The sequence below is a fragment of the Thermohalobaculum sp. genome (assembly GCF_058622915.1).
This window is the reverse complement of sequence record NZ_JBZSYN010000091.1, coordinates 1-54,914: the sequence shown is the minus strand read 5'-3', so window position 1 is coordinate 54,914 and position 54,914 is coordinate 1. Positions and strand designations below refer to the sequence as shown.

The 54,914-nt window shown below is 67.8% G+C and carries 56 protein-coding genes and 2 tRNA genes (1 of these 58 running past the window's edge); 36 read left to right on the top strand and 22 right to left on the bottom strand.

Features of this window, described 5'->3' with window-relative positions:
- Positions 1 to 298: the 5' end (the start) of an amidase gene (locus AC32QD_RS07790; protein ID WP_492009922.1), read on the bottom strand. Its footprint begins 1,148 nt before the window's first position; 298 of the gene's 1,446 nt are visible here — the first part of the coding sequence; it begins with the start codon at positions 296 to 298; the stop codon falls past the left edge of the window.
- Positions 299 to 536: 238 nt separating this feature from the next.
- Here AC32QD_RS07790 and AC32QD_RS07785 point away from each other — a divergent pair, with 238 nt between their 5' ends.
- Positions 537 to 1,337 carry an arginyltransferase gene (locus tag AC32QD_RS07785; protein WP_492009921.1) on the top strand — a complete coding sequence of 267 codons (801 nt, stop codon included), beginning with the start codon at positions 537 to 539 and terminating at the stop codon, positions 1,335 to 1,337.
- Between the two features lie 28 nt (positions 1,338 to 1,365).
- Here the strand turns inward: AC32QD_RS07785 and AC32QD_RS07780 are convergent, their stop codons facing one another.
- Positions 1,366 to 1,701: a hypothetical protein gene (locus AC32QD_RS07780; RefSeq protein WP_492009920.1), complete on the bottom strand. Its 336-nt coding sequence runs from the start codon at positions 1,699 to 1,701 to the stop codon at positions 1,366 to 1,368.
- An 82-nt stretch (positions 1,702 to 1,783) separates the two neighbouring features.
- On the bottom strand, positions 1,784 to 2,194 hold the full coding sequence (locus tag AC32QD_RS07775) for a DUF6314 family protein (RefSeq protein ID WP_492009919.1): 411 nt from the start codon (positions 2,192 to 2,194) through the stop codon (positions 1,784 to 1,786).
- A 50-nt stretch (positions 2,195 to 2,244) separates the two neighbouring features.
- On the opposite strand from AC32QD_RS07775, the gene purB reads away from it, so the two are divergent.
- Entirely contained in the window at positions 2,245 to 3,549 is a 1,305-nt protein-coding gene (purB, locus tag AC32QD_RS07770; protein WP_492009918.1) for an adenylosuccinate lyase, read from the top strand.
- A 94-nt stretch (positions 3,550 to 3,643) separates the two neighbouring features.
- Here purB and AC32QD_RS07765 read toward each other — a convergent pair whose 3' ends face one another.
- Together AC32QD_RS07765 and AC32QD_RS07760 are read right to left on the bottom strand one after the other, a co-directional pair.
- A complete protein-coding gene (locus AC32QD_RS07765; protein ID WP_492009917.1) occupies positions 3,644 to 3,796 on the bottom strand; it encodes a hypothetical protein in 153 nt (50 codons plus the stop codon).
- Between the two features lie 165 nt (positions 3,797 to 3,961).
- Positions 3,962 to 4,291, bottom strand: a complete 330-nt coding sequence (locus tag AC32QD_RS07760) for a DUF1476 domain-containing protein (RefSeq protein WP_492009916.1) — start codon at positions 4,289 to 4,291, stop codon at positions 3,962 to 3,964.
- A 173-nt stretch (positions 4,292 to 4,464) separates the two neighbouring features.
- Here AC32QD_RS07760 and purC point away from each other — a divergent pair, with 173 nt between their 5' ends.
- From purC to AC32QD_RS07725, 7 genes are all read left to right on the top strand, one after another.
- A complete protein-coding gene (gene purC / locus AC32QD_RS07755; protein WP_492009915.1) occupies positions 4,465 to 5,229 on the top strand; it encodes a phosphoribosylaminoimidazolesuccinocarboxamide synthase in 765 nt (254 codons plus the stop codon).
- A gap of 71 nt (positions 5,230 to 5,300) precedes the next feature.
- Positions 5,301 to 5,540 (top strand): phosphoribosylformylglycinamidine synthase subunit PurS, encoded by a 240-nt coding sequence (gene purS / locus AC32QD_RS07750; protein WP_492009914.1) that lies wholly within the window; start codon positions 5,301 to 5,303, stop codon positions 5,538 to 5,540.
- A 3-nt stretch (positions 5,541 to 5,543) separates the two neighbouring features.
- Positions 5,544 to 6,587 (top strand): zinc-dependent alcohol dehydrogenase family protein, encoded by a 1,044-nt coding sequence (locus AC32QD_RS07745; protein ID WP_492009913.1) that lies wholly within the window; start codon positions 5,544 to 5,546, stop codon positions 6,585 to 6,587.
- Positions 6,588 to 6,604: 17 nt separating this feature from the next.
- Positions 6,605 to 7,303: a phosphoribosylformylglycinamidine synthase subunit PurQ gene (purQ, locus tag AC32QD_RS07740; RefSeq protein WP_492009912.1), complete on the top strand. Its 699-nt coding sequence runs from the start codon at positions 6,605 to 6,607 to the stop codon at positions 7,301 to 7,303.
- A gap of 4 nt (positions 7,304 to 7,307) precedes the next feature.
- A complete protein-coding gene (locus AC32QD_RS07735) occupies positions 7,308 to 7,709 on the top strand; it encodes a hypothetical protein (protein ID WP_492009911.1) in 402 nt (133 codons plus the stop codon).
- A 75-nt stretch (positions 7,710 to 7,784) separates the two neighbouring features.
- Positions 7,785 to 9,971 (top strand): phosphoribosylformylglycinamidine synthase subunit PurL, encoded by a 2,187-nt coding sequence (gene purL, locus AC32QD_RS07730; protein ID WP_492009910.1) that lies wholly within the window; start codon positions 7,785 to 7,787, stop codon positions 9,969 to 9,971.
- A gap of 128 nt (positions 9,972 to 10,099) precedes the next feature.
- Positions 10,100 to 10,807, top strand: a complete 708-nt coding sequence (locus AC32QD_RS07725) for a TSUP family transporter (RefSeq protein WP_492009909.1) — start codon at positions 10,100 to 10,102, stop codon at positions 10,805 to 10,807.
- A gap of 3 nt (positions 10,808 to 10,810) precedes the next feature.
- On the opposite strand, the gene AC32QD_RS07720 is transcribed toward AC32QD_RS07725, so the two are convergent.
- On the bottom strand, positions 10,811 to 11,488 hold the full coding sequence (locus tag AC32QD_RS07720; RefSeq protein ID WP_492009908.1) for a DUF1989 domain-containing protein: 678 nt from the start codon (positions 11,486 to 11,488) through the stop codon (positions 10,811 to 10,813).
- A 102-nt stretch (positions 11,489 to 11,590) separates the two neighbouring features.
- On the opposite strand from AC32QD_RS07720, the gene dusA reads away from it, so the two are divergent.
- The gene (gene dusA, locus AC32QD_RS07715) at positions 11,591 to 12,637 is read left to right on the top strand and encodes a tRNA dihydrouridine(20/20a) synthase DusA (protein WP_492009935.1); all 1,047 of its coding nucleotides are present in this window, start codon (positions 11,591 to 11,593) and stop codon (positions 12,635 to 12,637) included.
- Entirely contained in the window at positions 12,634 to 13,446 is an 813-nt protein-coding gene (locus tag AC32QD_RS07710; protein WP_492009907.1) for a hypothetical protein, read from the top strand. Before dusA ends, AC32QD_RS07710 begins: the two co-directional genes overlap by 4 nt.
- Before the next feature lie 12 nt (positions 13,447 to 13,458).
- Here AC32QD_RS07710 and AC32QD_RS07705 read toward each other — a convergent pair whose 3' ends face one another.
- From AC32QD_RS07705 to ccmI, 4 genes are all read right to left on the bottom strand, one after another.
- The gene (locus AC32QD_RS07705; protein WP_492009906.1) at positions 13,459 to 14,562 is read right to left on the bottom strand and encodes a retropepsin-like aspartic protease family protein; all 1,104 of its coding nucleotides are present in this window, start codon (positions 14,560 to 14,562) and stop codon (positions 13,459 to 13,461) included.
- A gap of 166 nt (positions 14,563 to 14,728) precedes the next feature.
- Complete coding sequence (locus AC32QD_RS07700) at positions 14,729 to 14,971, bottom strand: DUF1289 domain-containing protein (RefSeq protein ID WP_492009905.1); 243 nt, start codon at positions 14,969 to 14,971, stop codon at positions 14,729 to 14,731.
- On the bottom strand, positions 14,961 to 15,449 hold the full coding sequence (ruvX, locus tag AC32QD_RS07695; protein WP_492009904.1) for a Holliday junction resolvase RuvX: 489 nt from the start codon (positions 15,447 to 15,449) through the stop codon (positions 14,961 to 14,963). Before ruvX ends, AC32QD_RS07700 begins: the two co-directional genes overlap by 11 nt.
- Positions 15,446 to 16,666 carry a c-type cytochrome biogenesis protein CcmI gene (ccmI, locus tag AC32QD_RS07690; RefSeq protein WP_492009903.1) on the bottom strand — a complete coding sequence of 407 codons (1,221 nt, stop codon included), beginning with the start codon at positions 16,664 to 16,666 and terminating at the stop codon, positions 15,446 to 15,448. The genes ruvX and ccmI overlap by 4 nt, the downstream gene beginning before the upstream one ends.
- A gap of 206 nt (positions 16,667 to 16,872) precedes the next feature.
- On the opposite strand from ccmI, the gene AC32QD_RS07685 reads away from it, so the two are divergent.
- From AC32QD_RS07685 to AC32QD_RS07675, 3 genes are all read left to right on the top strand, one after another.
- Entirely contained in the window at positions 16,873 to 18,120 is a 1,248-nt protein-coding gene (locus AC32QD_RS07685; RefSeq protein WP_492009902.1) for a sarcosine oxidase subunit beta family protein, read from the top strand.
- 73 nt (positions 18,121 to 18,193) lie between these two features.
- Positions 18,194 to 18,454 carry a hypothetical protein gene (locus AC32QD_RS07680; protein ID WP_492009901.1) on the top strand — a complete coding sequence of 87 codons (261 nt, stop codon included), beginning with the start codon at positions 18,194 to 18,196 and terminating at the stop codon, positions 18,452 to 18,454.
- Between the two features lie 213 nt (positions 18,455 to 18,667).
- A complete protein-coding gene (locus AC32QD_RS07675; RefSeq protein ID WP_492009900.1) occupies positions 18,668 to 18,892 on the top strand; it encodes a hypothetical protein in 225 nt (74 codons plus the stop codon).
- 274 nt (positions 18,893 to 19,166) lie between these two features.
- Here AC32QD_RS07675 and AC32QD_RS07670 read toward each other — a convergent pair whose 3' ends face one another.
- Positions 19,167 to 19,508, bottom strand: coding sequence for a hypothetical protein (locus tag AC32QD_RS07670; RefSeq protein WP_492009899.1), 342 nt, complete (start codon positions 19,506 to 19,508; stop codon positions 19,167 to 19,169).
- Positions 19,509 to 19,768: 260 nt separating this feature from the next.
- On the opposite strand from AC32QD_RS07670, the gene AC32QD_RS07665 reads away from it, so the two are divergent.
- The 9 genes from AC32QD_RS07665 to AC32QD_RS07625 all read left to right on the top strand — a co-directional run bounded on the left by AC32QD_RS07665 (position 19,769) and on the right by AC32QD_RS07625 (position 32,532).
- A complete protein-coding gene (locus AC32QD_RS07665; RefSeq protein WP_492009934.1) occupies positions 19,769 to 20,089 on the top strand; it encodes a sarcosine oxidase subunit delta in 321 nt (106 codons plus the stop codon).
- Entirely contained in the window at positions 20,089 to 23,133 is a 3,045-nt protein-coding gene (locus tag AC32QD_RS07660) for a sarcosine oxidase subunit alpha family protein (protein ID WP_492009898.1), read from the top strand. The genes AC32QD_RS07665 and AC32QD_RS07660 overlap by 1 nt, the downstream gene beginning before the upstream one ends.
- On the top strand, positions 23,126 to 23,698 hold the full coding sequence (locus AC32QD_RS07655) for a sarcosine oxidase subunit gamma (RefSeq protein WP_492009897.1): 573 nt from the start codon (positions 23,126 to 23,128) through the stop codon (positions 23,696 to 23,698). The genes AC32QD_RS07660 and AC32QD_RS07655 overlap by 8 nt, the downstream gene beginning before the upstream one ends.
- Before the next feature lie 289 nt (positions 23,699 to 23,987).
- Positions 23,988 to 25,187, top strand: a complete 1,200-nt coding sequence (locus tag AC32QD_RS07650) for an RSP_2647 family RNA methyltransferase (RefSeq protein ID WP_492009896.1) — start codon at positions 23,988 to 23,990, stop codon at positions 25,185 to 25,187.
- On the top strand, positions 25,180 to 25,743 hold the full coding sequence (locus tag AC32QD_RS07645) for an RSP_2648 family PIN domain-containing protein (protein WP_492009895.1): 564 nt from the start codon (positions 25,180 to 25,182) through the stop codon (positions 25,741 to 25,743). The genes AC32QD_RS07650 and AC32QD_RS07645 overlap by 8 nt, the downstream gene beginning before the upstream one ends.
- Positions 25,744 to 25,807: 64 nt before the next feature.
- Positions 25,808 to 27,097, top strand: a complete 1,290-nt coding sequence (locus AC32QD_RS07640) for an aspartate aminotransferase family protein (protein WP_492009894.1) — start codon at positions 25,808 to 25,810, stop codon at positions 27,095 to 27,097.
- 665 nt (positions 27,098 to 27,762) lie between these two features.
- Positions 27,763 to 29,697, top strand: coding sequence for a PrkA family serine protein kinase (locus AC32QD_RS07635; protein ID WP_492009893.1), 1,935 nt, complete (start codon positions 27,763 to 27,765; stop codon positions 29,695 to 29,697).
- Between the two features lie 26 nt (positions 29,698 to 29,723).
- Positions 29,724 to 31,040 carry a YeaH/YhbH family protein gene (locus tag AC32QD_RS07630; RefSeq protein ID WP_492009892.1) on the top strand — a complete coding sequence of 439 codons (1,317 nt, stop codon included), beginning with the start codon at positions 29,724 to 29,726 and terminating at the stop codon, positions 31,038 to 31,040.
- Entirely contained in the window at positions 31,033 to 32,532 is a 1,500-nt protein-coding gene (locus AC32QD_RS07625) for a SpoVR family protein (RefSeq protein WP_492009891.1), read from the top strand. The genes AC32QD_RS07630 and AC32QD_RS07625 overlap by 8 nt, the downstream gene beginning before the upstream one ends.
- Positions 32,533 to 32,634: 102 nt before the next feature.
- On the opposite strand, the gene AC32QD_RS07620 is transcribed toward AC32QD_RS07625, so the two are convergent.
- Positions 32,635 to 32,709: transfer RNA gene (locus AC32QD_RS07620), tRNA-Asn, on the bottom strand.
- A gap of 79 nt (positions 32,710 to 32,788) precedes the next feature.
- On the bottom strand, positions 32,789 to 33,586 hold the full coding sequence (locus AC32QD_RS07615; RefSeq protein WP_492009890.1) for an IclR family transcriptional regulator: 798 nt from the start codon (positions 33,584 to 33,586) through the stop codon (positions 32,789 to 32,791).
- 523 nt (positions 33,587 to 34,109) lie between these two features.
- Here AC32QD_RS07615 and AC32QD_RS07610 point away from each other — a divergent pair.
- On the top strand, positions 34,110 to 34,799 hold the full coding sequence (locus tag AC32QD_RS07610; protein ID WP_492009889.1) for a Crp/Fnr family transcriptional regulator: 690 nt from the start codon (positions 34,110 to 34,112) through the stop codon (positions 34,797 to 34,799).
- Positions 34,800 to 34,987: 188 nt separating this feature from the next.
- On the opposite strand, the gene AC32QD_RS07605 is transcribed toward AC32QD_RS07610, so the two are convergent.
- A tRNA-Thr gene (locus AC32QD_RS07605) sits at positions 34,988 to 35,062 on the bottom strand.
- 125 nt (positions 35,063 to 35,187) lie between these two features.
- Here AC32QD_RS07605 and AC32QD_RS07600 point away from each other — a divergent pair.
- The 3 genes from AC32QD_RS07600 to AC32QD_RS07590 are packed head-to-tail and all read left to right on the top strand — an operon-like array spanning position 35,188 to position 37,133.
- Complete coding sequence (locus AC32QD_RS07600) at positions 35,188 to 35,355, top strand: hypothetical protein (RefSeq protein WP_492009888.1); 168 nt, start codon at positions 35,188 to 35,190, stop codon at positions 35,353 to 35,355.
- 23 nt (positions 35,356 to 35,378) lie between these two features.
- Entirely contained in the window at positions 35,379 to 36,647 is a 1,269-nt protein-coding gene (gene murA / locus AC32QD_RS07595) for a UDP-N-acetylglucosamine 1-carboxyvinyltransferase (protein ID WP_492009887.1), read from the top strand.
- Between the two features lie 3 nt (positions 36,648 to 36,650).
- Positions 36,651 to 37,133: a DUF2948 family protein gene (locus AC32QD_RS07590; RefSeq protein ID WP_492009886.1), complete on the top strand. Its 483-nt coding sequence runs from the start codon at positions 36,651 to 36,653 to the stop codon at positions 37,131 to 37,133.
- A 41-nt stretch (positions 37,134 to 37,174) separates the two neighbouring features.
- On the opposite strand, the gene AC32QD_RS07585 is transcribed toward AC32QD_RS07590, so the two are convergent.
- From AC32QD_RS07585 to AC32QD_RS07565, 5 genes are all read right to left on the bottom strand, one after another.
- A complete protein-coding gene (locus AC32QD_RS07585; RefSeq protein WP_492009885.1) occupies positions 37,175 to 38,803 on the bottom strand; it encodes an ABC transporter ATP-binding protein in 1,629 nt (542 codons plus the stop codon).
- Positions 38,800 to 39,618, bottom strand: a complete 819-nt coding sequence (locus AC32QD_RS07580) for an ABC transporter permease (RefSeq protein ID WP_492009933.1) — start codon at positions 39,616 to 39,618, stop codon at positions 38,800 to 38,802. The genes AC32QD_RS07585 and AC32QD_RS07580 overlap by 4 nt, the downstream gene beginning before the upstream one ends.
- Before the next feature lie 259 nt (positions 39,619 to 39,877).
- Positions 39,878 to 40,837 (bottom strand): ABC transporter permease, encoded by a 960-nt coding sequence (locus tag AC32QD_RS07575; RefSeq protein WP_492009884.1) that lies wholly within the window; start codon positions 40,835 to 40,837, stop codon positions 39,878 to 39,880.
- 76 nt (positions 40,838 to 40,913) lie between these two features.
- Positions 40,914 to 42,506 (bottom strand): ABC transporter substrate-binding protein, encoded by a 1,593-nt coding sequence (locus AC32QD_RS07570; RefSeq protein ID WP_492009883.1) that lies wholly within the window; start codon positions 42,504 to 42,506, stop codon positions 40,914 to 40,916.
- A gap of 363 nt (positions 42,507 to 42,869) precedes the next feature.
- Positions 42,870 to 44,411, bottom strand: a complete 1,542-nt coding sequence (locus tag AC32QD_RS07565; RefSeq protein ID WP_492009882.1) for a trimethylamine methyltransferase family protein — start codon at positions 44,409 to 44,411, stop codon at positions 42,870 to 42,872.
- 93 nt (positions 44,412 to 44,504) lie between these two features.
- Between AC32QD_RS07565 and AC32QD_RS07560 the strand changes: the two genes are divergently transcribed.
- Both AC32QD_RS07560 and AC32QD_RS07555 read left to right on the top strand, forming a co-directional pair.
- Complete coding sequence (locus AC32QD_RS07560) at positions 44,505 to 45,527, top strand: GlxA family transcriptional regulator (protein WP_492009881.1); 1,023 nt, start codon at positions 44,505 to 44,507, stop codon at positions 45,525 to 45,527.
- A complete protein-coding gene (locus AC32QD_RS07555; RefSeq protein ID WP_492009880.1) occupies positions 45,524 to 46,483 on the top strand; it encodes a 2-hydroxyacid dehydrogenase in 960 nt (319 codons plus the stop codon). Before AC32QD_RS07560 ends, AC32QD_RS07555 begins: the two co-directional genes overlap by 4 nt.
- A 51-nt stretch (positions 46,484 to 46,534) precedes the next feature.
- Here AC32QD_RS07555 and AC32QD_RS07550 read toward each other — a convergent pair whose 3' ends face one another.
- A complete protein-coding gene (locus AC32QD_RS07550) occupies positions 46,535 to 46,723 on the bottom strand; it encodes a hypothetical protein (RefSeq protein ID WP_492009879.1) in 189 nt (62 codons plus the stop codon).
- Positions 46,724 to 47,213: 490 nt separating this feature from the next.
- Here AC32QD_RS07550 and AC32QD_RS07545 point away from each other — a divergent pair, with 490 nt between their 5' ends.
- The 3 genes from AC32QD_RS07545 to AC32QD_RS07535 are packed head-to-tail and all read left to right on the top strand — an operon-like array spanning position 47,214 to position 49,540.
- Positions 47,214 to 47,873, top strand: coding sequence for a glutathione S-transferase (locus tag AC32QD_RS07545; RefSeq protein ID WP_492009878.1), 660 nt, complete (start codon positions 47,214 to 47,216; stop codon positions 47,871 to 47,873).
- Between the two features lie 16 nt (positions 47,874 to 47,889).
- Complete coding sequence (locus AC32QD_RS07540; RefSeq protein ID WP_492009877.1) at positions 47,890 to 48,651, top strand: class II aldolase and adducin N-terminal domain-containing protein; 762 nt, start codon at positions 47,890 to 47,892, stop codon at positions 48,649 to 48,651.
- Between the two features lie 10 nt (positions 48,652 to 48,661).
- Positions 48,662 to 49,540 (top strand): TauD/TfdA dioxygenase family protein, encoded by an 879-nt coding sequence (locus AC32QD_RS07535; RefSeq protein ID WP_492009876.1) that lies wholly within the window; start codon positions 48,662 to 48,664, stop codon positions 49,538 to 49,540.
- A 314-nt stretch (positions 49,541 to 49,854) separates the two neighbouring features.
- On the opposite strand, the gene AC32QD_RS07530 is transcribed toward AC32QD_RS07535, so the two are convergent.
- Positions 49,855 to 50,754: a bifunctional 5,10-methylenetetrahydrofolate dehydrogenase/5,10-methenyltetrahydrofolate cyclohydrolase gene (locus AC32QD_RS07530; protein ID WP_492009875.1), complete on the bottom strand. Its 900-nt coding sequence runs from the start codon at positions 50,752 to 50,754 to the stop codon at positions 49,855 to 49,857.
- A 236-nt stretch (positions 50,755 to 50,990) separates the two neighbouring features.
- Here AC32QD_RS07530 and AC32QD_RS07525 point away from each other — a divergent pair, with 236 nt between their 5' ends.
- From AC32QD_RS07525 to AC32QD_RS07510, 4 genes are all read left to right on the top strand, one after another.
- Positions 50,991 to 51,407 (top strand): YeeE/YedE family protein, encoded by a 417-nt coding sequence (locus AC32QD_RS07525; protein ID WP_492009874.1) that lies wholly within the window; start codon positions 50,991 to 50,993, stop codon positions 51,405 to 51,407.
- Between the two features lies 1 nt (position 51,408).
- On the top strand, positions 51,409 to 51,843 hold the full coding sequence (locus AC32QD_RS07520) for a DUF6691 family protein (protein ID WP_492009873.1): 435 nt from the start codon (positions 51,409 to 51,411) through the stop codon (positions 51,841 to 51,843).
- Between the two features lie 69 nt (positions 51,844 to 51,912).
- A complete protein-coding gene (locus AC32QD_RS07515) occupies positions 51,913 to 52,959 on the top strand; it encodes a radical SAM protein (RefSeq protein ID WP_492009872.1) in 1,047 nt (348 codons plus the stop codon).
- A 13-nt stretch (positions 52,960 to 52,972) separates the two neighbouring features.
- Complete coding sequence (locus tag AC32QD_RS07510; protein ID WP_492009871.1) at positions 52,973 to 53,599, top strand: ceramidase domain-containing protein; 627 nt, start codon at positions 52,973 to 52,975, stop codon at positions 53,597 to 53,599.
- 87 nt (positions 53,600 to 53,686) lie between these two features.
- Here AC32QD_RS07510 and AC32QD_RS07505 read toward each other — a convergent pair whose 3' ends face one another.
- Positions 53,687 to 54,817 (bottom strand): acyl-CoA dehydrogenase family protein, encoded by a 1,131-nt coding sequence (locus AC32QD_RS07505; protein ID WP_492009870.1) that lies wholly within the window; start codon positions 54,815 to 54,817, stop codon positions 53,687 to 53,689.
- Between the last annotated feature and the right edge of the window lie 97 nt (positions 54,818 to 54,914).

Below are 54,914 nucleotides of genomic sequence, written 5' to 3'. Positions count from 1 at the left end.
GCCCCGACGTCATGCCGGCGCACAGCCGGCTGCCGTTCTCCACCAGGCGGCCCTTCTCGTAACCAAGGATGTCCTTGATCAGCGTCGGCACACCCCTGAAGGGGCCCTGGCCCAGCGCCGCCTCATCGAGCGCGGCGATGCAGTCGGGATAGGTCTCGACCACGGCGTTGATCCTGGGGTTGACCGCCTCGACCGCCCGCGCCGCCGTCTCGGCCAGCTCGCGCGGGCTGACCTCGCCCCTGGCGACCAGTTCGGCCAGTCCCAGCGCGTCGTGCTGCGCATAGTCCGCCAGTTGCATCTCGGCCTCTCCCCTGCCTGCGACGCGTCCCGCCGCAGCCTAAGGCCAGGACGTGCGGCGGGCAAACGCGAACCACCCATCCGCCGCAAATCGTGGTGATCGAATCGCAATCATTCGCAAGGATCCTGTTCGCACCGGCCGGAACCTGTGGCCGGCCGCGGCCGGGAAAGGCTCGCGCCGCGTGACAAGCGGCTCTAAGCTGCTATCGTGAATCGGGTGAGCGGGAGAGATTTCCTGGATGAGCCACCACGAGACATCGCTGAAGGCCCAGTTCTACCTGACCGCGCCGCAGCCCTGCGCCTATCTGCCGGGGCGGGAGGAGCGGAAGGTCTTCACCACCCTGCACGGGCCGACGGCGGTCAGCGTGAACAACGCCCTCTCGCTCAAGGGCTTCCGCCGCAGCCAGTCGGTGATCTACCGGCCCGCCTGCGCCGGCTGCTCGGCCTGCATGTCGATCCGGATCCCGGTCCTGCACTTCCGCCCCTCCCGCTCGCAGCGGCGCATCGTGCGGCGCAACGCGGACGTCATGCGCCGGCCCTGCGAGGCCTGGGCGACCGAGGCGCAATACAACCTGTTTAGGCGCTACCTCGACAGCCGCCACGCCGGGGGCGGCATGGCCGACATGGACGCCTTCGACTTCGCCTCCATGATCGACGAGACGCCGGTCAACAGCACCGTGGTGGAGTACAGCGTCGAGGATGCGGAGAAAGGGGGCGAGCGCATGATCGCCGCCTGCCTCAGCGACATTCTGGCCGACGGCCTCTCAATGGTCTACTCGTTCTTTGACCCCGCGCAGGACAAGCGCAGCCTCGGCGCCTACATGATCCTCGACCACCTCGCGCTCGCCGCCGAGATGGGTCTGCCGCACGTCTATCTCGGCTACTGGGTCGCCGGCAGCCCGAAGATGGACTACAAGGTCAGCTACCGCCCCTTCGAGCTGTGCGACGGCGCCACCTGGCGCCGCTTCAGCAACCGACGGGAGTTCGAGTCGTGGATCGGCCGCCGCCAGCCGCCGGTGCGCGACACGCTGGTCGGCTGAAACCGTCCTCCCGACGAGCGGCAATCCCTTACCGCGAGAGCAGGTTGATCGCCTCGATCACGCGCTGCGTCGCCTCGGCGATCATGTAGGCTTCGTTGCCGATGCGGATGCAGCTGTAGCCGTCGCGGGAGCGCAGCCCGTAGCGGCCGCAGCGCACCCGGTCATATGACTGCCAATCGTGGATGTAGTCGCCCCGGTGGTACTTCTTGTACTGCCCGGGCGGCATGCAGTCAGTATGCTTCTTGGCCAGTCCCGGCGGGCATCCGCCGGGCGGGTTCGCCTGGGCCGTCTGAGGCATGGAAACCACCGCCAGGCCGGTCGCCGATGCAAGCAGCAGACCGCCGAGTACATGCTTCAGGTTCATTGCAATTGTCCCTTCGCTCGATGGCTCGTGATCACTACGGGATATAACACGCACCGGCGCGCAAAGTTCCGTCGGGGCCTGTCTAGAGTCGCCTGTACCGCGTCGTCATCACGTAATTCTTCGCCGGCCCGTCGACCGCCCAGCGGCTGATGAAACGGTCCTCGTCGAAGGCATAGGCGACGGCATAGCGGTCGCGGCCGCACAGATGCACCGCCTCGGGTCGATCGGCGGTGAAGGCATGGAACGGTCGCCCGTCGGCGAACCGCACCTCGACTTGGCCCGCGGCGGGAAAGCGCCACAGCGTCGCGCGGCCCGAGCGGAAGCGGCTGCCGTTGTGGCGCAGCACGCCGCTCTCGCGGCAGATGAGCCCCTCGCCGTCGGGCTCGAAGCGGCAGGTGCCGGCAAAGACGGCGGTCACCTCGCCGCATCCGTCGACGACCAGGCGCGCAATCCGCCAAAGCCCGCGGAACCAGCCTTCGGTTGCTATTCTCATGTCCCTTTGCTACCTCGCGAGCCGGCATCCATCAACGGAACTGACGCCCGATGATCCCCCGCTATTCCCGCCCGGAGATGTCGGCGATCTGGTCGCCTCAGACCCGCTTTCGCATCTGGTTCGAAATCGAGGCCCACGCCTGCGACGCACAGGCCGCGCTCGGCGTCATCCCGAAAGCGGCGGCCGAGGCGGTCTGGAAGGCCAGGGACGTGGTTTTCGACGTGGCCCGCATCGACGCGATCGAGCGCGAGGTCCGCCACGACGTGATCGCCTTCCTCACTCACCTCGCCGAGCATGTCGGCCCCGAGGCGCGCTTCGTGCACCAGGGCATGACCTCGTCCGACGTGCTGGACACCTGCTTCAACGTCCAGCTGGTGCGCGCCGCCGATATCCTCCTGGCCGACCTCGACGCGCTGCTCGCGGCTCTCAAGCGCCGCGCCTTCGAGCACAAGGACACGGTCTGCATCGGCCGCAGCCACGGCGTGCACGCCGAACCGACCACCTTCGGGCTGAAGATGGCACAGGCCTATGCCGAATTCGCCCGCGCCCGCGCCCGCCTTGCCAACGCCCGCGCCGAGGTCGCCACCTGCGCCATCTCCGGCGCGGTCGGTACCTTCGCCAACATCGACCCGCGCGTCGAGGAGCACGTGGCTAAGGCCATGGGCCTCTCGCCCGAGCCGGTCTCCACCCAGGTGATCCCGCGCGACCGCCACGCCATGTATTTTGCCACGCTGGGCGTGGTTGCCTCCTCGATCGAGCGGCTGGCCATCGAGATCCGCCACCTCCAGCGCACCGAGGTGCTGGAGGCGGAGGAATATTTCTCGCCCGGCCAGAAGGGCTCCAGCGCCATGCCGCACAAGCGCAACCCGGTGCTGAGCGAGAACCTGACCGGGCTGGCGCGGCTGGTGCGCTCGATGGCGATCCCGGCGATGGAGAATGTGGCTTTGTGGCACGAGCGCGACATCTCGCACTCCTCGGTCGAGCGCAACATCGGCCCGGACGCGACGGTGACGCTGGACTTCGCCCTGGCCCGGCTCGCGGACGTGATCGACCGGCTGGTGGTCTACCCCCGGCACATGCAAGCCAATCTCGAGCGATTTCGCGGGCTGATCCACTCGCAGCGGGTGCTGCTGGCGCTGACGCAGAAGGGCGTCAGCCGCGACGACGCATACCGGCTGGTGCAGCGCAATGCCATGAAGGTGTGGGAGACCGGAGCGGATTTCCTGTCCGAGCTCAAGGCCGACCCCGACGTCGCCGCCGCGCTCACGCCAGCGGAGCTCGAAGGGCTGTTCGACCTCGCGCACCACACCCGCCACGTCGACACGATCTTCCGACGGGTCTTCGGCGCGCAGTGACCCTGCCCTGGGCGCCCACAGGCCCCCGAGCGACGACCTCGCGCCGTCTGGAGTAGAACGCGACCGGGCCGATCAGGCCGCGATCAGGCCGCGATCAGGCCTCCTGGTCTGCCCCGGTGGCGCGCCGGATCATGCGCCCGCCGGCCGGCAGGCTCATGAACGCAAATGCCCCGGCCGCAGCCAGAAACAGAGCCATCGATGCCCCGTCCTCGACCACCGTGGTCGCGGCCATGCTGATACCAGCCATGAAAGGTGACAGGCCCCGATGGATGAATTCGCTAAGCACACGCATTGGTCCCACCCTCGCGTAAGCGTTGACAATTACGGAAGCACTCACGCAACCGTACCCGAAAAACACGCGACGGCGCGAAATCTTTCGGATTGATGCTCCGGCCGAGGCGCAGGCGCCGGCTCAGTCCCGCTTTTCGCTGACAATCTGCGCCTTCGCCTCCGCCAGAAGCGTGCGCATGCGGCGGCGCAGTTCGTCGTCGGCGACGCTCGCGCCCTTCGCCTCCAGGTCGGCCTTGACTTTCCCGAAGACGTCCTCGTCGCCCTTCTCCTTGAGGTCGGCCAGCACCACCGAGTGGGCATAGGAGTCGGCCTCGTCGCCCTTCAGCCCCATCTTCTCGGCCGCCCACAGTCCCAGCAGCTTGTTGCGCCGGGCCTCGGCCTTGAACTGCATCTCGGCGTCGTGGGCGTACATATCCTCGAAGGCCCGCTCGCGATCGTCGAAAGTGGTCATTCCGTCGGTCTCCCTGTTTGCACCGGCGCCCCCTCACCTATAGGCAAAACGCGGACCGAATGCCACTGCGGCAGAAGCGCTCTTGTGAAAATCCGGCGCGGTGCGTATGGATAGCGCGGCGAGCGGCCGGGGGCCGCGGCGCCCGGTTGATTGTTCCCTTGCGGAGGTGCCAGATGGCCCGGCGCAGACTGGTCTACGAGGGCAAGGCCAAGATTCTCTACGAGGGGCCGGAGCCCGGCACCCTGATCCAGTACTTCAAGGACGACGCCACCGCCTTCAACGCCCAAAAGAAGGAGGTGGTCGACGGCAAGGGCGTGCTGAACAACCGCATCTGCGAGTACATCATGACGGCGCTGACCGGGATCGGCGTGCCGAACCACTTCATTCGCCGCCTGAACATGCGCGAGCAACTCATTCGCGCCTGCGAAATAATTCCGCTCGAGATTGTGGTGCGCAACGTCGCTGCGGGCTCGCTGTCGCAGCGGCTCGGGATCGAGGAAGGCACGCCCCTGCCCCGCCCGATCATCGAGTTCTACTACAAGGACGACAAGCTCGGCGATCCAATGGTCACCGAGGAGCACATCATCGCCTTCAACTGGGCCAGCCAGCAGGACATCGACGACATCATCGCGCTGGCGCTCAGGGTGAACGACTTCCTCTCCGGCCTGTTTGCCGGGATCGGCATCCGACTGGTAGATTTCAAGATCGAGACCGGGCGCATCTGGGACAACGATTACCAGCGCATCATCGTCGCCGACGAGATCAGCCCGGACTCCTGCCGCCTGTGGGACATCAAGACCGGCAAGAAGCTGGACAAGGATGTGTTCCGCCGCGACCTCGGCAGCCTGACCGACGCCTATTCCGAGGTGGCCCGGCGCCTGGGCATCCTGCCCGAGTCCGGCAACGGCAAGCGGCCCGGGCCGAAATTGGTGCACTGAGGCGGGTCGCCGTTGCCCACCGACTGGGTCGCGCGTATCACGGAGCCACGAGCCGCGCAGGGAGGGCCGCGATGAAAGCCCGCGTCTACATCATGCTCAAGGACGGCGTGCTCGACCCGCAGGGCGAGGCGATCCGCCACGCGCTCGGCACGCTCGGCTTCGCCGGCGTCCGGGAGGTGCGCCAGGGCAAGGTGATCGAGCTTGAACTCACGCAGACCGACGCCGGCAAGGCCCGCGCCGCGGTGACCGAGATGTGCGACAAGCTGCTCGCCAACACCGTGATCGAGAACTACCGCGTGGAGCTGCTCTGACAGATGCGGGCCGCGGTCCTGCACGGCTGGCGCGAGGACCTCGCCATGGAGAACGTGCCCGAGCCCGCCTGCCCGTCCGACGGCGTCGTGCTCTCGATCCTCGCTTGCGGCGTCTGCCGCTCGGACTGGCACGGCTGGGTCGGGGCCGACCCGGACATCACCCTGCCTCACCTCCCCGGCCACGAGTACTGCGGCATCATCGAGGAGGTCGGCGCCGAGGTGCGCCACTGGCGCAGGGGCGATCGAGTCATCGCGCCCTTCATCCTGGCCTGCGGCACCTGCCCCGACTGCCGCGCCGGCAACCAGACCGTGTGCGCCCGGCAGCAGGTCCCGGGCTTTACCTGCCCCGGCGCCTTTGCCGAGCGGATCGCCGTCGTCCATGCTGACGCCAACCTGGCGCGGCTGCCCCAGGGCATGGACCCCGCGCTCGCCGCCGCGCTGGGCTGCCGCGTGATCACCGCTTGGCATGCGCTGACCGGCCGCGCGGCGCTCGCGCCCGGCGAATGGCTGGCGGTGCACGGCACCGGCGGCGTCGGTCTGGCCGCGACGCTGCTCGCCAGGGCCATCGGCGCCCGCGTGGTGGCCGTTGACGTGGTTCCCGAGAAGCTGGCCCATGCCGCTGCGCTGGGCGCCGACGCCACGGTGAACGCCGCCGAGGGGGACGCCGCCGAGGCGATTCGCCAGATCACCGGGGGCGGCGCCCACGTCTCGCTCGAGGCGCTGGGCGTGCCCGCGACCACCCGTGCCTCGATCCGCTGCCTGAAACGGCTCGGCCGCCACGTGCAGGTGGGGATGCCGGTCGGCGAGCACAGCTCGATGACCCTGCCGATGGACGCGGTCTATTCGGGCCAGCTCGCGCTCTACGGCACGCGCGGCATGCCCGCCTGGCGCTACCCCTCGCTGTTCGCGTTGATCGAGAGCGGCGCGGTCGACCTCTCCCCGATGATCGCGCGCCGGGTGGCGCTGTCGGCCGCCTCGCGCGAGCTCGCGGCCTTCGACGGGCCTACCCCGCCGGGCGTCGCCGTGATAACGGATTTCCTGAGCTAGCCAGCGGAGGATCTGTCATGCGCTCGGCCGTCATCGTCTTCCCCGGATCGAACTGCGACCGTGACATGGCCGTGGCGCTGACGCGGGCCGCCGGCCGGCAGGCGCAGATGGTATGGCACAAGGACGCGGCACTGCCCGACAGGCTCGACCTCGTGGCGATTCCCGGCGGCTTCTCCTTTGGCGACTACTTGCGCTGCGGCGCCATTGCGGCGCGCTCGCCGATCATGCGCGCAGTGGTCGACTTCGCGCAGCGCGGCGGGCTGGTGCTCGGCGTGTGCAACGGCTTCCAGGTGCTGATCGAGGCGGGGCTGCTGCCCGGCGCGCTGATGCGCAACCAGACGCTCAAGTTCGTCTGCCGCGACATCCATCTCGCGGTCGAGACGACAAACAGCCCCTTCACCCGCGCCTATGGCAACCGCCGCGTAATCACCATGCCGGTGGCCCACCACGACGGCGCCTACATCGCGGATCCGCAGACGCTGGCCCGGCTGAAGGCCGATGAGCGCATAGCTTTCCGCTATACCGACGCAGGCAGCCAGCCGCTGGACCAGGCAAATCCCAATGGCTCCACCGACAGTATCGCCGGCATCCTCAGCGAAAACCGCCGCGTGCTCGGCATGATGCCGCATCCCGAGCGGATGGCCGAGGCGGCGCTCGGGGGCACGGACGGGGCTTTGGTGTTCGAGAGTCTGTGCGCCTCGCTCGAAGCGGCCTGATCCGATGGGGGCGCCGCCGGCAGTCGTCCGCGCAACCGGGGTCGTGCTTGCGGCCGCCGTCGCCGCGCTGGCCGGCACACCCGCCGCGGCACAGGCGATGCGGGTCGGCGATCTCGGCATCGTCGCTTCGCAGTCATCCTGTCTCGTGTCCGCCAAGAAAGTCCTCGAGAACTACATCGCCAGGTTCGGCGGCTATGCCACCAGCGGCGATCCGGCGAAGCCGCAGGAATGGGCGATCTATGGCTGGGACCTGCGGCCCGGGAGCAACGACGTGGTGATTACCTGCCCCACGGTCGTGGGTAACACCAATGCCTTCTATACCGTCCATGCCTCGGGCAAGGCCGCGGCCCAGAATGCCGACGTCGTGGCCGCGCGCCTTCGCCAGCTCTGGGGCGCACAACACTGACTCCGCGTCGTGCGCTTCCCTTGACTGCGCCCGACCGCTAAAAGCCCGCCGATATTTACCGCCCAGAGGTCAGGCATGACGATCGAGCCGGAAGTCACTCAAGCGCTGGCGGCCGCGCACGGCCTGAAGCCCGACGAGTACCAGCGCATCCTCGATTTGCTCGGCCGCACGCCCTCCTTCACCGAACTCGGCATTTTCTCGGCCATGTGGAACGAGCATTGCTCGTACAAGTCCTCGAAGAAGTGGCTGCGCACGTTGCCGACGACCGGTCCGCAGGTGATCCAGGGGCCGGGCGAGAACGCCGGAGTCGTCGACATCGGCGACGGCCAGGCGGTGGTCTTCAAGATGGAGAGCCACAACCACCCCTCCTATATCGAACCCCACCAGGGCGCGGCGACCGGCGTGGGCGGCATCCTCCGAGACGTCTTCACCATGGGCGCGCGGCCCATCGCGGCGATGAACTCCCTTTCCTTCGGCGACCCCTCGCACGCCAAGACCCGCGCGCTGGTCGCGGGCGTGGTGGCCGGCATCGGCGGCTACGGCAACTGCTTCGGTGTGCCGACCGTCGGCGGCGAGGTCCGTTTCCACCCCGCCTACAACGGCAACTGCCTCGTCAACGCCTTTGCGGCGGGGCTGGCGGATGCCGACAAGATCTTCTACTCGGCCGCCTCGGGCGTCGGCATGCCGGTGGTCTATCTCGGCGCCAAGACCGGCCGTGACGGGGTCGGCGGGGCCAGCATGGCCTCGGCCGAGTTCTCCGACGACGCGCACGAGAAGCGCCCGACCGTGCAGGTCGGCGATCCTTTCACCGAGAAGCGCCTGCTCGAGGCCTGTCTGGAGCTGATGGCCTCGGGCGCGGTGATCTCGATCCAGGACATGGGGGCGGCCGGCCTGACCTGCTCGGCGGTCGAGATGGGCGACAAGGGCAGTCTCGGCATCGAGCTGGACCTCGATGCCGTGCCCTGCCGCGAGGAGGCGATGAGCGCCTACGAGATGATGCTGTCCGAAAGCCAGGAGCGCATGCTGATGGTGCTGCGCCCCGAGAAGGAACCTCGGGCCAAGGCGATCTTCGACAAGTGGGACCTCGACTTCGCCATCGTCGGCCACACCATCGCCGAGGATCGCTTCTGCGTGCGCCACCGCGGCGAGGTCACCGCCGATCTCCCCCTCAAGGCGCTGTCCGGCACCGCGCCCGAATACGACCGCCCCTGGGTCGAGCCAACGGCGCCGGCCCCGCTTGGCGATATTCCCCAGACCGACCCGGCCGAGGCGCTCCTCAGCCTGATGGGCGGTCCGAACGGCTGTTCGCGCGCCTGGGTGTGGCAGCAGTATGACTATACCGTCATGGCCGACACGGTGGTCCGCCCGGGCTCCGACGCCGCCGTGGTGCGTGTCCACGGCACCGGCAAGGCCCTCGCCTTTACCGCCGACGTCACCCCGCGCTATTGCAAGGCCAATCCCGTCGAGGGCGGCAAGCAGGCGGTGGCGGAAGCCTACCGCAACCTCTCGGCGACCGGCGCAAAGCCGCTGGCCTGCACCGATAACCTCAACTTCGGCAACCCCGAGCGGCCCGGGATCATGGGCCAGTTCGTCGGCTGCGTGAGAGGCATCGGCGCGGCCTGCGCGGCGCTCGACATGCCGATCGTCTCGGGCAATGTCAGCCTCTACAACGAGACCAGCGGCGAGGCCATCCTGCCGACGCCGACCATCGGGGCGGTTGGTTTGCTGACGTCGCTGGACCAGGTCATCCCGATGATGCCCGGCACCGGCGAGACGCTGGTCCTGATCGGCCGCACCGAAGGCCATCTCGGCCAGTCGGCCTATCTGTGGGACCTGTTCGGCCGCGCCGAGGGCGATGCGCCACCCGTCGATCTCGACGCCGAGCGGCGCGCGGGCGACCTGATCCGCCGCATCAGGGCCGAGGGCCTGATCACCGCAGCCCATGACCTCTCGGATGGCGGCCTCGCCGTCGCCGCAGCCGAGATGGCGCTGGCCGCGGGAACAGGCGTGACAATCGAGGACGACGCCGCCCTCCCCCCTACCGCGTGGCTCTTCGGCGAGGACCAGGGGCGCTACCTCGTCGCGTGCAAGGCCGCCGATACCGCCCGCCTGCTCGGCATCGCCGAAGACGCCGGTGTGCCCGCCCGCGAGGTCGGGACGACCGGTGGCGACCGGGTCGCACTCGGCACCGCGTCGATCCCGCTGGCCCGGCTTCAGGCGACACATCGCGAAGGCTTCGCCCGGCTCATGGGAGAGACCTGACCGTCCGGACTTGCCGTTGCCGCCGCCCGGGCGATAGTCTGCCGCCACACTGAACGGCCCGGCAAACGGGCCCGGGGGCGCGGGGGACAGCTCTGTCGGCAATCGCCATCGCGGTGATCGGAGCGACCGTGGTCGCGACGTCGTTCCTGTCCGGAATCTTCGGCATGGCGGGCGGGATGATCCTGCTCGGCGTGCTGTTGGTGTTCCTCGCGGTCGCCCCGGCAATGGTGCTGTTCGGCGCGACGCAGGCGGTGGCGAACGGTTGGCGCGCCTTCCTGTGGCGGCGCCACGCGCGCTGGGACATCGTCTGGCGCTACGTGATCGGCTCGACGCTCGCCTTCCTCGTGGTGCGCCTGATCGCCTTCATTCCCGACAAGGCGACGGTCTACCTCTTCATCGGTGCCCTGCCCTTCGCCGTCTATGCGCTGCCCAAGCACTTCGCCCCGAACATCACCCGCCCGCGCATCGCGCAGCTGTGCGGTGCGGTCATCATGCTGGTGCAGCTCTTCGGCGGCGCGGCCGGGCACATCCTCGACCAGTTCTTCCAGGCTAGCAATCTCGACCGCCGTGCCGTGGTCGCCACCAAGGCGGTGACGCAGACCATCGCGCATTTCTTCCGCATTGCCTATTTCGGCTCGTTCGCGGGCTCCTTCAACGTCGTGGTGCCGTGGTGGGTTTATTGCATGACAATGGCGCTTGCGGTGGTCGGCACGACCCTTGCCGCTCGGGTGCTCGAACACATGACCAATCTCGGCTTTCGGCTGTGGAGCCGGCGCGTCGTGTTGACGGTCAGCACCATTTATCTGATCCGCGGCCTGTGGCTCGTGGCCGCCTGAGCCTCAGCCGACCTCGAGAGCCAGGTCCCTGGGCACCCCGTCCGGTCCGTTGAGCGGATAGAGATCCATCGGGCAGGCCGAGATCACCGCGATGGCCGGCATCTCGGCGCGAAAGACCACCCGGGCCCCAGCCCCGACATTGGTGGTCAGCAGATCCACGCTCCCGTCCCGCGCCACCGGGACGTTCATCCAAAGATTGAACGGCGCCGGGATCGCCGGGGCGCGCTGGCCGATCGCGATCAGCGCCAGCCGAAGGTTGTCGGTGCAGTTGTCGTGATACCCCTCGCAGCCGAGCTGCTGGTAGCGATAGGCGTCGCACGCCGAGATCACCGTGTCGTGCACGCCGGGCGAGGTGTCCTCCTCGAACCCAAGGATCGGCCTGCGTCGGTTGGTCACCAGCCGGTCCCCGGCCTTGGGGAAGATCGTCCGCAGATCCGCGTGGACGTGCTCGAGCGACAGGTACTCCTCCAGGTCCTCGGCATTGAACGCCCAGAAGTCGCCGACCTGCGTGCCGTGCGTGTTGATCACGCTCAGCTGCTGACCGGGCTTCAGCCGAACGGCGACGCCGCAGCGCGCAGGCACCGGGTAGCGCCGCCCCGGCTCGGGCGTGCCGTCGGGCGAAATGGCACTTTTCAGGCTGGCGTTCTCTCCCTCCGGCGTGGCCGGGTCGAATCCTGACATCCCTGCCTCTCCATTTTCCATGCCGCCACAATGGCGCAACCGCGCATTCGTGGGAAGGCCGGGGCTGGAACTCGGCCGGCCCGAAACGCTATATGGGACGCCATGAGCCCGACGCTTGCCAACATCCCAGCCACCGCCCCGCGCGGACGCCTCCGCCGCGCCCGCCGCGTGTGCGTCGCGCCGATGATGGACTGGACCGACCGGCACTGCCGCATGTTTCACCGGCAGTTCACGCGCGAGGCGCTGCTCTATACCGAGATGATCACCGCCAGCGCGCTGACGCACGGCGACCCCGCCCATCTGCTTCGCCACGACCAGGCGGAGCGCCCGCTTGCCTTGCAGCTTGGCGGCTCGGACCCGGCCGAGCTGGCCGAGGCCGTGCGCATTGCCAGCCCGTCCGGCTTCGCGGAGATCAACCTCAACGTCGGCTGCCCGTCCGACCGCGTGCAGTCGGGCACCTTCGGCGCCTGTCTGATGCGCGAGCCCGACCGCGTTGCCGACTGCGCCCTGGCGATGATCGAGGCCGCCGGCGACGGGCCGGAGATCACCGTGAAATGTCGCATCGGCGTGGACGAGCAGGATCCTGAGATTTGCCTACCGGCCTTCGTCGACAAGGTGGCCGATGCAGGTGTCCGCGTGTTTGCGGTCCACGCCCGCAAGGCGTGGCTCGACGGGTTGAGCCCGAAGCAGAACCGCGAGGTTCCGCCACTCGACTACGGCCTCGTCGCGCGGGTGAAGGCGGGGCGGTCCGGGCTCGACATCATTCTGAACGGAGGCATCGCCTCGTCCGACGCGATGCGCGCCCATCTCGCGCGCGGCTTCGATGGCGTGATGCTCGGGCGCGCCGCCTATCACGACCCGTCCGGCGTGATCGGCACGGCCGACGCGATCATCGGCGGCGACGCGCGACCATGCGTGGCCGCCGAGGCCGCGGTGTGCGCGATGTTCCCCTATATCGAACGGGAACTGGCCGCCGGCACGCCGCTCAACCGCATCACCCGGCACATGCTGGGGGCTTTCACCGGCCGTCCCGGCGCACGAAACTGGCGCCGCATCCTCTCCGAGGGCGCACATCGTCCCGGCGCCGGGCTTGACCTGATGGAGAAGGCCCTCTTCGCGGTGACGCCGATGCGAACAGCAGCACAATGAGCATGCGCCAGCGCGCCCGAAATTTCTTCGAGCGAGGCTGGTGCGCCTTTCCCCGCGATCCGGCCCTGGCCGACTGGGTCGCGGCGGCCCGTCCCGTCGCCGAGGCGACGCTGTCGGACCCCGAGCGGCGCAATCGCTGGCTTCGCTGCGGCGGCACCTGGTTCGCGGGGGTCCACGCCCTGCCCAACGACCGGACCGGCGCAGTCCCCGATCACGGCGTGCCGCCGCTCGCCGGCGCCGCGGTGGAGTTCATCGGCGAGACGCTGGGGCTTGCCGGCCTCGACTTCGATGCCGCGCAGGTCTCGATCTGCTTCCCCGGCTATCCGCAGCCCTGGGAGGGCGAGAGCGAGACGGCCTTCCGCTATCGCCGCGACCGTGACGCCGCCCATGTGGACGGCATCCGCCGAGTCGACCCCGGCCGCCGGCGCCGCCTGGGCGAGGTCCACGCCTTCATCCTCGGCATTCCCGTCGCCGAGACACCTCCCGACGCCGCGCCGTTCACCGTCTACGAGGCCTCGCACGAGATCATGCGTCGCGCGCTCAGCACCCGCCTCGCCGGCATCGATGCGGCGGACTGGCCCGACGAGGACATCACCGAGACCTACCACGCGGCCCGCCGCGAGGCGTTCGAGACCTGCGCCCGCGTGCCTCTCCACGCCGGACCGGGCGAGGCCTACCTTGTCCACCGGCTGGCGTTGCACGGGGTGGCGCCCTGGGGAGCGGAGGGCGGCACCGAGCCGCGCGCGATCATCTACTTTCGCCCGGAGCTTCCCGGCAGGGACCCGAATGACTGGCTTGTGCGGCCGTGAGGCGGCTCGGGTCTAGTTTGCCGACCCGGCCGCTGCCACCGGCCGTGGGCTCACGCGCTGTCGCAGGATGAGCTGATCGCGCCGGAACGACGTCTCGTCGAGACGGTTCAAAAAGGTCATGCCGAGAATTCCGTCCTGCAATACGCCGGGCTGAATGATCGCGGCGGGGACATCGAACACCGCAATGGATCCGATCCGTATCGACGACAGGACCACAGGGGCCGCCGTGGCCGGCCCCTTTTCTGTCGTGATCGACATGCTGAAATCCAGCAGCCTGGGATCAAATCCGATGGACCAGGCCTTCTTGTAGGGAATGAGCACGGTGGGGCTGCCCGCATCGACGGTCATCGCGAGGGGCGCCCCATTTATCTCCGCTCTGGCCCGATAGCGCCCGTCCAGAGCGCGATTCAGCCTTTCTTCCGCAATGCTTCCCTGGCGCAGGATCAGCCGATTGTGCTGAAAGGTCGTCTCGTCGAGACGATCCAGAAAGCTCATCCCCAGCAGTCCGCGCTTCAGTTTCCCCGGCTGCGCCACCGCTGCCGGGACGCCGAAGACCGCGATCGAGCCAATCCGGATCGACGAGAGACGAACCGGCGCGATCTTGGCCTGTCCGTTCGCCGTGGTAACCGGCACCGAGAAATCCAATGCCTTCGGGTTCAGGCCGACCGACGCCGCGTCCTTGTAGGGTAACATTACAATCGACGCGCCTGTATCGATCATGAGTTCCATCGGCACGCCATTAACCTCGGCCGCGGCCCGAAAGTGACCATCCAGGCCTCTGCCGAGCTCGACTGTGCCTGCGGATCGGGAGAGAGCCGCACTGGGCATCAACTCGGCGCGAACCTCGTCGACCACGATGGCCGCCTCGTCGCGGAAGACGAAAGCGGTCAAGAGCCCGCCGATGGTGCCGAGGCAGATTGCCGCGCTCAGCATGGTGCGGCGTCCGCCATGCGCCAGGGTGCGCGCGGCAGCGAACAGCACAAGGCCGGCCACCAGGACTAGGAAGTAAACCGGCCGCACGTCCATCTGCCCGGGCGCCGACAGGTCCGGCCCGGACTGCGACAAAACCAGCCCGAGGATGGACAGCAGGATGACGATGAACGGCCACCAAAACATCTCGTCACGCCCTCGCGCCGGCGGAGCGGGCCGGTGGGTTCCAAGGATACAACCAACGTTTCGCGCCCCTCCCCTTCAGGCGGGCGTCGCCTCGCGCCGCTGCTCCCTGCCGCACAGGATAGCATGATCGGGACGCCGGGCATAACCCGCGAATCCGCAGTCCGGTTCAGTCCGCGCTGTCTTGCCTGCGCCGTGCAGCGGCGCCGCCGCGGCGGCGCGTCGGGCCCGGATTGCGCCCGGGCAGCTCGGCCAGCACCGCCCGGCGCTGATCCGGCGTCATGCGGGACCAGCGTGCGATCTCGTCTACGGTGCGGTGGCAGCCGAGGCAGAACCCGGTCTCCGGGTTGACCACGCAGACCTTTACGCAGGGGCTCTGGACCTCGGCGCGTTTCCAGACCTCATCGCTCATCGAACCCCCCGCGTGCCAGCACCGCCAGCCGGTCGAGCGCCCCCTGCAGGATGTAGGACGCCGCCACCTTGTCGATGACCTCGGCGCGCCGGCGGCGCGAGGCATCCGCGTCGATCAGCATCCGCTCGGCGGCCATGGTGGTCAATCGCTCATCCCAAAGCGCCACCGGCAGCGCCAGCGCCTGGGCCACGTTGCGCGCAAAGGCGCGCGCCGACTGGGCGCGCGGCCCCTCGGTCCCGTCCATGTTGCGCGGCAGTCCGACCACCACGCCGACCACGCCGCGCCTGGCGGCGATCTCGCGCAGCCGGTCCGCATCTGCCGCGAACTTGCCCCGGCGAAGGGTCTCCAGCGCACTCGCCGTGATCCTCAGCCCGTCGCTGATCGCCACGCCGATGGTCTTGGTGCCCGGATCCAGACCCATCAGCGGACCGGGCCGCCCGGCCAGCACCGCCACGTCCTCGTGCACCGCCGCGCTCATTCCAGCTTGAGTCCCATCTGCTTCGCCTTCTGGCGCAGGAAGTCGGCCTTGGCGCCGCTGCCCATGGCGGCGATGCCCAGTTTGGCGACCCGGGCAGCGTCCTTGGGACGGCCGAGCTGGACATAGGCGTTCATCAGCCGCGCCCATTCCTCGGGTTTGCCGCCCTTGGTGGTCAGCCGCTGCTCCAGCCGCGAGACCATGCCCTCGATCATGGCCTGTCGCTGCTTGGGCGACATTCCCTGGGCGGCGGCCATGTCGGCGACACTCGGTCCAGGCGCCGAACTGCCCGCACTCCGCAGCGCCTGCGCCTGTGCCAGCGTGCGGTCGAGGAACGGCATGAACGGCGCGTCGGGCGGCGCGTCGGCCTTAAGCCGCTTCCAGGCCGCGATCGCCGCGTCCAGATGCCCGGCCTGCGCCATGGCAAGCGCGTGATAATATCGCGCCGTCGCCTGCTTCGGATCGCTCTTGAGCGCAGCCTCGATGGCGCGCTCAGCCTTGGGCGACACGTATCCGCCGGCCGCCAGCACCATCGCCTCGGCCATCGAGGCATATTGCTCGGCGCTCGCCTTGTCGCCGGTCGCCTTGATCAGGTCGCTGTAGGTTTGCCAGGCATCGTGATAGCGCCCGAGCCGCATGTAGCCGCGCGCCAGCAGATCCAGCCCCTGCACGTCGCCGGGCCGCTGCCTCATGACCTTCTCGAGGCGCGAGATCAACGCGGCATAGTTCCCGGGCGCCCCGTCGGACTTCTTCGCCGCCGCCTTGGGCATCATGGCCTCGGCCTCGGCCTGGGTCGGCCGCGCCCCACCTGCCATCGCGGCGCTCTGCGTCAGGCGTGCCGCGAACGGCTCGTCGGGAAGCGTCGGCGAGCCGATCCCCAGATACACGATTGCCGCCACGACCGGTGCGCCGACCACGGCGAGCCCGGCGGCCAGGCGCGAAAACCGCAGCGGCGCAGCCCGCAGTCCGCGCGATGCCCGGACCCTCTCCGCCGCCGACAGCAGCCGCCGCGATACCTCGGCCCGCGCGCCCTCGGCTTCGGCGGCATTGATCGCGCCGCGGGCCAGGTCGCGGTCGATCTCGGCGAGCTGGTCGCGATAGAGGGCCGCATCCCGCTCGTCGCGGCTTTGCGCCCCGCGCGGCCGACGAACCAGCGGCATCACCAGCACCACCGCGGTCAGCAGCGCCAGCGCCCCGGCTGCCAGATAGAACAGGGCCATACGCGATCCTCCTTGCGCCGCACAGGTAGCCTCGCTGTCTGGCCGCTGCAACGGTAGACGGCCCCGCGTGCCGCCGCAGCGACCGCATGTCGCCCGTGGGCGCCGAGGCGACGCATTCCCCTTTGCGGGCTCGGTGCTGCTGTGTTCTAAACCTCCTCGCCCAGGCGGGCCCCGAAACTCCGTGCCGCCCTCGCGGGAGACAGACCATGCAACGCTATTCCGCCTTCGCGGTCGTCCGGCAGGCCCTCAACTATCACGTGGGCTGGGAGCGCGCCTGGCGCAGCCCGGACCCGAAGCCAAACTACGACGTGGTGATCATCGGTGCCGGCGGCCACGGGCTGGCCACGGCCTACTACCTGGCCCGGAACCACGGCATCACCAATGTCGCGGTGCTCGAGCGCGGCTGGCTCGGCGGCGGCAACACCGGGCGCAACACCACCATCATCCGCTCGAACTATCTGCGCCCGCCCTCCGCGGCGATCTACGAGCTGGCGCGCAGCCTCTACGAGGACCTCAGCCAGCAGCTCAACTTCAACCTAATGTTCTCGCCGCGCGGCGTTCTCATGCTGGCACAGACCGAGCACGAGTGGCGGGCCTGGAAGCGCACGGCCCATGCCAACCGCCTGGCCGCGATCGAGAGCGAGCTGGTCAACCCCGAGCGGGTGCGCCAGATCTGCCCGATCATCAACATCGAGGGCCCGCGCTATCCCGTGCTCGGGGGTTTGTGGCAGCCGCGCGGCGGCACCGCGCGCCACGACGCGGTGGCCTGGGGCTATGCCCGCGCCGCGTCGGACATGGGCGTCGACATCATTCAGAAATGCGAGGTCACCGGCATCGACATCGAGGGCGGCCGCGTCACGGGCGTGCGCACCTCGAAGGGCACCATCCGCTGCGGAAAGCTGGCGCTCATCGTCGCCGGCAACTCGGGCGTCGTGGCCGAGATGGCCGGCTTCCGCCTGCCGATCGAATCCGTGCCGCTGCAGGCGCTGGTCTCCGAGCCGATCAAGCCCGTGATCGACATCGTCGTCATGGCGAACACCGTGCACGGCTACATGAGCCAGTCGGACAAGGGCGAACTGGTGATCGGCGGTGGCACCGACGGCTACAACGGCTACACCCAGCGCGGCTCGTTCCACCATGCCGAGGAGACGGTGCGCGCGCTGTGCGAGACCTTCCCGATCATCTCGCGGCTCAGGATGCTGCGCCAGTGGGGCGGCACGGTCGATATCACCGGTGACCGCTCGCCGATCATGGGCAAGGCGCCGGTCGAGGGCATCTTCCTCAACTGCGGCTGGGGCACCGGCGGCTTCAAGGCGATCCCGGGCTCGGGCGTCGCGATGGCCGAGACGCTGGCCCGCGGCGAGCCGGGCGAGCTGGCCGCGCCGTTCGGTCTCAACCGGTTTAGCGAAGGCCGCATGATCGACGAGTCCGTCGCAGCGGCGGTGGCGCACTGAGGCCAAAGTCACGGCGGAACACTTCCAGCGGGGTGCGCGTTCTCGATCGCGCGCAACAATGGAGGTGCAAGCAATGGCCAATGAGGGCAGAAGCAATACCGTGCTGGCCTTCATCGTCGGTGGGCTGGTCGTGGCGGTCGCTTTCCTGGCGTATTTCGTGTTCGGCCCGGGCAGCCCGGCTCCCGAGGGCGGCAGTTCCACGAAAATCACCGTGGGAACGACCGACAGCGGCTCCTCCGGCGGCACCACCGGCAGCGCCGGCACAAAGTCGGGCGGCGGCGCAACCGGCCAGCAAGGCTCCGGCGGCGGGACCAGCGGTCAATCGAGCAAGTGACCCACCCGAACGCGATGCGCGAATAAGGAGTGCAGCGGGCCGGCGCGGCAAGTGCGCTTGCGACTTCTTCGCCGGCCGCGAAAGCGCCGCAGCTTGAAGCACACGGGCCGCGGCCACACATCTGTGCTCATGCGCGCCTGCGCGGGGCGGACTTGCGGCGCCCCGGCGCGTCGGGGCACGTGATCACCCGGCACGGGGGGGAGGGGAGGTCCCATGAGCAGGCAGAACGGCACCCTTCTTGTGGTTGCTGTCGTCATCCTCGCCGTGATCATCTATTTTTTCTTCTTCCCCCCACAGCAGGGCCGGCAGGCGGCGATGCCGGGCACGACGGCTGCAACGCAGAGCCCGGCGCCCGCCAAGCAGGCCACGCAAAGCGGCTCGGCCGCGACCGGCAGCCAGCGCAGTGGCTCCGGGACCGGCCAGGGCAGCACCTACTGAGCGCCAAGCGCGGGCATTTTCGCGGCAAGACACATCAAAAGATCCGTGTTGCGACATGGGCGCGAGGGCGACTCCGTGCGATCACGGAGCCGCGATCCCCGACTTGAAGGACCGACCCTGGACATCACATGTCGGGGGAACTCAACGGACGATCTCCGCAGCCCCGCACGGGCGATGCGCCCGTCGTCGCGGCGCGAGAGAGGAGGCAGGGAATGAAGCGTTCGAACATCATCATCACGGTCGTCGCCACCCTCGTGGTCATCGGACTTGCGGTCTATACCTGGTCGACCACCGGGCAGCCGACGACCGCGCCCCAACCCGCGGCCACCACATCCCAGGGCAGCGGAACGACGTCCGGCAGTACAGCCTCGAACACCGGATCGGGCACGACCGGGTCTAGCGGCACCACCACCGCCGCCACCGGCACGGCCACGGCCAGCACCGGCAACGCCAGCACCGGCAACGCCAGCACCGGCAACGCCAGCACCGGCAACGCCAGCACCGGCAACGCCAGCACCGGCAGCGCCAGCACAACCGCAAGCTCGGGCAACACGACGACCGGGAGCACCGGCAGCACGACGACGTCGAGCACCGGCACCACGACGACCGGGAGCACGGGTGGAACCGGAACCAGTGGTCAGGGCTCGGGGTACTGAGCCCTATACGCCCGGCGCCGGGGGCCTGCGCGCCAGCCGGACTGGCGCGCTGGGCGCCCGACAATCGGGCTACGGATCGGGCTTCGGGCGGCGGGGGTCGGCCGGATGGTCGCAGATCGGCCATGTTGTGACGGGTCTGCACGTCTGGCAGAATCCGGCATGTGACATCTAGTGGCCGCAACTGAGGAAAACTCCGCCGGCGTTGAGGGACCACCGGACCATGCTCTTGCTGACCTGTCCGAACTGCGGCGCCGAATGCGCCGAGACCGAGCTCGCCCCCGGCGGCGAGGCGCACCTGAAGCGCTTCGGCCCGGGCTCCTCGGACGAGGAGTTCACTGACTACCTGTTCGTGCGCAACAATCCGCGCGGCGTGCATTTCGAGCGCTGGCGCCACGCCTTCGGCTGCGGCAAGTGGTTCCACGCCGCCCGGGACACCACCACGCTCGAGGTCTTCGGCACCTACAGCGCCCAGACCACCGAGCCTCCCGGACACATCATCGACGCCATCAAGGCCCGCCGGCCGGACTGGGAGGGCTGGTGATGGCCCGCCGCCTCGACTCCGGCGGCCGCCTGATCGACCGCGCGAACCCCGTCAGCTTCACCTTCAATGGCGCGACCCTGCGCGGCTTCCACGGTGACACGCTGGCCGCGGCGCTGCTGGCCAACGATCGCGTGCTGCTGGGGCGCAGCTACAAGTACCACCGGCCCCGCGGCCTGATCGCCAGCGGCGCCGAGGAGCCGAACGCGCTTGTGGGCCTCGGCGAGGGCGCCCGCTTCGAGCCCGACACCCGCGCCACCACCGTCGAGCTCTTCCCCGGCCTCGTGGCGCGCTCGCAAAACCACTGGCCCAGCCTCGATTTCGACCTCGGCGCCGTGAATGCGCGCATCGGTGCGATGGCGCCGGTCTTTGCCGCGGGGTTCTACTACAAGACCTTCCTGTTCCCGCGCCTCGCCTGGAAGCACCTCTACGAGCCGGTCATCCGCCGTGCCGCCGGCCTCGGCGAGGCCCCGCGCCAACCCGACCCGGACAGCTACGAGCACTTCCATTTCCACTGCGACGTGCTGGTGGTCGGCGGCGGCATCGCCGGTCTCGCCGCGGCCCGCGCGGCGGGCGAGGCCGGAGCGCGCGTCCTCGTGGTCGAGCAGACCCCGCACTGGGGAGGCCGCGCCAACACCGAGACCGACATCGAGATCGCCGGCCAGCCGGCCGCCGACTGGGCCGATGCCCAGGTCCAGGCCCTCGCCGGCATGGAGAACGTCACGCTGCGCACCCGGGCGATGGCCTCGGGTCTCTACGACCACGGCTACGCCCTGGTCTACGAGCGCGTCGCTGACCACCGTCCCGGCCAGCCCGGCGCGCCGCGCCATCGCCTATGGCGCGTGCGCGCCAGGCGCATCGTCGTGGCCACCGGGGCGCTGGAGCGCCCGCTCACCTTCGCCAACAACGACCTGCCGGGCGTCATGCTGGCCGGCGCGGTGCGCGACTACATCCGCCTGTGGGGCGTGCTGCCCGGGCAGCGCGCCGTGGTCTACGCCAACAACGACGATGCCTACCGCACGGCCATCGCCCTCAACGAGGCCGGCGCGCGCGTCGCCGCCGTTCTCGACGTGCGCCAGGAGGCCGGAGGAGACCTGCCCGAGCAGGTGCGTAAGCTCCAGATCCCGGTGCGCACGGGCTACGGCATCGCCTGCGCCAAGGGCGCCAAGCGCGTCACCGGCGCCGAGATCGGACGCCTCACGTCCAGCGGCCAGATGGGCGGCACCGCCGAGAAGATCGACTGCGACCTCGTCGCCATGTCGGGCGGCTGGTCGCCGGTCGTGCACCTCTACTCGCATTGCGGCGGCAAGCTCGCCTGGGACGAGGCACAGATCATGTTCCGCCCTGCCCCAGAGCGCGGCGCGCCGACCGGCCCCGACGGCCAGGCCAACACCATCTGCGCCGGCGCGGCCAACGGCCACCTCGGCACGGCGGAGGCTCTGGAGGACGCCATGGCCACGGGCCGCAAGGCGGCCGAGGCCTCGGGCCACAGCGGCGCCGGCGGCGAGGCGCCTGGCGTCGCCGAGCCCCGGATGCAGCCGATCGCCGCCCACTGGTTCACCCCCGCGCGCGGCAAGTACGTCCACGGCACCAAGCACTTCGTCGATTTCCAGAACGACGTCACCGCCTCGGACGTGCGCCTCGCCGTGCGCGAGGGCTACGAGAGCGTCGAGCACACCAAGCGTTTCACCACGCTCGGCATGGCCAACGACCAGGGCAAGACCTCCAACATCAACGGCCTGGCCATCCTGGCCGACGAGCTGGGCGCGCCCATCCCCGAGGTCGGCACCACCACGTTCCGCCCGCCCTACACGCCGATCTCCTTCGGCGCCATCACCGGCGCGGCCAAGGGAAAGCTGTTCAAGGCGGTGCGCCGCTCGCCCATGCACGAATGGAACGCCGCCCATGGCGCCGACTTCGAGCCTGTGGGCGACTGGTACCGCCCCTACTGCTATCGCCGCCCGGGCGAGGATCGCCACGCCGCGGTCACGCGCGAGATCCGGAACGTACGGGACAAGGTCGGCATGCTCGACGCCTCGACGCTGGGCAAAATCGCGGTGAAAGGGGCCGATGCGGGCAAGTTCCTCGACCTCATCTATACCAACATGATGTCCACCCTGAAGGTGGGGCGCTGCCGCTACGGCCTGATGTGCAACGAGAACGGCTTCCTGTTCGACGACGGCGTCGTCGTGCGCATCGCCGAGGACGAGTTCCTGCTGCACACCACCTCGGGCGGCTCCGACCGCGTGCACGCGCATCTCGAGGAATGGCTGCAGACCGAGTGGTGGAATTTCAAGGCGTGCACCCTCAACGTCACCGAGCAGTGGGCGCAGGTCGCCGTGGTCGGCCCGAACGCCCGCAAGGTGCTCGAGACGGCCGGCACCGACATCGACGTCTCGGCCGAGGCCCTGCCCTTCATGTCCTTCGTCGAGGGCGAGGTCGCCGGCTGCCCGGTCCGCATTTATCGCATCTCGTTCTCGGGCGAGCTGAGCTACGAGCTGGCGACGCCGGCGAACCGCGGTCTCGCCCTGTGGGAGGCGCTGCTCAAGGCCGGCGAGGAGCACGGCGTCATGCCCTACGGCACCGAGGCGCTCCACGTCATGCGCGCCGAGAAGGGCTTCATCATGATCGGCGACGAGACCGACGGCACGGTGATCCCGCAGGACCTCGGCCTCGACTGGGCGATCTCGAAGAAGAAGGACGACTACATCGGCAAGCGGGCGCAGCAGCGCTCGGACCTGACCCGCCCCGACCGCCTCCAGCTCGTCGGCCTCGAGACCGAGGACCCTGCACAGGTGCTGCCCGACGGCAGCCACGCGGTCGACCAGGTCAAGCCAGCAGGCCAGAAGATGCGCACCATCGGCCATGTCACGTCCACCTACTTCTCGCCGACGATCGACCGCTCCATCGCCATGGCGCTGATCGAGCGTGGCCGCGAGCGCATGGGCGAGACGCTCAACTTCCCCGTCGGGGGGGACAAGGTGATCCGGGCGAAGATCGTCGAGCCGGTTTTCTTCGACAAGGAAGGGAGCCGCCAGAATGTCTGAGCCGCGCACCGCCCTGAACCGCGCCGACCTTTCGGCCGGCCACCTGATCCGGATCGAGGACCGGGGCCCCGTCGGCCAGGTCACGTTACGCGGCGACCTCGGCTCCGATTCCCTCAAGGGCGCGGTCAATGCCGCGCTCGGGCTCGATGTCCCCGCCCCATTGCATGCTGCGTTCGACGGCGAGAAGGGCGTCGTCTGGATGTCGCCCGATGAGCTCCTCCTGTTCACCGACTATGCCCAGGCGGACGAACTGGTCGAAGGTCTCGAGGCCGCGCTCTCGGGCGCGCACCACATGGCGATGAACGTCTCCGACGCCCGCGCAGTGATCGCGCTCAGGGGCGCGCGCGTGCCCGAGGTGCTGGCCAAGGGCGCCCCGATCGATCTGCGCCCGGCGGCCTTCCCTGTCGGCACGGCGCGGCGCACGCATCTGGGCGGCACAGCCGTGGCCTTCTGGCGCAAGGCCGAGGAGGAGTGGGAGATCGTCTGCTTCCGCTCCTTCGCCCGGCACCTGTTCGACTGGCTGGCCCAGACCTCGCGCGAGGGCAGCGAGGTCGGCGCCTTCTGAGGATCGCCCCGCGGCTCCATCTTGCCCCTGCGACCGGCAGCTTTGGTTGTGCGGGCAATGGAATCCCTGTCGGTGCATTAACCATATTCGGCGTGCACATTCGGATACTCGCAAAATCAATGACTTAGACGCTTGTGCAATGTGCACAGACCTCCGACGGCGCTGTTCCGCCTGCGCCAATGGCAGTTTCCGCCTGCACATGCGGTCCCGCGCCGGGTCAGCCCTTTCAAATTCACGGCGTTCGCGCTAGCAGACGGGCGACCGGCCCCGACCCTGCCCGAGCGCGCCCATGTCGACCACGCCCAGCGACCGCCCGACCGTGAAGCTGCGCCCCAACAAGGGCCGCCGGCTGGCCGAGGGCGCGCCCTGGGCCTTCGCCGACGAGATCGCCATGGACCGCCGCGCCCGGTCGCTCGAGCCCGGCAGCCTGGTCCGGCTGGTGCAGGGCGAGCGGCCCCTCGGCCTCGCCGCCTTCAACCCGCAAAGCACCATCGCCGCCCGCCTGGTCGACCCCGACCCGGGGGCCACAGTCGACGAGGCCTGGTTCCTCGCCCGCATCCGCCGCGCCCTGGCGCTGCGCGAGCGGCTCTTCGATGCCCCCTTCTATCGCCTGGTCCATGCCGAGGGTGACGGCCTCCCTGCCCTCGTCGTCGACCGCTACGGCGACACGCTGGTGATGCAGCCGAACGCAGCCTGGATCGAGCGCCTGCTCGAGCCGCTCTCCCCAGCCCTGATCGCGGCGACCGGTGCGGGTAGCCTCGTCGTCAACGCCACCTCCCGGGTGCGTCAGCTCGAGGGGCTCGACGAGTATCACGCGGTCAGCCGCGGCACGGTCGAGGGCCCCATCCCGGTCAAGCTGAACGGCGCCACCTATCTCGCCGACGTGACGCAGGGCCAGAAGACCGGCCTGTTCTACGACCAGCGGCCGAACCATGCCTTCGCCGCCCGCATCGCCCGGGGCGCGCGGCTGCTCGACGTGTTCTGCCACGTCGGCGGCTTCTCGCTCGCCGCGCTGGCCGCCGGTGCCGCAAGTGCGCTGGCCGTCGACAGCTCCGCCCCGGCCCTGGCACTGGCCGAGGACGGCGCCCGGCTGACCGGCGTGGCCGACCGTCTCGAGACCCGTCGCGCCGATGCCTTCGACGCGCTCAAGACCTTGGCCGCGGAGGGCGCACGCTTCGACCTGGTGATCTGCGACCCGCCCGCCTTCGCGCCCCACAAGGGGGCGCTGGCCAACGGCCTGCGCGCCTACGAGCGGCTTGCCCGGCTCGCCGCCGCCCTGGTGGCCCCCGGCGGGTGGCTGACCCTGTGCTCGTGCTCGCACGCCGCCGATCCCGAGAGCTTTCACCGCGCCAACGCCCACGGCCTCGCGAAAGCCGGCCGCGCTGCGGCGCTGGTGCATTCCGGCCGCGCCGGCCCCGACCATCCCAGCCACGTGGCCCTGCCTGAGACCAGCTACCTCAAGGCGCTGTTCTATCGCCTCGATGGCTGAGCAGATCGTCTTCCTCGACGCCTGCGTCCTCTATCCGCCTCTCGTGCGCGGCATCATCCTCGGCGTCGCGGCGGCCGGCCTGATCGCGCCCCGCTGGTCCCCGCGCGTCCTCGCGGAGTGGCGCATCGCGGCCGCCAGAAATGGCGGCGTCGAGGCCGAGGACCGCGTGGACGCGGCCCTCGCCCGCATGCAGGCGCGCTTTCCCCTCGCCCAGGTGAAACCTGAGCCGGGCGCCGAGTTGGCTCACGACCTGCCCGACCCCGCCGATGCCCACGTGCTCGCGGCGGCGATCGCCTCGGGGACGGAAATACTTCTGACCTTCAACCTGCGCGACTTCCCTGCCCGCCAACTGGCCAGGCACGGCGTCACGCCACGTCATCCCGACGGATTTCTTTGGCAGCTTTTCAGCCAGGACCCGGCGCGTGTGGGAGCAGCCATCGTGGAGGCGGCTTCGGCAATTGGTGCGGAGGGCGCCGATGCCGTCCGCCGCGTGCTCAAACGCGCCCATTTGCCGCGTCTCGCCAAGGCATGGCGCACGCGGTGCGCCGGAGATTGACATTGCGCTTGCCTGTTTGCAGGGATCATTCTCGCACAGACAGCTTCAAACGCAGGGGTCACGAATGTCCATGAGAGCGCAGTCCGAAAACGAGCGCGACCTGATCGACCGGGCGGCACAGGTCCTTCCCGCGGGCTCGTTCGGCAACTTCAAGGGCGATATCGTGATCGCCCGCGGCAAGGGCGGGAGAGTCTGGGACGAGAGTGGAAACGAGTATGTCGACTTCCTGCTCGGCTCCGGCCCGATGCTGGTCGGCCACGCCCACCCGGAGGTGCAGGCCGCCGTCGAGGAGCAGCTTCCCAGGGGCACGACCTTCTTCGCCAACAATGCCCTGGGCATCCGTCTGGCCGAGATGATCTGCGAGGCCGTCGCCTGCGCCGAGAAGGTGCGCTTCGTCTCGAGCGGGACCGAAGCCGACATGTACGCCATGCGCCTCGCACGCGCGCATAGAAAGCGCGACAAGATCCTCAAGTTCGAGGGCGGCTACCACGGCATGAGCGACTCCTCGCTCATGAGCCTCGCGCCGAAGCGGCTTGCGAACTTCCCGCAACCGGTTCCGGATTCCGCGGGTCTTACCGCAGCGGCCCGCGACGATGTGCTGATTGCCCCATTCAACGACGCCGACTTCGCCCGCCAGATCCTGGCCGAATACGCGGACGAGCTTGCCGGCGTGATCGTCGAGCCCTTCCAGCGCCTGATCCCGCCCGAGCCCAGCTTCCTCGAGACTTTGCGCCAGGAGACCCGCCGACACGGGATTCCCCTCATCTTCGACGAGGTGGTAACGGGATTCCGCTTCGCCTATGGCGGCGCGCAGGAGGTCTATGGCATCACCCCGGACCTGTGCACGCTGGGCAAGGTCATCGGCGGCGGCTTCCCGCTCGCCGCCGTCGCCGGCAGCGACGAGATCATGGCCCATTTCGACAAGGAACGCGCCGGGGACGACTTCACTTTCCAGGTCGGAACGCTCAGCGGCAACCCGATCGCCGCGGCGGCCGGGATCGCGACCCTGCAGATCCTGCGCAGGCCAGGCACCTATGAGCGGATCGCCGCTACCGGCCGGTCGATCATGCAGGCCCTCGAGGAATCGCTCCGCGGAGCTGGCGTCCCGGCGCGGGTCGTCGGCCACCCCGTCCTTTTCGACGTGGTCTTCGCCGACCGCCCCGTTCGCAGCTACCGCGACGTGCTCGCAGCCGATGCGGCGATGCTGAACCGCTTCAATGCCGAGCTCCGTGAGCATGGAATCCTCAAGGGCGAGAGCAAGTTCTACATCTCGCTCGCCCATGACGACGAGGACGTCGCACATACCCGCTCGGCCATCGCGGCGGCGGCCGACTCGCTACGCATCAAGGCGTGACGCGTCGCCGTCGACTGCCCGAGGCAAGGAAGTTGCCGCATTGAGTTACAGAACGTTTGCCAATTCGACCCGTCGCCTTTATCATTTTTGCGTGAGGCACCGATACTTCGGCAAGAATCAGTCCAAGGGCAGAATCGAGAGGAACGGGGACACGCAGAGCCCTGCAAGAAGGCAGAAACGCAGGCGTCACCCTGTCGCGATTGAGATGAGCGCGTGAGCGGTCCGACCACCGCGGTGGCGGGGTAACCCAGAAGGTTTCACGGTCCGCTCTCACGGAAACGCCGAAGAGTTGGGTGCCGGGGGGCTGGTCGCACAGGGCGACCTGTCAGGGGTGGATGCGTTGCTGCAAAATGTGATCGACACCGAGCGACGGAACAGAGCCGACGCTGGCGTTGTATCGGGTGTGAACGCGACGAGCCAACCTCTTTCCCGCAAGGTCAGCCCGACGCGCCGGAACTCGAAGGGTCCGGCAGCGTCGTCTCGCTGTCCGGAGTTTTCGCGCCACGAGGCAGAACTGGCAAAAATGCGCGGGACTCACGGAAAAATTTATATTTTTCAGGATAGCGAAGCCAGAGCACGGACCCCATCTAAAGGGAGTCCGCAATGGGAGGAACGTAGGACATGGAGGGGAGAGTCGAGCTGATCTGAGCAGAGAGGGTCGGAATATGGAGGTCTTCACCCGGTTCGCGGAATCCTATGACCGCACCAAGGTCGAAGAGATGTCACTGCAGGATTACCTGCTCGGGTGCCGCGAGGACCCGATCATGCGTGCAACGGCGGCCGAGCGTATGGTGGCCGCGATCGGCGAGCCGGAGTTGATCGACACCAGCCAGGATCAGCGTCTCGGCCGCATCTATCTCAACCGCACGATCAAGGTCTACAAGCCCTTCCGAGATCTTTTCGGCATCGAGGAGACGGTCGAGCGCATCGTCGGATTTTTCCGCCACGCCAGTCAGGGGCTGGAGGAGCGCAAGCAGATTCTCTATCTGCTCGGCCCCGTCGGCGGCGGCAAGTCCACCATCGCTGAGATTCTCAAGGTGCTGATGGAGAAGGAGCCCATCTACGTCCTGAAGGCGGGCGACCAGATCAGCCCCATCTTCGAATCGCCGCTTGGCCTGTTCGACCGCGAGCGAATGGGCGACTTGCTGGAGTCGAAGTACAACATTCCGAAGCGCCTGCTCACCGGCTTCATTTCCCCCTGGGCGGTCAAGCGCCTGCAGGACTTCGAGGGCGACATCACGAAGTTTTCGGTGGCCAAGCTTTACCCGTCGAAACTCCGTCAGGTGTGCGTGGCCAAGACCGAGCCTGGCGACGAGAACAACCAGGATGTCTCGACCCTGGTCGGTAAGGTCGATATCCGCAAGCTCGAGCATTTCGGCCAGAACGATCCCGACGCCTACAGCTACTCGGGCGCCCTCAATCGCACCACGCAGGGGCTGATGGAGTTCGTGGAAATGTTCAAGGCGCCGATCAAGGTGCTGCACCCCCTGCTCACGGCCACGCAGGAAGGATCCTATGTGGGCACGGAGAATGTTGGCGCCTTCCCGTATCAGGGCATCATCATCGCCCACTCGAACGAGGCGGAGTGGCAGCAGTTCAAGAACAACAAGAACAACGAGGCGTTCCTCGACCGCATCAGCGTGGTCAAGGTGCCGTACTGCCTGCGCGCCACCGAGGAAGGCCACATCTACGACAAGCTGCTGAGGGAAAGCACGCTCGGCAGCGCGCCTTGTGCCCCCGAGACGCTGGACATTCTTGCCCGCTTCAGCGTTCTCACGCGTCTGCGCGAGCACGAGAACTCACCCCTCTACTCGAAGATGCGGGTCTATGACGGCGAGTCGCTGAAGGACACCGACCCCAAGGCCCGCTCGGTTCAGGAGTACCGCGACGCCGCCGGCGTCGACGAGGGCATGACAGGCATCTCCACCCGCTTCGCCTTCAAGGTCCTGGCCGAGACGTTCAACCACGACACCGAGGAGGTGGCGGCCGACCCGGTCCACCTCATGTACGTGCTCGAACAGAAGGTCAAGCGCGAGCAATTTCCCGAAGATGTCGAGAGCAAGTATCTCGACTTCATCAAGAACGAGCTGGCCCCGCGCTACGCCGAGTTCATCGGCCACGAGATCCAGAAGGCCTATCTCGAATCCTACACGGACTACGGCCAAAACCTGTTCGATCGATACATCGCCTATGCCGATGCCTGGATCGAGGACCAGGACTACAAGGACCCCGACACCGGGCAGATGTTCGACCGCGAGGTTCTCGAGCAGGAACTGTCGAAGATCGAGAAGCCGGCCGGGATTTCCAACCCGAAGGACTTCCGCAACGAGGTGGTCAAGTTCGTTCTGCGCGCGCGTGCCGAGAACAAGGGCAACAATCCCGACTGGCGCAAGTACGAAAAGCTCCGTCGCGTGATCGAGAAGCGCATGTTCAGCCAGGTGGAGGACCTGCTGCCGGTCATCAGCTTCGGCGCCAAGCGCGACAAGGAGACCGAGGCCAAGCACAACGAGTTCATCGACCGCATGGTCGAGCGCGGCTACACGCGCCGCCAGGTGCGCCGCCTCGTGGAGTGGTACATGCGCGTGAACAAGGCAGGCTGAGACAAAGAAAGGAAGGCCCGGGCAGGATGGTTCATCTGATCGACCGGCGGCTGAACCCGAAGGATAAGAGCCTGGGCAACAGGCGCCGCTTCGTCAGACGCGTCCGGGATGCCGTCAAGGAGGCGGTGGACGAGAGCGTCCACCGCCGCGGCATCGCCGATGTCGACCGCGAGAAGAAGGTCTCGGTCCCGTCGGACGGCATTTCCGAACCCAGCTTCCGGCCTTCCCCTGAAGGCGGCCGACGCGAGAGAGTCTTCACCGGAAACAAGAGCTTCCAGGCCGGCGACCGCATCCAGAAGCCAAAGCACGGCGGCGGCGCCGGCGGCCGTCAGGGCGCGCGCGATGGCGAAGGCGAAGACGACTTTCTTTTCGTGCTCTCGCGCGACGAGTTCCTCGACATTTTCTTCGAGGACCTGGAGCTGCCCGACCTCGTGAAGCGCAGTCTCAGGGAAATTCGCTCGTTCAAGCCCAGGCGGGCGGGCTATTCGGTCACCGGCGCACCAGCGAACATCAACGTGCGCCGCACCATGCGCAACGCGCTTGGCCGCCGGATCGCGCTGAAGCGGCCAAAGAGCGAGGAGATGCACGAGCTTCGTGCACGAATCTTCGCCCTCGAGACGATGTCCGAGCCGACCGAGGCGCAGCGCGCCGAGCTCGCCAGCCTGCGCACCGCCCTCGAGGGCGCGCTGCGCCGCCAGAAGGCGATTCCCTACATCGACCCGCTCGACGTGCGCTACAACTACTTCCAGCAGCAGCCCGAGCCGACCTCGAATGCGGTGATGTTCTGCCTGATGGACGTCTCCGCCTCCATGGGCGAGCGCGAGAAGGACCTCGCCAAGCGCTTCTTCGTTCTGCTCCATCTGTTTCTGAAGCGCCGCTATGACCGCATAGACCTAGTCTTTGTGCGTCACACCCACAATGCCCGCGAGGTGGACGAGGAGACCTTCTTCCACTCGCGCGAGACCGGGGGCACCGTGGTCAGCACGGCGCTCAGAGAGATGAAGAAGATCATCGACGCCCGCTACCCGGCCTCCGAGTGGAACATCTACGCGGCCCAGGCCTCCGACGGCGAGAACTACAGCGGCGACTCCGCCAACTGTGCCGCGCTACTCAATGGCGAGCTGATGCGGCTCTGCCAGTACTTCGCCTATATCGAGATCGTCGACGAGAACGAGGCGCCGCTGCTATCGAGCGAGGCCAACGGCATGGAGCTGTGGCGCGCCTATCGCAAGGTCGCCGCCGGCTGGCCGAATTTCGCCATGAAACGCATCGCGCGGCCCGCCGACATATACCCGGTGTTCCGCGAGCTGTTCTCCCGCAAGCCCGAGGCCGCCCATGTCTAACGCCCTGCGCAAGGCCCGGCCACTTTTCGAAGGAGCGGACTGGAACTTCGATACGATCCGCCGGACCTACGACGCGATCGAGCGGGTGGCGCTCGAGGATCTCGGCCTCGAAGTCTACACCAACCAGATCGAGATGATCTCGTCCGAGCAGATGCTCGATGCCTATTCGTCCATCGGAATGCCGCTAATGTACCGGCATTGGTCGTTCGGCAAGCACTTCCTCTACCACGAGCGGCTGTATCGCAAGGGGGCGCAGGGACTGGCCTACGAGATCGTCATCAACTCGAATCCCTGCATCAGCTACTGTCTCGAGGACAATTCGATGGCGCTGCAGGCGTTGGTGATCGCCCACGCCGCTTTCGGCCACAACCACTTTTTCAAGAACAACCATCTGTTCCGCCAGTGGAGCGACGCCGACGGCATTCTCGACTACCTCGAGTTCGCCCGACGGTATATCGCCCGCTGCGAGGAGCGGTACGGCGCGTCAGAAGTCGAGCGTGTGCTCGATGCGGCCCACGCGCTGATGTCCTCGAGTGTCTTCCGCAACCGCCGGCCGACGCGCCTGTCGCTGCGCGACGAGCAGCGGCGCGCCCGCGAGCGCCGCGCCGAGCGGGAGCGCAGCGCGCATTACCTCTATGACGTGTTCGAGGCCACCCGCCGATCGCCCGAAGGCGACCAGGAGGCGCGTGAACGCCGGCGCGAGATGAAGCTGCCGGAGGAGAACCTCCTCTATTTTCTCGAAAAGCACAGCCCGATCCTCAAGACCTGGCAAAGAGAGATCCTCCGGATCGTCCGGATCATCGGACAGTACTTCTACCCGCAGCGCCAGACCAAGGTGATGAACGAGGGCTGCGCCTGCTTCGTGCATTTCTATATCGTCAATGCGTTACACAAGCAGGGCCTGCTGAGCGACGGGGCCATGCTGGAGATCCTGCACAACCACACCAACGTGATCACCCAGCCCGATTTCGACGATCCCCGCTTCAGCGGCATCAATCCTTATGCCCTGGGCTTCGCGATGATGCAGGACATCCGCCGTATATCGGAGGAGCCGACCGAGGAGGATCGCGACTGGTTTCCCGAATACGCAGGCTCGGGCGACTGGCGCACGGTGCTGAAGGAGGCCTGGGCCAACTATCGGGACGAAAGCTTCGTGCAGCAGTTCCTCAGCCCGGAAGCGATGCGGCGCTTTCGCATGTTCACCCTCACCGATGAGGAGGACGACTCCTATTTCACGGTCAGCGGCATTCACGACGAGCGCGGCTATCGCTTGGTCAGGGACGTCCTGGCCGAGAGCTACGACGTCTCGGTCACGGACCCCGACATCCAGATCGTCGACGTCGACATGCTCGGAGACCGCCGGCTCGAGTTGCGCCATGTGCGGCGCCAAGGCGTGCCTCTCGACCCGGACGCACGCGAGGCCGTCCTGGACCAGATGCGCAAGCTGTGGGGCTACGAGGTTGTCATCGCTGAGGCCGATCTCGAGCCCTGATCCGCAGACATGCAACGATACAGATCCGCTCGACCTGTTCGGGCCTCTCGCCCGCGCTTTCGCAATGACTCCTGAACCTGCCGAGCAGTTGCTCGATCTTGTTGGCTCCGGCGGTAGGATTCGAACCTACGACCAACGGATTAACAGTCCGCTGCTCTACCGCTGAGCTACGCCGGATCACCACCCCGAAATCGGGTGTCAGGGCGTATAACAAAGCCCGGTTGCGCCGTCCAGCCCGTCGAGCGCGGAGAGCGGCTCATGCGCCCGCAGTCGGGGCGGATCCGCCGAAATCTCTCGTTGCTTCAAGTGCCGCCTGAGTTGTCATGCGGCCGAGCGCCGGCAATCGTTCGACGGGAATTCGTGCGCTGGGGCCCGAAACCGACACGGCTGCCACGGCCCAGCCGAATTCGCCGAACACAGGCGCCGCGACACAACGCAGGCCCAAGGCGTGCTCTTCATCATCGACGGCAAAACCGCGCCCAACTGTCGCGTCGAGGTCGCGCCTCAGCCGTTCGATATCGGTGATCGTTCGCTGGGTTTCCCGGGTGAGCTTCAACTCCTGAATCACGCGCTCCCGCTCGCCCGGCTCCATGTATGCAAGCAGCGCCTTGCCCGCCCCGGACGAATGCATGGAGACGCGCCCCCCCACGCCGGTAATCGCCCGCATGGCATGGCGGGACTCGATCTGGCCGACGCAGACCGCCTCGCCATCGCTCGCGACAAACAGGTTCGCGGTCTCGCCCGACATCTCCATCAGGCGCCGCAGATACGGCCGCGCCACGGTCAGCTTGTCGCGGTTGCGCGCAAACGCGCTGCCCACGAAGAATGCCGCCACGCCGATTCGCCACACCCCGGCCTGTGAATCGGGTCGAACGAACCGCTCGGCTTCAAGGGTCGTGAGAAGACGGTGCGTCGTGGATGGCGGCAGCCCCGAGACCTCCGACAGATCCGTCAGGGAAAGGCCGTCCCCGCTCTGCGCGAGGTGCTGCAAGAGAGAGAGCGCACGAGTCAGCGATCGTACCTGGCCGGTCGATTTCGCCTTGGCCTCTGCCACCCGAATCTCCGCTGAATGGAATCCGCTTCCGCAGGAAGCCTAGCCGATCCCTGTCACAAGCAAAAGTCTCTGCGCTGCCGCGTTGGTGGAACGCATTTCTAAAGTTTAAATCGAAGGCTCACAGCCCGGCGATGCAGAATCCACAGCTGCCTTTACGCTTTCTTTACCGTGATCCCCTATTCATCGCACCACTCCTTGCCGAGGCGGAATTTGCGGCGGCCCCCCCCTTCTCACCATCCGCCCAGATATCGGTCGGTTGGGAGCAGTTCCAGTACCCATTTGCGGGTATGTCCGCCCCAGCCTCGGCTGGGGCGGATATTATCAGCCGAGCCTTCGCTTACCATCAGCGAGACGGCGCTGGACCGAACGGCGCCGCCGTGAATTCGTCAGCGGAATTCAACCGCATTGCCGGTTCCAGGGCCACAAATTCTCCTCCGCGCTATCGAGAATGCGTCCCGAGCGATAATGTAAGCGGCCAGACAGTGGCGGCTTGTTGGCTCGATCCTGTGCGCGGAGGCAAGAAATGTCCGAGGAAGGCAAAGGCGGGACAATCCTGGATATCCTAGATCGCCTCTCCCCGGAGGACCGGGCGGTCGTGGAGTCGCATTTCACCTATGCCAACTACCGTGAAGGGCAGCCGATCATCTCGCACCAGGAGCAGGACCGGGACGTATTCTTCGTTCTAGAGGGACGTCTGCGCGCCACGCTCTACTCCGACACGGGGCGCGCGGTCGACTACAGCGATGCGGCGCCCGGAGATGTCGTTGGCGAACTGGCCGCGATCGATGGGGCGCCGCGCTCGGCCACGGTCGAGGCCCTGACCCCGGTAAGGCTCGCCCGGCTCTCCGAAGCGGCGTTCCGCGAGCTGATCGAGACCCATCCGGCATTCACCTCGGCGCTCCTCCAGCACCTGACAGCCCAGATCAGAAAGCTGACCGAGCGCGTTTTCGAGCTGACCACGCTGCCCATGCGCCATCGGCTGCTGCGCGAACTGCTACGCCTGGGGACCGCGGCCGGCATAGAACGTGGCCAGGCAGTGATCCGCCCCGCCCCGACCCATTTCGAGCTTGCCTCGCGCATTGGCGCGCATCGGGAGGCCGTCTCGCGCGAGATGAGTGCGCTCCATAAGGCCGGGCTTGTGGACAAGCGCGGCGGTGTGCTGGTGCTGCGAGAGCCGGAGACGCTGCGCGGCCTGATGCGGGCAGAAGAGTGACCGCTCCCCCATTCGCCGGCCCGACAAAGCACGCGCCGGGGCCGCCGGAGGCATCGTCCGCCCAATGCTTGGGACAACACCGCAATGCCGAGGCAAGCTGACACGGGTATTTGCCCGAAAACCGCGTGCCACGGAATTGCCACCCGCCGCGCAGAGGGCGAATATCCATTCTCTTTTCTCGGGTTATGTGGTGCTGCCGGTCAGGATTGAACTGACGACCTCTCCCTTACCAAGGGAGTGCTCTACCACTGAGCTACGGCAGCGCCAGAAGCCGTGCCGAACGGTTGCGGCGCGGCGCCGAGAGATAACCGATCGTTTCCGGAATGCAAGGGTATTCGAGGTGCATATTCTGGACTGCGGGCGCCCGGATCATTACATCGGGCGAACCATGGGCAAGAATGATGGCCGGTCCGGCTCGCAGCACGACGACAAGGCCGCGCGCCTCGCCGAGGCGCTGCGCCAGAACCTGCGCCGCCGGAAGGCCCAGGCACGGGCGCGGGCCGAGCGGGACGGCGGCGCAAAGCGCAGCCCGGCACGCGAGTGCGACGAGAACTGAACCGGAGAGGGCGCGGGCGGCAAATGGACAAGATCGCGATTCAGGGCGGCCGGCCGCTCAACGGTGAGATCGAGGTATCAGGCTCGAAGAACGCTTGCCTCACCTTGATGCCGGCGGCGCTGCTGACGAACCAGCCGCTGACGCTGACCAACGCCCCCCGGCTCGCCGACATCCGTACCATGGCCGACTTGCTCACCTCGCTGGGGTGCGAGTTCGCCAGCCTCTCCCAGGGCCGCGTCCTGGCGCTGAACGCCGGGGCAATCACCAGCCAAACGGCGCATTACGACATCGTACGCAAGATGCGGGCCTCGATCCTCGTGCTCGGGCCGATGCTGGCGCGCGAGGGGCATGCGCGCGTTTCGCTGCCTGGCGGTTGCGCCATCGGCGCCCGCCCCGTCGACCTGCACCTGATGGGGCTCGAAAAGCTGGGCGCCCGGCTCGACCTGGTCGACGGCTATGTCGAGGCCAGCGCCCCGAACAGGCTGACCGGCGCCGAGATCGAGTTTCCCCTGGTCTCGGTGGGGGCCACGGAAAACGTGTTGATGGCGGCAACCCTGGCGAAGGGGACCAGCACCATCCGCAACGCCGCCCGCGAACCGGAGATCATCGACCTCGCCCGCTGTCTCACGGCGATGGGCGCACGCATCGACGGCGCGGGCACGCCTGAGATCACCGTCGAGGGAGTGGACAGTCTCGGTGGCACGACTCACCGCGTGCTGGCCGACCGGGTGGAGCTTGGCACCTACATGATCGCCCCCGCCATTGCGGGCGGCGAGATCACGCTGAAGGGAGGGCGCCGCGACCTCATCGGCGCCCTGATCGAGAAGCTGGAGGAAGCGGACATCGCCGTGGAGGACGCCGAGGGCGGTCTGCGCGTGCGGCGCCGCAACGGAGTTATCCGTCCGCTGAGCCTGGGCACGGAACCCTATCCAGGGTTCCCCACCGACCTCCAGGCGCAAATGATGGCCTTGCTGACCCTGGCCACCGGCGATAGCAAGATCGAGGAGCACATATTCGAGAACCGCTTCATGCATGTGCCCGAACTCGCCCGCATGGGCGCGCATATCGAGGTGCATGGCGGAACCGCCCATGTCCACGGCGTCGAGGCGCTGCGCGGCGCACCGGTCATGGCAACCGACCTGCGCGCCTCGGTGGGCCTTGTCCTGGCGGGACTTGCCGCCGAGGGCGAGACGGTGATCAGCCGGGTCTACCACCTCGACCGGGGATACGAGCGGATCGAGGAAAAGCTCGGGGCCTGCGGCGCTCGGATCGAGCGTATCAGGGAGGCTTGAGACATGACAGACGCCCGCTTCGAGGACGCCAACTACTCCGAACGCCCCCTCAGGCTGCGCGCCGAAAGCGAGGAGGACCTGGCGGTGATCTCGAGCCTGGTGCAGGACGCCGTCGGCAAGGCCGCCGAGGTCCACTGGCTGCCGAAGAAGCGCCGCCTGGTGGTGCTTCTGAATCGCTTCCGCTGGGAAAACCACATCGGAGACCCGTCGGGCCCGTCCGCCTGCGAGCGCGTCCGAACCGCGCTCAGCGTCGAAGGTGCGCTCAAGGTGCGCGCCCGCGGCCTCGACCCCCGCGACGGGGAACAGGTGTTCGAACTGCTCGCCCTGCTGTTCCGGCAAGGCGACGGCCCCTCCGGCAAGCTCACGCTGACCATGGCCGGCGATGCTGAGGTGGCCGTGGATGTCGAGTGCCTCGAGCTGTCGCTGACCGATCTCAGCCAGCCTTGGGCCGCCAAGGCGCAGACGGTGCCTATGCACCGAGGCTGAGGCCCGCCACCCAGACGAGCCGCCCCTTCGCAAGATCGGCTTCAGTGCCCGGCGGAGACCATGCGCCGCTCCTCGAGCGCGCGCTCGAGCCAGCCGAGCTCCATCTCGGGCACCGACTTGAGCAGCAGATCGGTGTAGTCGTCGAAAGGCGGGCTCAGAACTTTCGACTTGGGGCCGAAACGCACGACCTTGCCCTGGTACATGACCGCGATGGAGTCCGCGATGGCGCGGACCGTGGCGATGTCGTGGGTGATGAACACGTAGGTGACGCCGGTTTCCTTCTGCAGGTTCATCAGCAGCTTCAGCACGCCCTCGGCCACCAGCGGATCGAGCGCCGAGGTCGGCTCGTCGCAGATCACCAGACGGGGCTCGGCGGCCAGCGCGCGGGCGACGCAGACACGTTGCTTCTGGCCGCCCGACAGCTCGGCCGGATAGCGATCGATGAATCCCTTTCCCATCTCGATCTGATCGAGCAGCTCCATCACGCGCTTGCGCCGTTCCCGGCCGCGCAGGCCGAAATAGAACCGCAGCGGCCGGCCTATGATCTGCTCGACCGTCTGGCGCGGATTCATCGCTGTGTCGGGCATCTGATAGATCATCTGGACCTGCCGAAGCTGCTCCTTCGAGCGCTGCGGCAGAGCCGGAGGCAACGCCTCGCCCTCGAACAGCACGCGACCGGACGTCGGCGGCAGCAGACCGGTGATCACCCGCGCTGTTGTCGATTTGCCCGAGCCGGACTCTCCGACCACCGCCAGCGTCTGGCCGGGTGGCACGTGCATCGACACGTCATAGAGCACTGGCACTTGCCCGTATGAGGCGCTGATCCGCTCGAGCCGGAGCAGCGCCTGTTCCTGATTTTCGGCCTCGGGCTTGACGTCGGAGCGGATCGAGAGGAGCTGCCGGGTGTAATCCTCGCCCGGCTCCTCGATGATCTGCTGCACCGAGCCGTACTCCACGGTCTCGCCATAGCGCAGCACCATGATTTGGTCCGAGATCTGGGCGACCACGGCAAGGTCGTGGGTGATGTAGATCGCGCCCACGCCGGTTTCCTCGATGGCGTGCTTGATGGCTGCCAACACGTCGAGCTGGGTCGTGACGTCCAAGGCCGTCGTCGGCTCGTCGAAGACGATCAGGTCAGGCTTCGGACAGAGCGCCATCGCAGTCATCGCCCGCTGCAGCTGGCCCCCTGAGACCTGGTGCGGGAAGCGATTGCCGAAATTATCCGGGTCGGGAAGCCCAAGCACGCCAAACAGGTACCGCGCGCGCTCCATCGCCTCGGCCCGGCCCATGATGCCTTGGCGCACGGCGGCCTCGATCACCTGGTCTCCCAGCCGGTGCGCCGGATTGAAGCCGGCGGCGGCCGACTGCGCCACATAGCACACGCGCCGCCCGCGCGTATCACGGATGCCCTCGCGGCTCAGCTTGAGGATGTCGTCGCCGTCGAGTCGCACCTCGCCCCCGGTGATGCGTACACCCGAGCGGCCATAGGCCAGGGCGGCCAGGCCAATGGTGGACTTGCCGGCTCCGGACTCGCCGATCAGACCGATCACCTTGCCTTTCTCGAGATCGAAGCTCACCCCCTTGACGATATCGATGTCGAAGGGATCGTCGCCCGGCGGGTAGACGGTCGCCTCGATCCACAGGTCGCGCACCTCCAGCAGCTTGCTCATGCGCCCCGACCTCCTCTCAGGCTCGACGTTCGGCGCAGCAGCCAGTCGACCACCATGTTGACGCTGACGGCCATGAGCGCGATGGCCCCGCCCGGATAGAGCGCCGCCGGCACCAGGAAGATGATTCCGTCCTTGTTGTCCTTGACCATGCCGCCCCAGTCAGCGGCCGGCGGCTGGATCCCCAGGCCAAGGAACGACAGCGTCGAGAGGAACAGGACCGCGAAGGTCAGACGCAGCCCAAACTCCGCGATCAGCGGGGTCAGGACGTTCGGCAGGACCTCGCGCACGATGATCCAGCTCCAGCGTTCGCCGCGCAGGCGGGCGGCCTCGACGAAGTCCTGCACGACGATATCCATGGCCACGGCGCGGCCCAGCCGGAAGACCCGGGTCTGGTCGATGATCGCCATCACGGCCACCAGAACGAACACATTCTGCGGCAGTGCCGCCAGCACGACGAGGGCGAAGATCAGCGTCGGAATCGCCATCAGCATGTCTTCAAGCCGGCTGGAGATCTGGTCGAACCAGCCGCCCACGGTCGCTGCCGTGAAGCTCAGGAACATGCCGATCGAAAAGGCTGTGACGCTCGCGGCCAGCGCCACCGCGATCGTCGTTTGTGCGCCGTAGATCAGCCGCGAAAGCATGTCGCGCCCCAGGTTGTCGGTGCCCAGCAGAAACTGGGCGCTGGGCGCCTGCCACACATCGCCGACGATCTGGCGCTCGCCATAGGGCGCGACAAAATTCGCGAAGATCGCCAGGAACAGGATCACGACGACGACGAACATGCCGAAGGAGGCGGTCAGGGGCGCCGTCCTCATGAACCGTGCAGCATTGGTTGGGAGCACGGTCACCATCAGGGTCCGGAACAGGAAGCCCAGCAGCGCCGCCCCAGCGAATGCGGCGAGAATGACCGCGAGGCCGACAATCGCCGGGCGTCCCCAGATCGCCTCCGTCGCCGCCGAGATCACCAGCAGCACCACGAGTGCCACGAACCCGTCGCGGTGGCGCCAATGGCGGGTCAGGCCGGCCCCGATGAGCAGCACGACAAAATAGGCGGGAACAAAAGCCGCCATGGCGCTATCTCGGATGCAGCAGCCGCGGGTTGGCGAGGATCGCACCAACGTCGGCCAGCATGTTGAGGACAATGTAGACGGCGGCGAAGACCACGCCGCAGGCCTGCACAACCGGCATGTCGCGCACGGTCACCGCGTCGACGAAGTACTGTCCCATGCCGGGATAGGCATAGATCACCTCGACCACGACGACGCCGACCACCAGATAGGCGAGATTCAGCGCGACCACGTTGATGATGGGCGCGATGGCATTCGGCGCCGCGTGCTTGCGGATGATGCGCATGGGCTTGAGGCCCTTCAGCTCGGCCGTCTCGATATAGGCCGACTCCATGATGTTGATGATGGCGGCACGCGTCATCCGCATCATGTGAGCCAGGACCACCACGACCAGGGTCGCCGCCGGCAGTGCAACAAGTTGCACGTTCGCCCACGACCAGACCGGCTGGGTCGGGATGATCGGCGGTCCCGAGCCGATGCCGACCTGCAGCGCGAAGAAGAAGATGAACAGATAGCCGATGAAGAACTCCGGCATCGAGATCGCGGCAAGCGAGAGGATGTTGATCAGCCGGTCCGGCAGCCGCTCGCGAAAGAACACCGCCAGCATTCCGAGCCCCACCGAGATCGGCACCGCGAAACAGGCCGCGACGGTGGCCAGGAACAGCGTGTTGTTGAACCGGGTGAACAGCTGCTCGTTGACGCTCGAGTGGTTCGCCCAGCTTCGTCCAAAGTCGCCGTGCAGCACCCCGCCCAGCCACTGAAAATAGCGCACCAGCAAGGGTCGGTTGAGGCCCAGCTCCTGCCGGATGTTGGCCACCGCTTCCGGCGTGGCGCTCTGCCCCAGGAAGTTGCGTGCGAAGTCGCCGGGCAGCAGCGCGACCCCGATGAACAGCAGCGCCGAGATCGCCAGAATCAACAGAAATCCGATGAGTATCCGCTGCAACACCAGCCGCAGCGCCGGATTCATCCGATATTTTCCTGAAGCCATGCCATTCCCCCAAGGCCGGCCGGGGGCGGCGGGTGATCCGCCGCCCGATTCGGCGTTACTTGGCCAGCCAGGTGCGGCAACTCCACAGGAAGTTCCCGGTCTCGAAGGTCGGGTCCGTGACGACCCCCTCGAGCTTCTTGGTCGACGCATCGACGAAGTCGTTGAACATCGGCACGATTACCCCACCCTGGTTGCGCAACATCGTCGCCATCTGGGTGTAGATCTCCTTGCGCCGCTTCTTGTCGAGCTCGGCACGCGCCTCGAGCAGCAGCTTGTCGAACTTCGGCCGCCTCCAGTGCGTGTCGTTCCAGTCCGCCGTCGAGAAATACGCCACCGTGTACATCTGGTCCTGCGTCGGCCGCCCGCCCCAGTATGACGAGGAGAAGGGCTTCACGTTCCACACGTTCGACCAGTAGCCGTCGGCCGGCTCGCGCTTGATCACCAGCGGAATCCCGGCCTTGGTGCAGCTCTGCTGGTACAGCACCGCCGCGTCCTCGGCGCCGGGGAAGGCCGCGTTTGAGGTCCTGAGCGTTATCGGCGTACCATCATGGCCGGACTTCTTGTAATGGAACTTGGCCTTGTCGATATCCATGTGCCGCTGCGGGATGGAATCGGGGAACAACGGGTAGGCGGCGTTGATCGGGAAGTCGTTGCCCAGCGAACCATAGCCGCGCAGGATCGTGCTCAACAGCTCCTCACGGTTCAACGCGTATTTCAGTGCCAGCCGCAGGTCATTGTTGTCGAACGGCTTTTTGTCGACCATCGCGTTGAAGCAATAGAACCCGCGCCCGGCGACGTTGTCGATCTTCACCGTCGGCGCCCGCTTGAGCAGGTCGATGGTCTTGGGATCGACCCGGTTGATTGCGAGCACCTTTCCCGAGGTCAGGGCCGCAACGCGCGCCGTGGCATCGCTGATGTCGAGCACCTCGACCGAGTCGTAGTAGCCCCAGTCCGAGCGCCAGTAGTCCTTGCGGCGGGAGGCGACGTGCCGCACGCCCGGCTCGTTCGACTCCATCTTGTAGGCGCCGGTGCCGATGCCGGCCGCCGGTTTGTCCATGCCCCCGTTCGGCTGGATGATCAGGTGGTAGTCCGACAATAGGTACGGCAGGTCAGCGTTGCCGGCCTCCAGCTCGAACACAAGGTTGTCGCCGTCCTTCTTGAAGGTCTGCCCGATGGTCTTGAGAATGCCCAGCGCGCCCGATTTCGAACTCGGCTGCGAATGGCGGTGGAGCGTCGCCACGACGTCGTCCACCGTCAGCGGCTTGCCGTTCGAGAAGGTGACGCCCTTGCGGATCTTGAAGGCCCATTTCTTGGCATCTTTGGAGGCATCCCAGCTTTCCGCCAGCCAGGGCCCGGCGATGCCGGTCTTCGGGTTGGGCAGGACCAGGCACTCTCCCCAGAAGAAATTGACGTTCTGCATCACCACGCTGGCCGACAGCGCAGGGTCCAGCGTATCCGAGGACGACCCGCCGCTGAGCCCGGAGATGAAGTGCCCGCCCCTGACCGGCGCGGCTTGGGCCGCGGTTGCAAGAAGTTGCGAGGCGAAGGGCGCGGCCACGCCCAGCGCTGCGGCGCGTCCCATGAAGTCGCGCCGGCTCATGAGCCCCCGGGCTACCCGAAAGCTGAGATCCTTCAGTTCGTCAGACATGTCACCTGGTCCTCCCGAGAGACGTGTTTTTGTCGCGGCTCAATTTGACCCGCTGGCCGGCGGCAAGCAACGGTTAAATGCGACGCTCACGGCGGCGCAAGCGTCAAGCCGTCCTCGAGCCGCCGGCCGGCAAAGTCGGCCGCGGGGGAACGAGGGCACTGGTTGGAACGACGTGGATGCGCCTGCCGCGGCGCATCCAGGACAGCAATCGGCGGTCGTTCTGAACGGCCCGCGGGCGGCACGACGCCACTGGCGGCGCATCGATGCATTCTCATCGCAAAACGGTCCTGCAGCACGCGACCGGGCCCACCTGAAGGCCCGGCGTCCGGGCGGCGGCCTTGCGAAACCACGTCGGGGCGCGTCTCAGGGCTCGTCGCTGCCGATTTCACTCTTGCGCCGCGCCACGTAATCCTCCAGCGCCTCGCGCGTGCCCGGATCCATCGCCGGTTCCTCGTACTCGGCCAGCGCCTGCTGCCACTTGGCCGTGGCGCGCTCACGCGCCGTCCTCTCGCCCTCCTCGGCCCAGACCTGCCAGTTGCGCCAATCGCTCAGGAATGGCCGGTAGAATGCCGTCTCGTAGCGCTCGATCGTATGCGCGTCGCCAAAAAAATGTCCGCCCGTGGGGACCCGGGCGATGGCCTCGAGCCCCAGCGATGCCTCCGTCACCTCGATCGGGCGCAGGACCTCGAACAGATGCTGCAAAAGCTCCACGTCCATCACGAATTTTTCGTAGGAGGCGCACAGCCCGCCCTCGAGCCATCCGGCGGCGTGGTAAAGCAGGTTCACGCCGCCCAGGATGCAGCCCCACATGGACATCAGGCTCTCCCAGACCGCCTGCTCGTCCGCCGCCACCGAGGCCGTCCCGGGCGAGCAGCGATAGGGCAGCCCATAGCGCCGCGCCAGTTGCCCCGAGGCCACCGCCGCCTTGGTGTGCTCGGGTGTCCCGAACGCCGGCGCCCCCGAGCGCATGTCCACATTGGACAGGAACGAGCCGTAGAGCACCGGCGTCCCGGCGCGCACCACCTGCGCCAGGACGATGCCGAACAGCGCCTCGGCGTTCTGCTGCGCCAGCGCCGCAGCCAGCGTCACCGGCGTCATCGCGCCCATCAGCGTGAACGGCGTCACCGAGATCGGCTGGCCGTACTCCGCCTGCGTCATCAGCCCCTCGGCCATCGCCTCGTCGAAGCGCCGCGGCGAGTTGACCGAGATGATCGTCGTGACCCCGGGGTCCTCGACCATCTGCTCGAGTGAGACGCCCCGCGCGATCGCCATCATCTGGATGCCGTCGAGCGCCCTGCCCCGCCCGATCGAGGTGCAGTGATAGCTGCGGTCGCTCAGTGTCAGGTTGGCCAGATAGCAATCGAGGTGGCGCGAGTTCGCCGGCATCTCGACCGGGGCTGCCACCTGGTTGCCGATCATGTGCACCGCGTTGAAATGCTGCGTCAGCCGGATGAAGTTGCGATAGTCCTCGAGGTTCGAACTGCGCCGCCCCCGCACCCGGTCGTGCACCGCCGGCGGACCCGCCACCAGCGTCGTCACCAGGTCGCGCCCGCCCAGATGCACCCGGCGTGCCGGGTTGCGTGGCGTCAGCGTGGCGGAGCCGGGCGCCTTCGCCACCCACTCGGCCACCATGCCCCGGTCCATCCGCACCGTCATCGTGCTGCGGTCCCACGTGGCGCCCACACGGGCCAGCCGCTCGCAGGCTCCGGCGTGCATCAGCTCGATGCCCATCTCCTCGAGGATTCGCATAGAGGCGTCGTGGATCGCCTCCAGCTGCTCCGGCGCCAGGATCTCCATGCGCGGCCACGGATTCGTCACCCGCCGCCAGGCCAGCTGCGGGATTCCCCCACCTTCGCGCCGTGTCCGGCGCCGTCCGCCGCGCGCTCGACCTTCCTCCGCTGGCATCCGCTCCTCCGGGTATTGTTCGTCAGATGTTGACGCCCGCATGGTCTCGGGCGATTGTCGCCTCCGCAGTCAAAAACACGACAGTCCCGACCAATGATGGCACGCCCCGACACGGATCGCGCGACCACGATCGCCTTCCTGCTGATCCGCGATTTCTCCATGCTCAGCGTGGTCAGCGCCGTCGAGCCGCTGCGCGCCGCCAACCGCCTTCTCGGCCGGACCTGGTACGCCTGGCGCTTCTACAGCGCCGATGGCGAGGCGATCGCTGCCTCGAACGGCATGGCGGTGAATGTTGCCGGCGGCCTGCCGGAAATTTCAGCGTCGGCCGCCGAGACCGACTACCTCTTCGTCTGCGCCGGCCTCGACCACGATCCGCCGGGCCGCCAGCGCCTGCACGCCGCGCTGCACCAGTGCGCGCGCGCGGGCCTTGTCCTCGGCTCGCTCTCCTCGGGCAGCTTCATCCTGGCCCGCGCGGGGCTGCTCGAGGGCTATCGCTCCACGATCCACTGGGAGTTCCAGCCCGCCTTTGACGAGGCCTTCCCCGACCTCGACACCTCGCCGGGGCTCTTCGTCATCGACCGTGACCGCTGGACCGGCTCCGGCGGCGTGGCGGGGATGGACATGATGCTCGAGCTGATCGGCCGCGACCATGGCCCGGCGCTTTCGCGTGCCGTGGCGAACCAGTTTCAGATCGACCGCATCAGGAACGCGGCGATCCACCAGCGCTCCGGCGCGCTGGACCGGCTCGAAACCCTGCCCTCGCCCCTGCAGCACGCCGTGCGCCTCATGCTGGCAAACGTCGAGACGCCGCTGGGCATGGAGCAGATCGCCGCGCTCTCCGGCCTGCGCCTGCGCCGCATGGAGCGGATGTTCCGCGCCCATCTCGACGCCTCGCCGGCCCAGTTCTACCGCGGGCTGAGGCTCGAGAAGGCCCGCGATCTCCTGCTCTACACCAATCTCTCCACGCTCGAGATCGGCGTCCTGACCGGGTTCTCGTCCAGCTCGCATTTCGCTATGGCCTACCAGAAACACTATGGTATGCGCCCCACCGATGCGCGGCGGCCGGGCTCCGGGCGCACGCGGGACGAAAGCCAGCCGAAGGAGAGCACCGGATGACCAAGCCGCGCGTGATCTGCACCCGTAAATGGCCCGAGCGCGTCGAGGCCGAGCTGAAGACCCTGTTCGACGTCACGCTGAACGAGGCCGACGCGCCCATGACCGCCGACCAGCTGCGCGCCGCGCTCGACGAGTACGACGCCGTCTGCCCCACCGTGACGGACAAGGTGGATGCGGGCGTCCTCGCCGCGCCCAAGCGGGCGAAGATGCTAGGCCAGTTTGGGGTGGGCTTCAACAACATCGACATCGCGGCGGCCAAGCGCGCCGGGCTGGTCGTGACCAACACCCCCGGCGTGCTCACCGACGCCACCGCGGACATCGCGCTGACGTTGCTCCTCGCCGCCTCACGCCGCGCCTGGGAAGGGGAATCCATGCTCCGCGCCGGCGAATGGACCGGCTGGCGGCCCACCCAGCTGCTCGGCACATCGCCCCAGGGCAAGGTGCTGGGCATCATCGGCATGGGCCGCATCGGCAAGGCGATGGCCAAGCGCTGCCACCTGGCGCTCGGCATGGAGGTGGTGTTCCACGACGCCTTTCCGGTCGAGAACCCCGGCGTGCCCGCGCGCCAGCTCGGCACCGTCGAGGACGTCCTGCGCGTTGCCGATTTCGTCTCGCTGCACGCCCCGGGCGGCGGCGAGAACGTGCACCTGATCAACGCCGAACGCCTCTCGCTGATGAAGCCCACCGCCTATCTCATCAACTCCGCCCGCGGCGACCTGATCGACGAGGCGGCGCTGATCGAGGCGCTGGACAAGGGCACCATAGCCGGCGCCGGGCTCGACGTCTTCGAGCGCGAGCCCCAGGTGACCGAGGCCCTGCGCCGCACGCGAAACGTCACGCTCCTGCCGCATCTCGGCAGTGCCACCACCGAGACACGCGAGGCGATGGGCATGACGGTGCTCGAGAACCTCAGGGCCTTCTTCGACGGCAGCGAGCCGCCGAACCGCGTCGCCTGACGCGGGCCGATGGCCGCGCGGGGGCCGTCGGATCGAGCGCCGGCTGCTGGCTCAGTGCACCAGAAACATCACACCGACGCAGAGGATCGCGGTGTAAATGAAAAGGATCGTGCGGATCCGCCGCTCAACGGGAACATCGTCATCGTCGATGATTGACGGATCGCCCCGATCCAAACCGGCCCACATCTCTTCGTCGGTAGTCATCCCGCCAGCACCCTGGCGCTTGTAAAGTCCACTCATCTTCGCCTCCGTTCAAGGAACGGCGGACCGTCCCTCGGTACACACGCTAAGAACTCGACGCGACCGCGCTGCGAGCGCGACGCACCGATCTTCCGAAAAGTTTTTGGCAATATTTGGATCTAATTATGAATTCGACACAACCAAGAGTTGTGCCCAGAAGTGTTCCACATCTTTTAACTGAAAATCGGAGATATTTAGGACTGTACGATCGAACGTGACCGTAGCGCAGCCCGGGCAGCGGATCGATCGATACGGAAAACGGGTGCGCCAGCGATCGAGGACTCGCGGCTGCGACCGAGATACGCGCACTCACGTCTCCGGTCTTTGAGCTCCCAATTGGCTGGCGATCCTGGTGCGGCCCATCCTGACGCCGCTTTTTCATCGCCCTCGCCACGCCGGCGAGGACGCCCACCGCTAGGGACCGGTTGCCACGCGACCCGCTTGCTGCAAATCTCCCGCACCGAGTCTCCGCGGCAAGCCGGGCGCCCCGATGTACCGCATCTACACAGGCGACAAGGCCTACTCCAGCTGGTCCCTGCGCGGCTGGCTGCTGCTCGCCGCTTTCGACCTGCCCTTCGAGGACCGGCCCGTGCCCATGTACGACCCGGCCTTCGACGCCTTCCGCAAGGCCAAGTCGCCGGTCCGTAGCGTGCCCCTGCTGGAATGGGATGAGCCCGGCGCCACCCGCAGGGTCTGGGACACGCTGGCCATCGCCGAGACGCTGGCCGAGCGTCACGCCGGCGCCGGCCACTGGCCCGCCGACCCCTGGCATCGCGCCATCGCCCGCAGCCTCGCCGCCGAAATTCATTCGGGCCTCGCCGCGCTGCGCTCGAACTGCCCGATGAACATCCACCGCACGCCCGCGCCGCTGCGCGACCTTACCGAAGCGACCGCGGTGGACGCGGCCCGGGTGCGCCAGCTCTGGGCCTGGGCGCTGACCGCCACCGGCGGTCCCTGGCTCTGCGGCGACCGATTCTCGGTGGCAGACGCCTTCTACGCCCCGGTGGCCTTGCGCTTCCACGAATACGCCCTGCCTGCCGACGGCGTCAGTCACTATCTCGAGCAGCTCCTCGCCCACCCGGCTGTGCAGCGCTGGGTGGCCGAGGCGAAGGCCGACCCCCGCCGTCTCCCGCGCTATGACGTCACCTGACCCCTTGGAGCCCGCCATGACCCTCGCCGCCCGCGACACCCGCCCGAACCTGGCCCACTGGGCCGAGCGCGCCGACCTCGCCGCCGCCTTCCGCTGGACTGCCCGGCTGAACATGCACGAGGCGGTGGCCAACCATTTCTCGCTGTCGGTCAGCGAAGACGGGCGCAAGTTCCTGATGAACCCCAACCAGGTGCATTTCGCCCGCATCCGCGCTTCGGATCTCTTGCTGATCGACGCCGACGACCCGGCGACCATGGAGCGTCCGGACGCCCCCGACCCCACCGCCTGGGGCCTGCACGGCACGCTGCACCGGCGCTGCGGCCACGCCCGCTGCGCCATGCACGTGCATTCGGTCCACGCCACCGTGTTGGCCAGCCTCGCCGACTCGCGGCTCCCGCCGATCGACCAGAACAGCGCCATCTTCTTCAATCGCGTCGCGATCGACGACTCCTACGGCGGCCTCGCCTTCGAGCAGGAGGCCGAGCGCTGCTGCACCCTTCTCGCCGACCCCGCCAAGAAGGTGCTGGTGATGGGCAACCACGGCATCATGGTGATCGGTGCCACGGTTGCCGAGACCTTCAACCGGCTCTACTACTTCGAGCGTGCCGCCGAGACCTATATCAAGGCGCTCTGGACCGGCCGCCCCCTGCGCCTTCTGTCCGACGACGTCGCCGAGAAGACGGCCTCCGAGATCGAGAGCTACCCCGGACAGGCCGACCGCCACCTCGCCGAGCTCCGCGCCATCCTGGACGTCGAGGGCTCGGACTACGCCAGCTGAAGAGGCAAGCATGCTCACCATCCGACCCGTCACCGGAAACATCGGCGCCGAGATCGAGGGCGTCGACCTGAAGCAGCCGGTCTCGCCCGGCCTCGCGGGCGAGCTGCGTGAGGCACTGGCCCGCCATCAGGTGATCTTCCTGCGCGACCAGCACCTCGGCATCGAGCACCTCAAGGCGCTGACCCGCGCCTTCGGCCAGCCGATGCGGCTGCCCTATGTCGAGCCGCTCGCGGGCGAGCCCGAGGTGATCCGCGTGCTCAAGGAGGCGCACGAGCAAGGCGGCGTGTTCGGCGGCGACTGGCACACCGACTTCAGCTTCCTTGAGACGCCGCCCGCCGGCTCGATCCTCGCCGCCGAGGTGATCCCCGCCTATGGCGGCGATACCGTCTGGGCCAGCCAGGCCGCCGCCTGGGAGGCGCTGCCCGCCCCGCTCCAGGATCTGCTCGCCTCGCGCGACGGCATCCATGTGGGCAAGCCCTACGGGGTGAAATGGGCGCCGCCGCCCGAGAAGCGGGCCACCGCCTCGATGGTCATGAGCCGGGGCGACCCGAGCGCCGATACCGAGCGGGCGCACCCCGCGGTGCTGCGCAACCCGTTGACGGGCCGCGCCGCGCTGTTCCTCAACACGACCTACGTGACCCGCCTCGACGGCATGAGCGAGGCCGACAGCCGCGCGATCCTCGAGCAGGTGCAGCGCCACGCCACCCGGCCTGAATTCTGTTGCCGCGTCCGCTGGAGCGCCGGCGCGGTGGCGATCTGGGACAACCTGTTCACCCAGCACTACGCGGTGAACGACTACCAGGGCCAGCGGCGGCTCCTGCACCGCACCACCTTCTCCGGCCCCCGCCCGCGCGAGCTGGCCGCCTTCCCGCCGGCGCGGGCGGCGTAATGTGGGCACGCGTGCCCACGCAGTTAACCCATTGGCCTGAAAGGCGGATCACACGTGTGATCCGCGGTGGCCGGCGCGTGCACCACCGCACCGACCGCTCCATGGGTCCCGGGCTCGACCCGGGACCACCTATCCGGCGGTGAAGGAGGCCCCGGCTCGGGGCCGGGGCCATTCGGTTGCAAAGTGCAGTCGCGGGGAGCGAGCGACGGTGGGTGCTTTACACCCACCCGCCGAACCATCACAAGTGTGATCTGCATTGCATATCAACGACTTGACCCCATGTCCACGCGTGGACACGGGCAGCGGCCCGCGCCTCAGGCCGCAAAATCGTCGGCGTTGAACGCCTTGTCGTAATGCGCCTTCTGGCGCCGCGCGGCGATCACCGCATTGCGCATCAGGATCGCCACCGTCACCGGCCCGACCCCGCCGGGCACCGGCGTGATCCAGCCGGCCACCTCGGCGCAGCTCTCGAAATCGGCGTCGCCCACGATGCCGCCCTCGACCTGGTTGATGCCGATGTCGATCACCACCGCGCCGGGCTTGATCATCTGCCCCGTGACCAGCCCGGGCTTGCCCACCGCCACGAACACCGCATCGGCGCGGCGCGAGTGGGTGGCCAAATTCCGCGTCATGTGGTGGCACACGGTCACGGTCGCCCCCTCGGCCATCAGCATGAAGGCGATCGGCTTGCCCACGATCTCGGAATGGCCGATCACTACCACCTCGAGCCCCTTGAGCCCCAGCGGCGTGCGCTTCAAAAGCTCCACCGAGGCCAGTGCGGTGCAGGGCGCCAGATCGAGGTCGTTGTAGACGATGTTGCCGATCGAGGCGGGATGCATCCCCTCCACGTCCTTGAGCGGATGGATGGTCATCTGCAAATCCCGGATCGACAGGTGGTCGGGCACTGGCCGCTGGATGATCACCCCGGTCACGCGCGGGTCCGAGTTCATGGCCCTTAGCGCCGCGACGATCTCGGCCCGGGAGACATCGGCGGGGAAGGTCCGCTCCTCGAAGGCGATCCCCGCGGCCTCGGCACGGCGGCGCTGGTTGCGCACATAGACGGCCACCGCCTCGGCATCGCCCACGGTCACCGAGATCAGCCGGGGCGCCCAGCCTTGCTCGGCCAGCTCGGCCGTCCCGCGCGCCACGCCCTCCAGAATCTCGGCCGCCGCGCGCCGGCCGTCGAGCAGCTTGTGGGTATGCGTCTCGCTCATCATGTCGCTCCGCCAGCATGGTCCGAATTGGGCCCCCTTCTCGGGCAAAGCCGGCGCGCCATCGCGCACGGAAACGTCGCACTGGGAAAGGATTGCGGCGTCGCGCCAGCGACATTGGGAAATTCGCCCCACCCTGTGACAACATTGAAGGGAGATCTTGCGATATCTTCGCGCACACCCATTTGTGCCCTGGCGGTCGACGCCGCCGTACGGGACGGCAATCGGGGAAACCACACATGGAGCAGGCGTGGATATTCGGCCTCGCCGCCGGCCTGATGATCGGCACCGCCTCGGCGATTCTGCTGATCGGAAATGGCCGCATCGCGGGGATCAGCGGCATCCTTGGCAGTGCGCTCGCGGGTCGGAACCTGCCCGAGACCGGCCCCTTCCTCGTCGGCATGCTGGGGGCCGCTGCGCTCTATGAGGTGTTTGCGGGGCCGCCGACGATCACCATCACGAACTCGGCGCCTTTGCTGATGATCGGCGGCCTGCTGGTCGGCTTCGGCACCCGGCTCGGCGGCGGCTGCACCTCCGGCCACGGCGTGTGCGGGATGTCGCGGCTCTCGCCCCGCTCGCTGGCTGCGACCGCCGTTTTCATGGCGCTCGCCGCGGCGGTGGTCTACGCCGTCCGCCACGGCGCGGGGGCGGGCTGACATGCGCTTCGTGACTGCCCTTGTCACCGGCGCCCTGTTCGCGCTGGGCCTGATCGTCTCCGATATGGTCAACCCGGCGCGCGTGCTGGGCTTTCTCGACCTCGCCGCCATCCCGACCGGCGGCTGGGACCCGACGCTCGGCTTCGTCATGGCGGGCGCACTGGTTCCCATGGCGCTGGCCTGGCGGTTCGCCGCGGCACGCCGCGCGCCTGTCTTCGGCGGCAGCTTTCCCGGCCGCCCGGCCGGCGGCATCGACGGCCGCCTGCTGGGCGGAGCGGCGCTGTTCGGCGCCGGCTGGGGGCTGGTCGGTTTCTGTCCCGGCCCGGCGCTCACGGCTCTGGCCACGGGGAACATCGAGGCGCTGATCTTTTGCGCCGCGATGGCCGTCGGCATGTACATGCACCGCCTCGCCACCACCAGCCCGCACGCCGTCTGAGGCGCCGCCCGCGGCGGATATCCCGCCGCCCACTGGTCGCGCGCCCGCGCTCGGGCTAGGGTGCGCCGCATGAAAGACACCGCCATGTTCAGCGCCCGGCGCCCCTATATCTTCCACGTCGAGCTGACCGACAAGTGCAATGCCGGTTGCCCGATGTGCCCACGCACCGACGCGCTGAACTTCTGCCGCCCGGACCGCACCAAGGTGTTCAACGTCGAGCTCGGGCTCGACGACTTCCGCACCCATTTCACCGACGAATTCTGCGCCCGAACCGAGGAGATCGTGTTCGGCGGCGCCTATGGCGACCCGCTGGCGGCCTCCGAACTGTTGCAGATCGCCGAGCACCTGACCGCGCGCGGCGTGCGGCTGGCGGTCTCCACCAATGGCGGGCTCAGGCCGCCGCGCTGGTGGACGCGGCTGGGCGAGGCGATGAAGCGCACGGGCTCAAGGCTCGAGCTGCACGTGGACGGTCTGGCCGACACCAACCCCCTCTACCGCGTTAACACCCGCTTCGACCGGATCATGCAGAATGCGCGGGCCTACATCGCCACCGGCGCCCGGGCCGAGTGGCACTTCATCATCTTCCGCCACAACCAGCACCAGATCGACGAGGCGTTCCGGCTGAGCCGCGAGATGGGCTTCGCCCAGTTCACGCTGATCGACACCATCCGCTTCTCGGGTGGCCCGAAATATCGGTATGTCATGCCCGGCGGCGAGGAGCGGTTCCTCGAGCTGCCCACGGTCAAGGCGCGCCAGTTCCGTCGCGCCGGCGACGGCATCGAGTTCGTCGAGGACCCCGACGCCGAGCCCGAGACGGCGCATCCCGGCATCAACGGGATCGACTGCAAGTCGGCGGCCTACAACCGGCCCTACATCTCGGCGCACGGCCAGGTCTCGGCCTGCTGCTGGGTGACCGGCTCGGACGAGGAGCAGGCGTTCTTCGCCGCACACGGGCTGGGGCCCGAGCGCTACAACATCCGCAACCGGCCGCTCGAGAACATTCTGCTCGATGAGCCCTTCGCCAGCCACTACGCGGCCGCCTGGAAGGCCGACAGCCTGGCGACCTGCCGGCACAAGTGCGGCCGGATGCTGCGCAACAAGCGCAACAGGCTGTGAGGGCCGTGGGCGGGTGATCGACATCTATTGCGAGCGCACCGGTCCCGCCTTCTGGGCCGAGCCGGTCAATGCGCTGACCAATATCGCCTTCCTTCTCGCCGCCTGGGCCATGTGGCGGCTGGCGCGGCGCGAGGGCGCGCTCTCGCCGGGCATCGGCCTGCTGGTCTTCCTCACCGTGGCCATCGGCGCGGGCAGCTTCGCCTTCCACACCCTGGCGACGCGCAGCGCGATGCTGGCCGACGTGGTCCCGATCCTGCTGTTCCAGTTGGTCTGGCTGTGGCTGTATGCGCGACACATCATGGGGTGGCCGCGCGCGCCCTCAGCCGCCGCTGTCGGCGCATACCTGGCACTGGCGCTGGCGGCCGGCGCGCTGCCGCGCGTCCTCAACGGCTCGGTGGACTACCTGCCGGCGCTGGTGATCCTCGTGGCCATCGGCGTCTTCCACGCCAGAGCCGCACGGCCGGGCCGCTACGACCTGCTGGCCGCGGGTGCGGTGCTGGCGGTCTCTTTGACCTTCCGGACCATCGACCCCACGGTTTGCCAGGCCTTTCCGCTGGGCACGCATTTCCTGTGGCACCTGCTCAACGGCGCCGTGCTCTATCTGGCCGCCCGGCCGCTCGTCCTCGGCCGGCAGGATTGAGCCTTCCGTCCGTTAACCATAAAACACGTCCGAATCGATATCGACATATTTTCAATGGCTTAGATCGCGTCCAAATGTGGACACCCCTTATCCGGCCAGTTGCCGGGCGATGATCAGCTTCTGGATGTCGTTGGTGCCCTCGTAGATCTGGCAGACCTTCTGGTCGCGGTACATGCGCTCGACCTCGTAATCGGCGAGGTAGCCATAGCCGCCCAGCACCTGGATCGCCTCCGAGGTGATCCGCTCGGCGGCCTCGGCGCAGTAGAGCTTGGCCATGCAGGCCTCCTTGAGGCAGGGCTGGCCGGCGTCCTTCATCCGTGCGGCGTTCAGCACCAGCTGACGCGCGGCTTCCAGCTGCGTCGCCATCTCGCTCAGCCGAAACTGCACGGCCTGCAGCTCGAAGATCGGCCCGCCGAAGGCGGTGCGCTCCCTGGCATAGGCCAGCGCCCGCTCGAAGGCGGCCTGGGCGAGGCCGGTGGCCTGGGCAGCGATGCCGATGCGCCCCGCCTCGAGCGAGGAGAGCGCGATGGCATAGCCCTGCCCCTCCTCGCCGATCAGGTCGTCGAAGGGGACCTTCATGTCCTCGAAGGCCAGCGCGCAGGAGTCGGAGGCCTTCTGACCCAGCTTCTCCTCGACCTTGACCACGCTGAACCCGGGCGTGTCGTTGGCCACGACGAAGCAGGAGATGCCCTTCTTGCCCCTGTCGGGGTCGGTGACGGCGAAGATGACGGTGGTCTTGCCGATCCGGGCCGATGAGATGAACTGCTTCGATCCGTTGACGACATAGCCGTCATTGGTCCGGGTCGCCCGGGTCTTGAGGTTGGAGGCATCCGAGCCCGCCTGCGGCTCGGTCAGCGCGAACGAGCCGACCTGGCGGCCCTCGGCCAGCGGGCGCAGCCAGCGCTCCTTCTGCTCGGGGCTGGCGAAGCGGTCGAGCACGGCACAGACCGGCGCGTTGTGCACCGAGACCATGGTCGAGACCGAGCCGTCGCCCGCGGCGATCTCGATCATCGCCAGCGCGTAGGAGACATAGTCCGCCCCCGCGCCCCCCCAGTCCGGGTCGATGGTCATGCCCAGAAAGCCCAGCTCGGCAAGCTCGGCGACAATCTCGGGCTCGATGGCGCCGGCCTTCTCGCGGGCGCGGGCGCCGGGGGCCAGCCGCTCTTGCGCGAAAGTCCGCGCCATGTCGCGGATCATCGCCTGCTCGTCGGAGAGCATCACTCCTTCTCCGCCACCGGCCCGCCGGACTCCTTCCAGCCCTTGAAGCCGTCCTCGATGTGGCTGACGTTGGCCAGCCCCATCTCGTGTGCTGCCC

Coding starts and splice junctions, on each gene's coding strand:
- AC32QD_RS07515 (WP_492009872.1), top strand. CDS start 51,913: ATGAAAGACACCGCCATGTTCAGCGCCCGGCGCCCCTATATCTTCCAC.
- AC32QD_RS07675 (WP_492009900.1), top strand. CDS start 18,668: ATGAGCAGGCAGAACGGCACCCTTCTTGTGGTTGCTGTCGTCATCCTC.
- purQ (WP_492009912.1), top strand. CDS start 6,605: ATGCGCTCGGCCGTCATCGTCTTCCCCGGATCGAACTGCGACCGTGAC.
- purL (WP_492009910.1), top strand. CDS start 7,785: ATGACGATCGAGCCGGAAGTCACTCAAGCGCTGGCGGCCGCGCACGGC.
- AC32QD_RS07710 (WP_492009907.1), top strand. CDS start 12,634: ATGAGCATGCGCCAGCGCGCCCGAAATTTCTTCGAGCGAGGCTGGTGC.
- AC32QD_RS07780 (WP_492009920.1), bottom strand. CDS start 1,701: ATGAACCTGAAGCATGTACTCGGCGGTCTGCTGCTTGCATCGGCGACC.
- AC32QD_RS07610 (WP_492009889.1), top strand. CDS start 34,110: ATGTCCGAGGAAGGCAAAGGCGGGACAATCCTGGATATCCTAGATCGC.
- AC32QD_RS07650 (WP_492009896.1), top strand. CDS start 23,988: ATGTCGACCACGCCCAGCGACCGCCCGACCGTGAAGCTGCGCCCCAAC.
- AC32QD_RS07545 (WP_492009878.1), top strand. CDS start 47,214: ATGTACCGCATCTACACAGGCGACAAGGCCTACTCCAGCTGGTCCCTG.
- AC32QD_RS07565 (WP_492009882.1), bottom strand. CDS start 44,411: ATGCCAGCGGAGGAAGGTCGAGCGCGCGGCGGACGGCGCCGGACACGG.
- AC32QD_RS07760 (WP_492009916.1), bottom strand. CDS start 4,291: ATGACCACTTTCGACGATCGCGAGCGGGCCTTCGAGGATATGTACGCC.
- AC32QD_RS07630 (WP_492009892.1), top strand. CDS start 29,724: ATGGTTCATCTGATCGACCGGCGGCTGAACCCGAAGGATAAGAGCCTG.
- AC32QD_RS07700 (WP_492009905.1), bottom strand. CDS start 14,971: ATGAGCGATGAGGTCTGGAAACGCGCCGAGGTCCAGAGCCCCTGCGTA.
- AC32QD_RS07535 (WP_492009876.1), top strand. CDS start 48,662: ATGCTCACCATCCGACCCGTCACCGGAAACATCGGCGCCGAGATCGAG.
- AC32QD_RS07555 (WP_492009880.1), top strand. CDS start 45,524: ATGACCAAGCCGCGCGTGATCTGCACCCGTAAATGGCCCGAGCGCGTC.
- AC32QD_RS07705 (WP_492009906.1), bottom strand. CDS start 14,562: ATGTTTTGGTGGCCGTTCATCGTCATCCTGCTGTCCATCCTCGGGCTG.
- AC32QD_RS07735 (WP_492009911.1), top strand. CDS start 7,308: ATGGGGGCGCCGCCGGCAGTCGTCCGCGCAACCGGGGTCGTGCTTGCG.
- AC32QD_RS07580 (WP_492009933.1), bottom strand. CDS start 39,618: ATGAGGACGGCGCCCCTGACCGCCTCCTTCGGCATGTTCGTCGTCGTC.
- AC32QD_RS07540 (WP_492009877.1), top strand. CDS start 47,890: ATGACCCTCGCCGCCCGCGACACCCGCCCGAACCTGGCCCACTGGGCC.
- AC32QD_RS07530 (WP_492009875.1), bottom strand. CDS start 50,754: ATGAGCGAGACGCATACCCACAAGCTGCTCGACGGCCGGCGCGCGGCG.
- purB (WP_492009918.1), top strand. CDS start 2,245: ATGATCCCCCGCTATTCCCGCCCGGAGATGTCGGCGATCTGGTCGCCT.
- murA (WP_492009887.1), top strand. CDS start 35,379: ATGGACAAGATCGCGATTCAGGGCGGCCGGCCGCTCAACGGTGAGATC.
- AC32QD_RS07570 (WP_492009883.1), bottom strand. CDS start 42,506: ATGTCTGACGAACTGAAGGATCTCAGCTTTCGGGTAGCCCGGGGGCTC.
- AC32QD_RS07575 (WP_492009884.1), bottom strand. CDS start 40,837: ATGAATCCGGCGCTGCGGCTGGTGTTGCAGCGGATACTCATCGGATTT.
- AC32QD_RS07560 (WP_492009881.1), top strand. CDS start 44,505: ATGATGGCACGCCCCGACACGGATCGCGCGACCACGATCGCCTTCCTG.
- AC32QD_RS07505 (WP_492009870.1), bottom strand. CDS start 54,817: ATGCTCTCCGACGAGCAGGCGATGATCCGCGACATGGCGCGGACTTTC.
- AC32QD_RS07585 (WP_492009885.1), bottom strand. CDS start 38,803: ATGAGCAAGCTGCTGGAGGTGCGCGACCTGTGGATCGAGGCGACCGTC.
- AC32QD_RS07590 (WP_492009886.1), top strand. CDS start 36,651: ATGACAGACGCCCGCTTCGAGGACGCCAACTACTCCGAACGCCCCCTC.
- AC32QD_RS07665 (WP_492009934.1), top strand. CDS start 19,769: ATGCTCTTGCTGACCTGTCCGAACTGCGGCGCCGAATGCGCCGAGACC.
- AC32QD_RS07680 (WP_492009901.1), top strand. CDS start 18,194: ATGGCCAATGAGGGCAGAAGCAATACCGTGCTGGCCTTCATCGTCGGT.
- AC32QD_RS07635 (WP_492009893.1), top strand. CDS start 27,763: ATGGAGGTCTTCACCCGGTTCGCGGAATCCTATGACCGCACCAAGGTC.
- AC32QD_RS07720 (WP_492009908.1), bottom strand. CDS start 11,488: ATGTCAGGATTCGACCCGGCCACGCCGGAGGGAGAGAACGCCAGCCTG.
- AC32QD_RS07550 (WP_492009879.1), bottom strand. CDS start 46,723: ATGAGTGGACTTTACAAGCGCCAGGGTGCTGGCGGGATGACTACCGAC.
- AC32QD_RS07645 (WP_492009895.1), top strand. CDS start 25,180: ATGGCTGAGCAGATCGTCTTCCTCGACGCCTGCGTCCTCTATCCGCCT.
- purS (WP_492009914.1), top strand. CDS start 5,301: ATGAAAGCCCGCGTCTACATCATGCTCAAGGACGGCGTGCTCGACCCG.
- purC (WP_492009915.1), top strand. CDS start 4,465: ATGGCCCGGCGCAGACTGGTCTACGAGGGCAAGGCCAAGATTCTCTAC.
- ruvX (WP_492009904.1), bottom strand. CDS start 15,449: ATGAGCGCGGCGGTGCACGAGGACGTGGCGGTGCTGGCCGGGCGGCCC.
- AC32QD_RS07525 (WP_492009874.1), top strand. CDS start 50,991: ATGGAGCAGGCGTGGATATTCGGCCTCGCCGCCGGCCTGATGATCGGC.
- AC32QD_RS07660 (WP_492009898.1), top strand. CDS start 20,089: ATGGCCCGCCGCCTCGACTCCGGCGGCCGCCTGATCGACCGCGCGAAC.
- AC32QD_RS07600 (WP_492009888.1), top strand. CDS start 35,188: ATGGGCAAGAATGATGGCCGGTCCGGCTCGCAGCACGACGACAAGGCC.
- AC32QD_RS07745 (WP_492009913.1), top strand. CDS start 5,544: ATGCGGGCCGCGGTCCTGCACGGCTGGCGCGAGGACCTCGCCATGGAG.
- ccmI (WP_492009903.1), bottom strand. CDS start 16,666: ATGGCCCTGTTCTATCTGGCAGCCGGGGCGCTGGCGCTGCTGACCGCG.
- AC32QD_RS07775 (WP_492009919.1), bottom strand. CDS start 2,194: ATGAGAATAGCAACCGAAGGCTGGTTCCGCGGGCTTTGGCGGATTGCG.
- AC32QD_RS07625 (WP_492009891.1), top strand. CDS start 31,033: ATGTCTAACGCCCTGCGCAAGGCCCGGCCACTTTTCGAAGGAGCGGAC.
- AC32QD_RS07655 (WP_492009897.1), top strand. CDS start 23,126: ATGTCTGAGCCGCGCACCGCCCTGAACCGCGCCGACCTTTCGGCCGGC.
- AC32QD_RS07520 (WP_492009873.1), top strand. CDS start 51,409: ATGCGCTTCGTGACTGCCCTTGTCACCGGCGCCCTGTTCGCGCTGGGC.
- dusA (WP_492009935.1), top strand. CDS start 11,591: ATGAGCCCGACGCTTGCCAACATCCCAGCCACCGCCCCGCGCGGACGC.
- AC32QD_RS07640 (WP_492009894.1), top strand. CDS start 25,808: ATGTCCATGAGAGCGCAGTCCGAAAACGAGCGCGACCTGATCGACCGG.
- AC32QD_RS07785 (WP_492009921.1), top strand. CDS start 537: ATGAGCCACCACGAGACATCGCTGAAGGCCCAGTTCTACCTGACCGCG.
- AC32QD_RS07685 (WP_492009902.1), top strand. CDS start 16,873: ATGCAACGCTATTCCGCCTTCGCGGTCGTCCGGCAGGCCCTCAACTAT.
- AC32QD_RS07765 (WP_492009917.1), bottom strand. CDS start 3,796: ATGGCTGGTATCAGCATGGCCGCGACCACGGTGGTCGAGGACGGGGCA.